The sequence below is a fragment of the Flavobacterium sp. CHNK8 genome (genome assembly GCF_019774515.1).
GTDB classification, from domain to species: Bacteria; Bacteroidota; Bacteroidia; order Flavobacteriales; family Flavobacteriaceae; genus Flavobacterium; species Flavobacterium tiangeerense.
In genome coordinates this window covers 346,028-403,698 of the sequence record NZ_CP081492.1, presented here as the reverse complement: position 1 = coordinate 403,698, position 57,671 = coordinate 346,028, and the positions used below count along the sequence as shown (strand labels likewise).

At 34.7% G+C, this 57,671-nt stretch carries 49 protein-coding genes, 1 tRNA gene and 3 pseudogenes (1 of these 53 cut by a window edge); 17 read left to right on the top strand and 36 right to left on the bottom strand.

The features are described from left to right. Together K5V07_RS01630 and leuB are read left to right on the top strand one after the other, a co-directional pair. Window positions 1–813, top strand: partial view of an alpha-isopropylmalate synthase regulatory domain-containing protein gene (locus K5V07_RS01630; protein WP_255577429.1) — the 3' portion only. Its footprint begins 708 nt before the window's first position; the window shows 813 of its 1,521 coding nt (coding positions 709–1,521); its start codon lies off the left edge, out of view; the stop codon is at window positions 811–813. A 110-nt stretch (window positions 814–923) separates the two neighbouring features. Continuing rightward, window positions 924–1,985, top strand: coding sequence for a 3-isopropylmalate dehydrogenase (gene leuB / locus K5V07_RS01625; protein ID WP_221916080.1), 1,062 nt, complete (start codon window positions 924–926; stop codon window positions 1,983–1,985). Between the two features lie 56 nt (window positions 1,986–2,041). Here leuB and K5V07_RS01620 read toward each other — a convergent pair whose 3' ends face one another. After that, the gene (locus tag K5V07_RS01620) at window positions 2,042–2,398 is read right to left on the bottom strand and encodes an RNA-binding protein (protein ID WP_086454735.1); all 357 of its coding nucleotides are present in this window, start codon (window positions 2,396–2,398) and stop codon (window positions 2,042–2,044) included. Window positions 2,399–2,781: 383 nt separating this feature from the next. Here K5V07_RS01620 and K5V07_RS01615 point away from each other — a divergent pair, with 383 nt between their 5' ends. From K5V07_RS01615 to K5V07_RS01565, 11 genes and pseudogenes are all read left to right on the top strand, one after another. Then, complete coding sequence (locus K5V07_RS01615) at window positions 2,782–3,330, top strand: 30S ribosomal protein S16 (protein WP_086454734.1); 549 nt, start codon at window positions 2,782–2,784, stop codon at window positions 3,328–3,330. A 14-nt stretch (window positions 3,331–3,344) separates the two neighbouring features. Continuing rightward, complete coding sequence (gene rimM / locus K5V07_RS01610) at window positions 3,345–3,869, top strand: ribosome maturation factor RimM (protein WP_086454733.1); 525 nt, start codon at window positions 3,345–3,347, stop codon at window positions 3,867–3,869. 116 nt (window positions 3,870–3,985) lie between these two features. Next, window positions 3,986–4,699, top strand: a complete 714-nt coding sequence (locus K5V07_RS01605; protein WP_221916079.1) for a tRNA1(Val) (adenine(37)-N6)-methyltransferase — start codon at window positions 3,986–3,988, stop codon at window positions 4,697–4,699. A gap of 1,101 nt (window positions 4,700–5,800) precedes the next feature. Beyond that, complete coding sequence (locus K5V07_RS01600; RefSeq protein ID WP_221916078.1) at window positions 5,801–6,208, top strand: hypothetical protein; 408 nt, start codon at window positions 5,801–5,803, stop codon at window positions 6,206–6,208. A 50-nt stretch (window positions 6,209–6,258) separates the two neighbouring features. Next, window positions 6,259–7,026, top strand: coding sequence for a GLPGLI family protein (locus K5V07_RS01595; RefSeq protein WP_221916077.1), 768 nt, complete (start codon window positions 6,259–6,261; stop codon window positions 7,024–7,026). 467 nt (window positions 7,027–7,493) lie between these two features. Continuing rightward, window positions 7,494–7,643, top strand: a pseudogene (locus K5V07_RS01590) (GLPGLI family protein); the annotation flags it as partial. Window positions 7,644–7,736: 93 nt separating this feature from the next. Further along, entirely contained in the window at window positions 7,737–7,880 is a 144-nt protein-coding gene (locus K5V07_RS01585) for a hypothetical protein (protein ID WP_221916075.1), read from the top strand. Window positions 7,881–7,916: 36 nt separating this feature from the next. After that, on the top strand, window positions 7,917–10,574 hold the full coding sequence (locus K5V07_RS01580; protein WP_221916074.1) for a carboxypeptidase-like regulatory domain-containing protein: 2,658 nt from the start codon (window positions 7,917–7,919) through the stop codon (window positions 10,572–10,574). Further along, window positions 10,567–11,025, top strand: a pseudogene (locus tag K5V07_RS01575) (tRNA (adenine-N(6)-)-methyltransferase); the annotation flags it as partial. The gene K5V07_RS01580 and the pseudogene K5V07_RS01575, both read left to right, overlap by 8 nt. A 179-nt stretch (window positions 11,026–11,204) precedes the next feature. Then, window positions 11,205–12,383, top strand: a complete 1,179-nt coding sequence (locus tag K5V07_RS01570; RefSeq protein WP_158728584.1) for an acyl-CoA dehydrogenase family protein — start codon at window positions 11,205–11,207, stop codon at window positions 12,381–12,383. Window positions 12,384–12,474: 91 nt separating this feature from the next. Continuing rightward, a complete protein-coding gene (locus tag K5V07_RS01565; protein ID WP_221916073.1) occupies window positions 12,475–13,260 on the top strand; it encodes a DUF3050 domain-containing protein in 786 nt (261 codons plus the stop codon). Window positions 13,261–13,351: 91 nt separating this feature from the next. On the opposite strand, the gene K5V07_RS01560 is transcribed toward K5V07_RS01565, so the two are convergent. The 15 genes from K5V07_RS01560 to K5V07_RS01490 form a co-directional block, all read right to left on the bottom strand. Then, window positions 13,352–14,371, bottom strand: a complete 1,020-nt coding sequence (locus K5V07_RS01560; RefSeq protein ID WP_221916072.1) for a hypothetical protein — start codon at window positions 14,369–14,371, stop codon at window positions 13,352–13,354. Next, entirely contained in the window at window positions 14,352–15,977 is a 1,626-nt protein-coding gene (locus tag K5V07_RS01555) for an NAD(P)/FAD-dependent oxidoreductase (RefSeq protein WP_221916071.1), read from the bottom strand. The genes K5V07_RS01560 and K5V07_RS01555 overlap by 20 nt, the downstream gene beginning before the upstream one ends. Next, window positions 15,955–17,472 carry a polyamine aminopropyltransferase gene (locus K5V07_RS01550; protein WP_221916070.1) on the bottom strand — a complete coding sequence of 506 codons (1,518 nt, stop codon included), beginning with the start codon at window positions 17,470–17,472 and terminating at the stop codon, window positions 15,955–15,957. Before K5V07_RS01550 ends, K5V07_RS01555 begins: the two co-directional genes overlap by 23 nt. Beyond that, a complete protein-coding gene (locus K5V07_RS01545) occupies window positions 17,465–17,680 on the bottom strand; it encodes a DUF350 domain-containing protein (protein ID WP_144891223.1) in 216 nt (71 codons plus the stop codon). The genes K5V07_RS01550 and K5V07_RS01545 overlap by 8 nt, the downstream gene beginning before the upstream one ends. Before the next feature lie 21 nt (window positions 17,681–17,701). After that, window positions 17,702–17,887 carry a hypothetical protein gene (locus tag K5V07_RS01540; RefSeq protein WP_158728589.1) on the bottom strand — a complete coding sequence of 62 codons (186 nt, stop codon included), beginning with the start codon at window positions 17,885–17,887 and terminating at the stop codon, window positions 17,702–17,704. Window positions 17,888–17,889: 2 nt separating this feature from the next. After that, window positions 17,890–19,104, bottom strand: a complete 1,215-nt coding sequence (locus K5V07_RS01535; protein ID WP_221916069.1) for a DUF4178 domain-containing protein — start codon at window positions 19,102–19,104, stop codon at window positions 17,890–17,892. 5 nt (window positions 19,105–19,109) lie between these two features. Further along, on the bottom strand, window positions 19,110–19,472 hold the full coding sequence (locus K5V07_RS01530) for an S-adenosylmethionine decarboxylase family protein (protein ID WP_158728591.1): 363 nt from the start codon (window positions 19,470–19,472) through the stop codon (window positions 19,110–19,112). 123 nt (window positions 19,473–19,595) lie between these two features. Continuing rightward, window positions 19,596–19,913 (bottom strand): 2Fe-2S iron-sulfur cluster-binding protein, encoded by a 318-nt coding sequence (locus K5V07_RS01525; RefSeq protein WP_086453350.1) that lies wholly within the window; start codon window positions 19,911–19,913, stop codon window positions 19,596–19,598. A gap of 165 nt (window positions 19,914–20,078) precedes the next feature. Next, a complete protein-coding gene (locus K5V07_RS01520) occupies window positions 20,079–20,318 on the bottom strand; it encodes a NifU family protein (RefSeq protein ID WP_007137123.1) in 240 nt (79 codons plus the stop codon). Between the two features lie 69 nt (window positions 20,319–20,387). Further along, window positions 20,388–21,515 (bottom strand): Mrp/NBP35 family ATP-binding protein, encoded by a 1,128-nt coding sequence (locus K5V07_RS01515; RefSeq protein WP_158728593.1) that lies wholly within the window; start codon window positions 21,513–21,515, stop codon window positions 20,388–20,390. Window positions 21,516–21,684: 169 nt separating this feature from the next. Next, window positions 21,685–22,014: an MGMT family protein gene (locus tag K5V07_RS01510; RefSeq protein WP_221916068.1), complete on the bottom strand. Its 330-nt coding sequence runs from the start codon at window positions 22,012–22,014 to the stop codon at window positions 21,685–21,687. A 31-nt stretch (window positions 22,015–22,045) separates the two neighbouring features. Next, complete coding sequence (locus K5V07_RS01505; protein ID WP_086453353.1) at window positions 22,046–22,681, bottom strand: LysE family transporter; 636 nt, start codon at window positions 22,679–22,681, stop codon at window positions 22,046–22,048. A gap of 42 nt (window positions 22,682–22,723) precedes the next feature. Next, on the bottom strand, window positions 22,724–23,401 hold the full coding sequence (gene trmB / locus K5V07_RS01500; protein ID WP_086453364.1) for a tRNA (guanosine(46)-N7)-methyltransferase TrmB: 678 nt from the start codon (window positions 23,399–23,401) through the stop codon (window positions 22,724–22,726). A 129-nt stretch (window positions 23,402–23,530) separates the two neighbouring features. Next, on the bottom strand, window positions 23,531–24,070 hold the full coding sequence (locus tag K5V07_RS01495; protein ID WP_221916067.1) for a nuclear transport factor 2 family protein: 540 nt from the start codon (window positions 24,068–24,070) through the stop codon (window positions 23,531–23,533). Beyond that, a complete protein-coding gene (locus K5V07_RS01490) occupies window positions 24,063–26,519 on the bottom strand; it encodes an AsmA family protein (RefSeq protein ID WP_221916066.1) in 2,457 nt (818 codons plus the stop codon). The genes K5V07_RS01495 and K5V07_RS01490 overlap by 8 nt, the downstream gene beginning before the upstream one ends. Window positions 26,520–26,941: 422 nt before the next feature. Here K5V07_RS01490 and K5V07_RS01485 point away from each other — a divergent pair, with 422 nt between their 5' ends. After that, complete coding sequence (locus K5V07_RS01485) at window positions 26,942–28,516, top strand: murein L,D-transpeptidase (RefSeq protein WP_221916065.1); 1,575 nt, start codon at window positions 26,942–26,944, stop codon at window positions 28,514–28,516. A gap of 97 nt (window positions 28,517–28,613) precedes the next feature. Here the strand turns inward: K5V07_RS01485 and K5V07_RS01480 are convergent, their stop codons facing one another. From K5V07_RS01480 to K5V07_RS01430, 11 genes are all read right to left on the bottom strand, one after another. Continuing rightward, window positions 28,614–28,928 (bottom strand): HPF/RaiA family ribosome-associated protein, encoded by a 315-nt coding sequence (locus K5V07_RS01480; protein WP_086453357.1) that lies wholly within the window; start codon window positions 28,926–28,928, stop codon window positions 28,614–28,616. 139 nt (window positions 28,929–29,067) lie between these two features. Beyond that, a complete protein-coding gene (locus K5V07_RS01475; protein WP_221916064.1) occupies window positions 29,068–32,208 on the bottom strand; it encodes a DEAD/DEAH box helicase in 3,141 nt (1,046 codons plus the stop codon). Further along, on the bottom strand, window positions 32,205–32,591 hold the full coding sequence (locus tag K5V07_RS01470; protein ID WP_221916063.1) for a (deoxy)nucleoside triphosphate pyrophosphohydrolase: 387 nt from the start codon (window positions 32,589–32,591) through the stop codon (window positions 32,205–32,207). The genes K5V07_RS01475 and K5V07_RS01470 overlap by 4 nt, the downstream gene beginning before the upstream one ends. A 326-nt stretch (window positions 32,592–32,917) precedes the next feature. Continuing rightward, a complete protein-coding gene (locus K5V07_RS01465) occupies window positions 32,918–35,017 on the bottom strand; it encodes a prolyl oligopeptidase family protein (RefSeq protein ID WP_370632510.1) in 2,100 nt (699 codons plus the stop codon). A 151-nt stretch (window positions 35,018–35,168) separates the two neighbouring features. After that, window positions 35,169–36,182, bottom strand: coding sequence for a YhcG family protein (locus K5V07_RS01460; protein WP_221916061.1), 1,014 nt, complete (start codon window positions 36,180–36,182; stop codon window positions 35,169–35,171). Between the two features lie 151 nt (window positions 36,183–36,333). After that, entirely contained in the window at window positions 36,334–36,891 is a 558-nt protein-coding gene (locus tag K5V07_RS01455) for a type 1 periplasmic binding fold superfamily protein (protein ID WP_158728605.1), read from the bottom strand. Between the two features lie 23 nt (window positions 36,892–36,914). Next, the gene (locus K5V07_RS01450) at window positions 36,915–39,302 is read right to left on the bottom strand and encodes a TonB-dependent receptor plug domain-containing protein (protein ID WP_221916060.1); all 2,388 of its coding nucleotides are present in this window, start codon (window positions 39,300–39,302) and stop codon (window positions 36,915–36,917) included. A gap of 74 nt (window positions 39,303–39,376) precedes the next feature. After that, window positions 39,377–39,721: a hypothetical protein gene (locus K5V07_RS01445; RefSeq protein WP_221916059.1), complete on the bottom strand. Its 345-nt coding sequence runs from the start codon at window positions 39,719–39,721 to the stop codon at window positions 39,377–39,379. Between the two features lie 126 nt (window positions 39,722–39,847). Beyond that, complete coding sequence (locus K5V07_RS01440; RefSeq protein WP_221916058.1) at window positions 39,848–40,837, bottom strand: aspartate-semialdehyde dehydrogenase; 990 nt, start codon at window positions 40,835–40,837, stop codon at window positions 39,848–39,850. Window positions 40,838–41,060: 223 nt separating this feature from the next. Beyond that, window positions 41,061–41,474: a large conductance mechanosensitive channel protein MscL gene (gene mscL, locus K5V07_RS01435; protein ID WP_221916057.1), complete on the bottom strand. Its 414-nt coding sequence runs from the start codon at window positions 41,472–41,474 to the stop codon at window positions 41,061–41,063. Window positions 41,475–41,564: 90 nt separating this feature from the next. Further along, a complete protein-coding gene (locus K5V07_RS01430) occupies window positions 41,565–44,009 on the bottom strand; it encodes a bifunctional UDP-N-acetylmuramoyl-tripeptide:D-alanyl-D-alanine ligase/alanine racemase (RefSeq protein WP_221916056.1) in 2,445 nt (814 codons plus the stop codon). 181 nt (window positions 44,010–44,190) lie between these two features. Here K5V07_RS01430 and K5V07_RS01425 point away from each other — a divergent pair, with 181 nt between their 5' ends. Then, window positions 44,191–44,796 carry a hypothetical protein gene (locus tag K5V07_RS01425; protein ID WP_221916055.1) on the top strand — a complete coding sequence of 202 codons (606 nt, stop codon included), beginning with the start codon at window positions 44,191–44,193 and terminating at the stop codon, window positions 44,794–44,796. On the opposite strand, the gene K5V07_RS01420 is transcribed toward K5V07_RS01425, so the two are convergent. From K5V07_RS01420 to K5V07_RS01395, 7 genes and pseudogenes are all read right to left on the bottom strand, one after another. Further along, complete coding sequence (locus K5V07_RS01420; protein ID WP_221916054.1) at window positions 44,791–45,513, bottom strand: porin family protein; 723 nt, start codon at window positions 45,511–45,513, stop codon at window positions 44,791–44,793. The genes K5V07_RS01425 and K5V07_RS01420 overlap by 6 nt on opposite strands. Window positions 45,514–45,956: 443 nt before the next feature. Then, window positions 45,957–47,699: an alkaline phosphatase gene (locus K5V07_RS01415; protein WP_221916053.1), complete on the bottom strand. Its 1,743-nt coding sequence runs from the start codon at window positions 47,697–47,699 to the stop codon at window positions 45,957–45,959. Window positions 47,700–47,890: 191 nt separating this feature from the next. Beyond that, a pseudogene (locus K5V07_RS14930) lies at window positions 47,891–47,968 on the bottom strand (succinate dehydrogenase/fumarate reductase iron-sulfur subunit); the annotation flags it as partial. 126 nt (window positions 47,969–48,094) lie between these two features. Beyond that, a tRNA-Ser gene (locus K5V07_RS01410) sits at window positions 48,095–48,181 on the bottom strand. A gap of 55 nt (window positions 48,182–48,236) precedes the next feature. Next, window positions 48,237–49,268, bottom strand: coding sequence for an asparaginase (locus K5V07_RS01405; RefSeq protein WP_221916052.1), 1,032 nt, complete (start codon window positions 49,266–49,268; stop codon window positions 48,237–48,239). Further along, on the bottom strand, window positions 49,255–50,391 hold the full coding sequence (locus K5V07_RS01400) for a 1-acyl-sn-glycerol-3-phosphate acyltransferase (RefSeq protein ID WP_221916051.1): 1,137 nt from the start codon (window positions 50,389–50,391) through the stop codon (window positions 49,255–49,257). Before K5V07_RS01400 ends, K5V07_RS01405 begins: the two co-directional genes overlap by 14 nt. Window positions 50,392–50,456: 65 nt before the next feature. Further along, window positions 50,457–51,224, bottom strand: coding sequence for a TatD family hydrolase (locus K5V07_RS01395; protein WP_221918121.1), 768 nt, complete (start codon window positions 51,222–51,224; stop codon window positions 50,457–50,459). Between the two features lie 144 nt (window positions 51,225–51,368). On the opposite strand from K5V07_RS01395, the gene K5V07_RS01390 reads away from it, so the two are divergent. Both K5V07_RS01390 and K5V07_RS01385 read left to right on the top strand, forming a co-directional pair. Next, on the top strand, window positions 51,369–51,809 hold the full coding sequence (locus K5V07_RS01390) for a retropepsin-like aspartic protease (RefSeq protein ID WP_221916050.1): 441 nt from the start codon (window positions 51,369–51,371) through the stop codon (window positions 51,807–51,809). Between the two features lie 57 nt (window positions 51,810–51,866). Continuing rightward, on the top strand, window positions 51,867–53,378 hold the full coding sequence (locus K5V07_RS01385; protein WP_221916049.1) for a T9SS type A sorting domain-containing protein: 1,512 nt from the start codon (window positions 51,867–51,869) through the stop codon (window positions 53,376–53,378). Window positions 53,379–53,457: 79 nt separating this feature from the next. On the opposite strand, the gene odhB is transcribed toward K5V07_RS01385, so the two are convergent. After that, on the bottom strand, window positions 53,458–54,693 hold the full coding sequence (gene odhB, locus K5V07_RS01380; RefSeq protein WP_144891167.1) for a 2-oxoglutarate dehydrogenase complex dihydrolipoyllysine-residue succinyltransferase: 1,236 nt from the start codon (window positions 54,691–54,693) through the stop codon (window positions 53,458–53,460). 83 nt (window positions 54,694–54,776) lie between these two features. Continuing rightward, window positions 54,777–57,548 carry a 2-oxoglutarate dehydrogenase E1 component gene (locus K5V07_RS01375; protein ID WP_144891165.1) on the bottom strand — a complete coding sequence of 924 codons (2,772 nt, stop codon included), beginning with the start codon at window positions 57,546–57,548 and terminating at the stop codon, window positions 54,777–54,779. Window positions 57,549–57,671: the final 123 nt, after the last annotated feature.

Sequence of the window (57,671 nt, the reverse complement as noted above, 5' to 3'; positions counted from 1 at the left end):
CGCGCAGGAAATGCTCCACTCGAAAGCGCCGTTGCCGTTGTCAATGACTTTTTTCCGCAAATAGCAATTGGCGTGAAAGAATCATCTTTATATTCTGTGAGTAAGTTGGTCGAAACTTTTACAGGATATAGAATTCCTGCAAACAAACCTATAGTAGGCGATAATGTATTTACCCAAACAGCCGGAATTCATGCTGATGGCGATAATAAAAATAACCTTTATTTTAACGATCTCTTACCAGAACGTTTTGGTCGAAAAAGAAAGTATGCTCTTGGAAAAACTTCTGGCAAAGCCAATATTGAAAAGAACCTTCAGGAATTAGGCCTTCAATTAAATCCTGAGGATTTAAAATTAGTTACGCAGCGCATTATCGAATTAGGTGATAAAAAAGAAACCGTTACTAAAGAAGACTTGCCCTATATTATATCTGATGTTTTGGACAGCCAAACCTACCAAGATAAAATAATTGTGGAATCCTATATATTATCTCATGCAAAAGGCATGCGGCCATCAACTACCCTATCACTAAAAATGGATGGAGACGTTATTGAAGAACACGCACAAGGTGATGGACAATTTGATGCTTTCATGAATGCATTGGCAAAAATATACAAAAGCAAAAATTTAAAATTGCCTCAATTGATAGATTATGCTGTTAGAATACCTCCAGGAAGTAGTTCTGATGCATTATGCGAAACTATAATAACATGGCTAAACAATGGTAAAGAATTTAAAACAAGAGGATTAGATTCTGACCAAACCGTTGCAGCTATCATTGCAACTCAAAAAATGCTGAATTTAATATCTGATTAAAGGCACAAAGGCTCAGGGTGACAAAGGTTCAAAGTTATTTCTTTATTGCTTTGACTCTAAACCTTTAAATTCTTGAATATTTGAACCTTAAAATAAAAAAAACTTAAAAAATGAAATTAAACATAGCCCTTTTAGCCGGAGACGGAATTGGACCCGAAGTAATCAACGAAGCCGTAAAAGTTTCTGACGCCATTGCAAAAAAATTCAATCATGAAATCACTTGGACACCCGCATTAACAGGCGCATGTGCTATTGATGCTGTTGGTGTTCCTTATCCAGATGAAACCCATGAGATCTGTCTTGCTGCAGATGCTGTACTGTTTGGGGCTATTGGTCATCCAAAATACGACAATGACCCAACCGCAACGGTCCGACCAGAGCAAGGATTGTTGCTCATGCGAAAAAAATTAGGCTTATTTGCAAATGTGAGACCTACTTTTACTTTCCCATCTTTGATTGATAATTCTCCTTTGAAACGAGAACGTATAGAGGGAACCGATTTGATTTTCCTAAGAGAATTAACTGGTGGAATCTATTTTGGTGAAAAAGGAAGATTAGACAATGGCGAAACCGCATACGACACTTGTACTTATACAAGAGCAGAAGTAAAACGACTGGCAAAAAAAGGCTTTGAATTGGCCATGAGCCGTTCTAAAAAACTTTGTTGTGTGGACAAAGCTAATGTTATGGAAACTTCCCGGCTATGGAGAGAAACCGTTCAAGCCATGGAAAAAGACTATCCAGAAGTTTCGGTTTCCTATGAATTTGTTGATGCTGTAGCCATGCGACTAGTGCAATGGCCCAATTCTTATGATGTGTTGATTACTGAGAATTTATTTGGCGATATATTGACAGATGAAGCTTCGGTAATATCAGGATCTATGGGATTAATGCCTTCTGCATCTGTGGGAGAACATACTTCGTTATACGAACCCATCCACGGGTCATATCCACAAGCAACGGGACTCAATATTGCAAATCCGCTGGCTACTATTTTATCCGCAGCCATGATGTTTGAAGACGCTTTTGGATTAAAAGAAGAAGCAGAAGCCATAAGAGCAGTCGTAAATAATTCCCTTGAACAAGGAATAGTAACGGAGGATTTAGTCAGCAAAGGAAACAAAGCTTACAAAACAAGCGAAGTGGGCGACTGGCTTGTTGCAAACCTATAAAAACAAAAAAGGTGTCAATTTTCATTGACACCTCTTTTTATAGCTAGAAAAAAATATTAATATCCTCCTCTGTTTCCACCACCACGGTTGTCTCCACCACGGCTGTTTCCACCATAACCACCACGAGAGTCACCTCCACGGTTGTTATTAAAACTTCTTCTTTCACCTTCTGGTTTAGGCTCAGATTTGTTTACTACAATTGCACGTCCTTGAACAGTAGCACCGTTCAACTCGTCAATTGCTTTTTGAGCTTCATCATCATTTGGCATCTCAACAAAACCGAATCCTTTACTTCTTCCTGTAAATTTATCTGAGATAATTTTAACTGAATCAACTGCTCCATAAGCCTCGAAAGACTCTCTTAAATCTGCTTCCTCAATACTGAATGGAAGGCTTCCAACAAAAATATTCATATGTACTTATTTAAATAATACAACAAATGTACTGCTATTTTTCTCTAATCTACTATATATTAGCTTATTTATGATTTTATTTTGAATTTGCGTTTTTGAAACTAAGAAATAAATACAACAAACTGGTCTTTGTTTTTCTAAAACTATCCTCGTTTTATCTCAAAAACAAAAAAACAACCCCAAAAAAAAGTTTAAAAAAATTATTTAACAGCGACTTCGTTGATAAAAAAGTAAAAATCCGTTTACCAAAAAATAACAATAAAATCACCTAACCTATTCCTTTACATTATTTTAAAATTCACAGTAGTAATTTTGAATAAAAAATGTATCTTTGCACCCTTAATTAATCGAGGTCGAGCACCTCAAAATTTAATCACAAGATTATGTCAGTAAAAATTAGATTACAAAGACACGGTAAAAAACAAAAACCTTTTTACTGGGTTGTAGCTGCAGATGCACGCTCAAAAAGAGATGGTAAATACCTAGAGAAAATTGGTACTTACAATCCTAACACTAACCCAGCGACTATCGAGTTAAACCTTGAAAGCGCAGTAAAATGGTTACACAATGGTGCACAACCTACAGATACTGCAAAAGCAATTCTTTCTTACAAAGGTGCTTTATTGAAACACCACCTTGATGGAGGTATTCGTAAAGGTGCTTTAACTCAAGAGCAAGCTGATGCAAAATTAGCGGCTTGGTTAGAAGCTAAAGCTGGTAAAGTTGACGCTAAAAAAGAAGGTTTGACTAAAGCTCAAGCTGCTGATAAAGCTAAAGCATTCAAAGCAGAACAAGAAGTAAATGCAAAACGTTTAGCTGCTGCTGCACAAGCAGAGGCAGATGCTATTGCAGCTGCAACTCCTGCTGTTGAAGAAGAAGTTGCTGAAGAGGCTCCTGCTGCTGAAGAAAACAACGAAACTACTGAAGCATAATTTAGAAGGCGACGATGCGTAAAGAAGATTGTTTCTACTTAGGTAAAATCGCTAAAAAATTTAGTTTCAAAGGGGAAGTTCTTGCCTATTTAGACACGGACGAACCTGAGTTATACGAAAACTTGGAATCAGTGTTTGTTGAATGCAACAAACACTTGGTTCCTTTTTTTATTGAAAGCAGTTCGCTGCACAAAAACGATTTTTTACGAATCCGTTTTGAAGATACAAATACCGAAGAAGAAGCCGATGCACTGATAGGCAATGATTTGTATTTACCATTGAAAATGTTGCCAAAACTAACCGGCAACAAGTTTTATTTCCACGAAGTAATTGGTTTTGAAGTTGAAGACAAACGTCTAGGAATCGTTGGTAAAATAGAATCTATAAATGATACCACTGCACAACCTTTATTTGAGGTTTTAAATGGCAGTGTAGAAATCTTAATCCCTATGATTGACCATTTCTTGGTTAAAATAGATCGTGAAAACAAAAAAGTAATCATGGATTTACCAGAGGGTCTGATCGAGATGTACCTATAATTTAGTAGGCAGTAATCAGTATTCAGTCGCAGTGGTCAATCTCTCGAAATCTGCAATTATCTCAAGTTGATTATCACAAAGGACAGCATTCATTACACTACAATCTAATACTACTTATGTCTAAATTCCAATTCAAACAATTTGCTGTTGAGCAAGACCGTTGTGCTATGAAAATTGGCACCGATGGAGTTCTTCTTGGCGCTTGGGCTCCTATCACCAATAATCCTTTTAGTATTTTGGATATTGGTGCCGGAAGTGGAATCATTGCCCTGATGCTTGCACAAAGAAGCAACGCTGAACAAATTGATGCTTTAGAGATTGACGAAGATGCCTATGAACAAGCGACCGATAATTTTGAAAACTCTCCATGGAGCGATCGGTTATTTTGTTACCATGCCGGTTTAGATGAATTTGTTGAAGAACCCGAAGACGAGTATGATGTAATTGTTTCCAACCCACCTTTTTACACCGAAGATTACAAAACGGGAAATGAGCAGCGCGATATAGCCCGTTTTGCTGATGCGATGCCTTTTGAAGAATTGATTGAAGCTGCAGATTTATTACTTTCTGAAAACGGAATATTCTCCGTAATCATTCCTTATAAAGAAGAAGAAAGCTTTTTGGCTATAGCCAATGAATACGAATTATATCCCTTAAAAATCACTCGCGTAAAAGGAACACCAACCACTGAAATCAAACGTAGTTTATTGGCTTTTAGCCGAAATGAAACTACTAATTTTGCAGTTGACGAATTAATTATCGAAACCGCAAGACACGTTTACACTCCAGAATATATTGCCTTGACTAAGGATTTTTATTTGAAGATGTAGAGACTTTAACTACACTCAACTAACAAATACGACTCTTGATAGAAAAGGTAAAACTATTTATAAAAAAAAGAACAGTAAAGTCCTTTTCTAAAATGACTTAGTTCCCTTCTTACATAATATTCATAAAATAAAACGCAATTGTATTTTATTTCATGCATATTATCAACTTATATAGCCACCAAAAATATAAATAACAAGTGAGAGATGAATCCTAAATAAATGCTCTTATCTTAAAAAATCAAAAAGCTAATAAAAAAATTCTTCCATCAGGAGTTAAGTTCAGAATAAATTGCACGATTTTTTTCAAAAAAACAGAAAATGATGCATATTAATTGAGTTAACCGATCAATAAATATATAGAAAGATTAAAAGGAAAAGTAGTTTATGTTTTAGACTATGTAGAACTAAAATCCAAAAAAATGACCCTTTGAAGAATACCTCCTTTGGTACTAAATCTTGGAAAATAAGAGTTCTATTTTAAATAAATATAAAACTACCTTTTTTTAACTCACAATCAATTAAATTGTAATAAAGTATAAACAAAATCGGATACAAATTAATAAAAAAAAGCATAAAAAATTAATTATTTCTTACTTGTCTATTGTTTAACTTTATTTACACTTTAAGTGCACAGCTAGACTCTATTTCAGCAATATCTTTGACTTATGATTTCCTGTAAAGATTTCTAAAAGGTAAGATTTAATAGATCAGACAAAAAATTCTATCTTTTATCAGTCTATAGGTAATTGAAAAATAATAAGAAACCAAAAAGTTTGAATTTCGCTTTACATCAGCTTTTTAAACAAGTAATCAATAGAATTTAATACAACAAAAGGCATCAATACAAAAGTGCCAAAAAACACATTAGTTTTTAAAACTATCGTGTCAATCAAAAAGATTTTCTCGATTCTAGATTGTAAAATTACACCCAAAATAGAGCCGTCTAAATAAACCGCTTGTAAGCAAAAATTAATGTTACTTTTTAAAGAGTTGGTTTGGCAACATTTCTGACAAAAAAATCAACCACAAAAAAAACAGCCATACTTCAAAAATGTTTTCGACGACATAAAGTATGACTGCAAATAATTAAAAAACAAAAATATGAAAAAATTATTATTTGGCCTAGTGGCTACAGTTATGTTTTCTTTTACAGGGTCTGCAAACACTATTGATCCTACTTTGAATTCAATGAATGAGGTAAGAACAGAAAAAGCATCTATATCTATTCAAACTGCTGATGCTAAAACAGTTTACAATTTTAATTCCATCAATGATTTTAAAAACCATACCAATGAAATCATAGAAGATGTAAACAATCAATCACTTGATGAGGCTTGTACCGTAACCATTACAATGTCAGTTACTGTTACTGTAAGTGGTGGTATACCTGGTGTAGTGGGCGGAGAAGTGTCAACTACTGTTTCAGGCTCAGTTACAGCTTCATGTGCCGGAGCTGTTGCTGCTGGCAAAAAACTACGTGCTAGTCTTGTAGAGATGGCACAAGGTTAAATAATATAAAAGCCCTAACTTTACAGTTAGGGCTAACTTAAAAAATAGTTATGAAAATAAACAAAATTCTTTTTTTACTTTTTTGTGGAGTAAATAGTTTCTCTCAAAACTTTATTTCTGCTGGGAAAATAGACTATGAAATGATGATTTATTCAGGAACTTCATATGATAACTATACTGCTTCATTATTGTTTAATGACTATTTTTCGAGATTTAATTATAATAGTAAAGATATTGGAGATAGAGTTACTGAAAACAAAGTGAACGATAATAACACCTCAATAATTATCAAAAAATCAGATACTACTAATTATGCTGTTTTTAATGATTTAAAAAAATCGGTTTTATATACTTTAGGTGGTAATGAAGTTATTTTTGAAAATGGAACAAAACAAGAATGGGAGCTAGTAAACGAAGAAAAAAAAATAGGTAATTTAGTTTGTTTCAAAGCGACTTGCGACTTTAGAGGACGCTCATACACTGCATGGTACGCTATTTCTATTCCAATTCCGTTGGGACCATGGAAATTTAAAGGGCTACCTGGATTAATTATTGAACTTTCGGATTCCAAAAATGAAGTGATTTTTTCTGTTAAAAAAATAGAAATCCCTTTTCAAAGTGAAGTAAATGGTTTAGATCCTAAATACAATTTAATATCAAGGGAAGAAGCCAAAATAATTACTAGTGCACAATTGATCAAGCAAAAAGCTAAAATGGAAGAGCGAGCTAAAATTTTGGAAAGTAAAGTTTCTAAAGGAGAGCGTTTGAAAATAAATGTATCTACGCCTATTTTAAAAAGAGGAATTGAATTAGATTAAGATGTAAAGATTATAAAAATCAGAACATTACGTACAAATAACACAGGAACTGACGTTAAAAAACTATGAAATTATTACTCGCTTTTCTGTTATTACCCTTTTATCTACTTAGTCAAAATTCGACAAGTGAAATTATATATTCATGTTATCTAAATAATGGAGGTTATTACAAATCAACCCTTTCATTTTTTCAAACTGAAAATTTATTTAAGAAAACTATAAAAAAAGGTTGCTGTTAGGTCCAATGATGAAAAGAATGAAGTCAATTTAAGTTTCAACTAGATTCTACAATCCCAGAAGCATTAGGGATGTATACCAATTTAAAAGAAGGTTTAATTATTGAAAATTTTTATCTTTATGTAGGATTATGAAATATGAATGACACGCTCTATGTAAAAGATAAAACGAGAATTATTGATTGGGAAGTAAGTGAAGAAACAAAAAAGATAAGTTAGTTTCTATGTCAAAAAGCCATGGGGAAATTTCGTGGTAGAGTTCATACGATATGGTTTACCAATGAAATTCCAGTAAGTTTTGGTCCATGGAAATTAAACGGATTTCCTGGTGTAATATTGGAAGCCCAAGACGAAACAAAAACATTTATGTTTTTTTTCTGAAAGTGTAACACTAAATCAAGATAAATAAATCAAGATAAATTTATCGTTAAAAAATACGCTACACCTATCAATGCTAAAGACAAGACTATTGCTATGTACAAAAAAACAGAAGAAGATATTTCAATGAAAATAAGAACTTCTTTACCTAGAGATGTAAAAATAACTAGTACAAAAACTGAAACAAAAGGAGTTGATGAAAATGATTTTATTGAAAAAAGTTTCGATGATATAAAATAAAAATAACGTATTACATTCTAATACGACGATACGAAAATGAACAAATTTCTCTTTCTCTTTTTACTAAGTTTTTCCATACAAGCACAATCGACTCTAACAGGTCACATACATGACATGGCAAAAAACCCCATTCCGTTTGTGAATGTATACATAAAGCCAACCGGGAGCAATGCAATTGCTGCTTATACCACTTCTGATAAAGACGGGAATTACAGTCTGACAACAAAAAAAACAGGGACCTTTGAGCTTAGTTTTAGTGCCATGTCCTATAAAACGGCTACTTTTTCAGTAGAAATAGAGCCCAATAAAGTATTTGTACAAAACGCAGTGTTAAGTAACGAGCAACTAGTCCTCAAAGAAGTAATTGTACAGTCGGAAAGACCCGTAACTATCAAAAAAGATACAATTACGATTAATGTGAAAACATTTTTAAAAGGTAATGAAACTGTAGTTGAAGATCTATTAAGAAACTTACCTGGTGTGAATGTAGGTGACGATGGCACGATTAAAATAGGAAATAAAGAAATTGAAAAAGTAATGGTAGAAGGTGACGATTTTTTTGAACGGGGCTACAAATTACTGACGAAAAACTTGAATGCAAACACAATCGATAAAGTAGAAATTTACCAAAAATACTCTAACAATAGATTACTCAAAGGAATTGAAAACAGCGACAAAGTAGCGATCAATTTAAAACTTAAAAAAGATTTAAAATTGCAGTGGTTTGGCAACATGAGTATGGGTTATGGCGTGGTAAGTGAAAATAGATATGAACTAAGAACCAACTTAATGTCTTTTGGTAAAAAAGCTAAATACTACCTCATTGGGAACCTCAACAATACAGGAATTGATGGAACTGGTGATATTGACCAACTAATTCGACCGTTTCGCATGGATGACATAGGTACTTTGGGTGATGATGAACAGTCGAATAGTTTGCTAAGTTTAAATAGTGCAAGTCCATCTTTGAAAAAAGAAATCACCAATTTTAATAATGCCGAAATGACATCGCTTAATACGATATTTACGCTATCTCCAAAAGTTAAAATGAAAACCTTGGGCTTTTTCAATTGGGATGAAAATGATTTTTTTAGAAATGGATTCCAATCATACAAAATCAACAATACCACTTTTACCAATACCGAAGATTATGCTTTGAAGAAAAAAAAGGTGATTGGTTTTGGGAAAATAGATTTGACTTATGATGTGTCCAAAACCAAAATGTTGGAATTTACTAGTAAGTACAACAATGGTCGACATGACAGTCAGTCTAGTTTGGTATTCAACAATGATCCTACCATTGAAAAACTTAAGGAAGACAACCAATTGATTGATCAAAAATTGGTTTTTACCAATAAAATATCCGACAAAAAAGTGTTTATTATAACTGGACGATATATCAATGAGAAATCTCCACAACAATATAATATCAATTCGTTTTTGTTTCCTGATTTATTCCCTAAGCAAAGCAATACTGCGGCTTTGTCGCAAATGAGTGAAAACAAAATGCAATTTGGTGCCATCGATGGTCATTTGTTAGACCGAAAAAAGAACGATAATTTACTAGAAATACAAGCGGGTTTTAAATTCCGTCATGATATTTTAAATACATCCTTGTTTTTTGAAACCAACAATACTAGCTCAATAGCTTCGCAAGATTACCAGAACCAAGTACAATACAACAGCAGCGATTTTTATTTTAAATCGAAATATTTATACAAAAAAGGGAAGTATGGTCTTGTTGCTCAAATAGATGCACATCAACTTATTAATCATTTTACTTCTTTTGATGAGGAGCAAAAACAACAACCTTTTTTTGTGAATCCAAAAATTGGCATAAACTGGGAAATCAACAAAAATAACAAAGTAGTCACATCCTATTCTTATAACACGACCAATGCTAAAATTCTTGATATCTATTCTAATTATGTACTTACAAGTTATCGCAACTTTGATAAAGGAGTTTCTAGCTTAAACCAGATTAACGCGAGCACATTGTTTTTTAATTATGGTATAGGTAATTGGGGCAATAAGTTTTTCGCTAATTTCTCGGCGGTTTATAACAAAGACCATGATTTTTATTCCACTAACACAAATTTAGCTCCTAATTATTCACAAACAGAAAAAATCATCATCAAAAACCGTGATATGTTTAGTTTGAGTACTAATACTGATTATTTCATTAAATATATTAGTTCCAATCTAAAACTGACTTCGAGTTATTCGAAATCCAATTATAAAAACATTGTGAATAGCACCAACTTAAGGGAAGTAATCACAAACAATTACAATTATGGCTTTGAACTGAGATCAGGTTTTAAAGGGATTTTCAATTATCACATAGGTAGTAAATGGACAACAAGCGAAGTGGAGACATCAATAGTCAATAAGAACACAAACAATATGAGTTTTTTGGATTTGAATTTTAATTTTTCTAAAAAATTCAATGTCGATCTTCAAAGTGAGCGCTACTTTTTTGGCAACCTAAATAAAAACAACAACCGATATTACTTTTCAGATTTAGAATCAAAGTACACTGTTAAAGATAATAAATTATCGTTTGTCCTCTCTGGCAAAAATCTTTTCAATACTAAAAAATTCACCGAATACTATGTGAGTGATATCTCTGTATCTTCTACAGAATATCGTTTGTTATCTCGATATGTATTGTTAAAGATTGACTATAGGTTTTGATGAACTTATTCAAGTAACCGAAGACGAACCGAGCGATAGGGAACTGGCGCAGCAGTACGATATAATTGTATCCAATCCACCTTTTTATACCGAAGACTACAAAACGGAAAACGAGCAGCGCGATATCGCCCGTTTTGCTGATGCGACGCCTTTTGAAGAATTAATTGAGGCCGAAGATTTATTACTTTCTGAAAACGGAATATTCTCCATAATTATTCCCTACAAAGAAGAAGAAAATTTCTTGGTTATTGCAGCAGCGTAGGAGTTGTATCCTATGAAAATCAATCACGTAAAAGGAACACCAACCACTGAAATCAAAGGTAGTTTATTGGCTTTTAACCGAAAAGGAACTATTCATTTTCTAGTAGTTGAATTAATTATTGAAACCGCAAGACACGTATACACTCCAGAATATATTGAATTGACGAAAGATTTTAATTTGAAGATATAAAAAATTCAAACTTAAACAAAATCTAAAACTTATTTTAGTGTTCCAAATGTGAAACTTAAGTTTTACTTTAGTAGCTTGATTAACTGCTTAATTCAAATAAAAATATAAAAATATAACAATTGTTAATGGTTTTGTTATATTTCTTTATGTAAATTTGTAGCTATAAAAAGTACTAAACCATGAGACCAGACTTATTTCAATCACCAGATTATTATAACTTAGACGATTTACTAACCGAAGAACACAAACTAGTGCGCGAATCCGCACGTGCTTGGGTAAAAAAAGAAGTATCGCCTATTATTGAAGACTTTGCGCAACGTGCTGAATTCCCGAAACAAATTATAAAAGGTTTAGGTGAAATTGGTGGTTTTGGTCCGTACATCCCTGTTGAATACGGAGGTGCTGGTTTAGACCAAATATCATACGGATTGATCATGCAAGAAATTGAGCGCGGAGATTCTGGTGTTCGTTCTACTTCATCTGTACAATCGTCGTTAGTGATGTATCCAATTTGGAAATACGGTAACGAAGAGCAACGCATGAAATATTTACCAAAATTAGCTACTGGAGAATACATGGGTTGTTTTGGCTTGACCGAACCTGATCATGGATCAAATCCTGGCGGAATGACTACCAACTTTAAGGACATGGGCGACCATTACCTTTTAAATGGTGCCAAAATGTGGATTTCTAATGCTCCCTTTGCTGATATAGCCGTAGTTTGGGCTAAAAATGAAGAAGGTAGAATTCACGGTTTAATTGTCGAGCGCGGTATGGAAGGTTTCACCACTCCAGAAACGCACAACAAATGGTCGCTTCGTGCATCATCTACAGGAGAATTAATTTTTGACAACGTAAAGGTTCCAAAAGAAAACCTTTTACCAAATAAATCTGGATTAGGAGCACCACTTGGTTGCTTAGACTCGGCTCGTTACGGAATTGCTTGGGGTGCTATTGGTGCCGCTATGGATTGCTACGATACCGCTTTGCGTTATGCCAAGGAAAGAATTCAGTTTGACAAACCAATTGCAGGAACACAATTGCAACAAAAGAAATTGGCGGAAATGATTACTGAAATCACCAAAGCACAATTGCTAACTTGGAGACTTGGTGTTTTACGAAATGAAGGAAAAGCAACAACGGCTCAAATCTCGATGGCCAAAAGAAACAATGTTGATATGGCAATCAACATAGCACGTGAAGCCAGACAAATTTTAGGCGGAATGGGGATTACAGGAGAATACTCTATCATGCGCCACATGATGAACTTAGAATCTGTAATTACATACGAAGGTACACATGACATTCACTTGCTAATCACAGGTATGGATATTACTGGAATTCCAGCTTTTAAGTAGTAGTAAACGTTTATTAAAGTATACTTAAAAATGATAACAAAGGCTTCTTGGAAACAAGAAGCTTTTTTATCTTTACACAAAAATACCACCTATGAATATTGCCACTATAAACAATAGTATTCAATCACAAAAAGAACAATTACTTCAACACACATTGTACAACAAAGTGAGAACAATTGAAGATTTACAGTGTTTTCTTGAAAATCACGTCTACGCTGTTTGGGACTTCATGTCCCTTTTAAAAGCACTTCAGTCAAAGCTTACTTGCACAACAACACCTTGGTTTGCAACTGCAAATCCTGAAACGAGATATTTAATCAATGAAATCGTATTAGCCGAAGAATCAGATTTAACTCTTGATGGCAAGCGCTCCAGTCATTATGAAATGTATATTGAGGCCATGAAAGCATGCAATGCTAGTACGGCAGGTATACAAGACTTTTTGAATGAAGTAGACTCTTTGAAAAACATCTTTGTTGCGATTAAAACAAGTAATTTACATCCCAATATTAAAGCTTTTTTAGACTTTACTTTCCGAGTTATTGAAGAAGGTAAATCTCATGAAATTGCCGCTGCTTTCACTTTTGGCAGAGAAGATTTAATTCCAAGTATGTTCACTGAAATCTTGAAGAACTTTCAAGCTAATTTCCCTGAAACAGACTTGAGTAAACTTATCTATTATTTTGAAAGACATATTGAACTTGACGGTGACGAACACGGACCTATGGCCATGAAAATGATCACAGAGCTTTGTGGTACTGACGAACAAAAATGGTCAGATGTAGAGGAAGTATCGAAAATGGCATTAGAAAAAAGAATTGGTCTTTGGGATGCTATAGAAGAACAATTAATTCCTGAAAAAATACTAGCTGATTAGTAAAAAGTCTGCCTTAACATATTGCAAATCCTGATTCATCATCAGGATTTTTTTTTGCAGTAGCAACAATTATTCTTTTCAAATTGAAAAGTTACTTCTTGGATTTCCAAATAAAACCATCTAGTAAATAATGAGTGAATTGCGGTACCGTGAGTAAGGGGACTAAGATAAATTGCCAGCTGGAAAAATCATAATTAGCAACAGCAAACTGTTCGTTCCAAACCAAAATTTCCCAAAAATATTCTTCGCAAAAAGCGATAAAAAGCACAAAACCAATAAAAAGAAGTACTCCTCTAGCACCTCGCAGAGAACCTAAAAAACGATATGAATTAGAGCTGTTTTTTTGAATGTCATTAAGATAAATCAAAGCCATATACGGAATACCGTGAGAAACCACATTGAGTAAAGTAAAAACCAAATCATTATTAAAATATACGATTCCGAAATACCATGATAAAAAAGTTCCGGCAATAATGGCATTTTTTGGAATATTAAAATACTGATCTTTTACATATTTATACCCCGTAAAAACTAGATAACTTACAAGAATTAATGCGTAAACCCAACCTAAAACACTTAAAATTTCTTGATGTTCAAGTTTTACAAAATCGTGGGGCGTGAACCAGTTGAAGGCTCTGGGTGTTGAAAAAAACCAATACAGCATAGGATATCCTGTAGCGGTATAAATAACTAAAGCATCGAAAAAAGTACTCCACTTGGTTTTTACTTCTTTACGTGAATACAAGCGCATGAATCCATATTGTTGCCTTATAAAATGAAAAACAGCCACATACGCCAAGACTGACCAAAAGACAAGGCTTCCAAAACTAAAGAGAATCATACCAATTACAAAACATAAAATCGGGAGAAAAATCAATAAAGACCGTCTTTTTTGAAATGCCTCTAGAACAAAATACGTTTTAAACAAGGTAGAATACACATGCGCCACATCTATAAAAACAATCAGAAACAACCAGGTATAAAAGGAAAAATGCTCCTCAACATACTGTAACGCATCTTGAAATAAAAAAACGACAGCAACCACAAAAAAAGCAGGTGCTAGAATAAAAACAACATCTGTTTTGGGCTTATCAATCCACGGTTGCTCCATCTAGAATTGTGTTTACAGTGTTAATACCTTGATGAAATGCTTCTTCAAAAATTGAAATACCCGCCAAATCAGAATGTGCAAAGAAAATCCGATTATCAATGCTAACTGAAGCTTCTTTTTTGGCTTGACCAAAAATAAAACCCGGAACAGGACTAATCATTCCATGTCCCAATCGATAAATGTGTATGTCCTCTATAAAACTTTCAATGGTGGGATGCGCCATTTTTAAATCGTCAAGAACTATTTGTTTCCAATAGTTTTCTTTTTGGGAGTATAATAGTCTACGGTTTTTCTTAATCTCTAGTGTTGAAAAACTATAATAATACGTAATCACTTTCTTCGGTTGGATTTGCTGTACCGTTTGATGTTGATCATAAATGTATCCCAATCCTTTTGAACCATAAATTACATTGTCCCAACACAAGGGAAAACTACCATTATCTGGAAGTTCTGAAACTACGAGAGTTGCCAAAAACCACGGCGCGTAGTGAAAATCTTTAATGTTTTTTTTTCTATCCTTAAATAAATATTGATTGACAAACTGAGGTGTAGCCATAATAACCTTGTCCGCAATTATCTCCATTGAAGTTTGATTTTGCGCATCATATGTGACAGCAATTACTTTATTGTTTTCAATTTTTACATCAAATACAATGTGGTTGGTTAGTGTTTTAGAATGGGTATGTTTTTTTAAATGTGATGCCAAACGTGCATTGCCTTCGGGCCAAGTAAGTACGGTATCATTTCCATCTGGAGCCGTGTCTTGCTTACGAGCTGCAAAGTAGTGAATACCCGCCCAAGCCGAAACTTCTTTGATCCCTAAACCAAAATCATCTCTACAGCAATAATCAATGTAATTCAAGAGTGGTTGCGCTGTATACCCATCTTGCGCGCACCATTGCAGCATTGTTATTTTATCTAAAGCCCGTATGGATGAGTCCTGAGAAGACTTGGATAACGGAATATCAAAATAATACACTCCATCTTTATCTTTGCCCGTTCTAAAAGTGCTCATCTTCATGAAAAAATCTTGAATTTGTGCATCTTCATCTGGCGTGTTTCCTGTTTTTGGTACCAAACCTTCCTGCCAATTGTTTCTATAAAATAATCTTTCATCTGGTGCAAATGTGAGTTGTTGCGCATCAAATATTGGAAAACCCTCATGATCATAACCTTGAATAATGGCTTCTTCCTCAAGAAAATCAAGCAGTTCTTGATCTGATTTATTAGGCAATGGTAAGTAATGCGCTCCTAGCGGATATTTAGAATACTTGTTTTCTCCACTTGATGAATTTCCTCCTAAATGGTTTTCTAATTCCACCACTAAAAAATCATGAATTCCTTTTTTTGAAAATTGCCTAGCAGCACTTAGCCCGGATATTCCGCCTCCCACAATTAAATAGGGAATATGAATTTGCTTGGTTGGTTTTGGAAAGTTTTTGGTACGCAATCGGTGCCCCAAGATATGATTGGTGCCAGACAAACGAATAAGAACCTGAATTACCTTTTCTTGACATGCCTGTAAAAATGGAACTGCTAATAAAGCTAATCCAACCGTTTTTACAAAAAAACGTCTCGAGGTATTATAATTTTCCCCATTCTTCATCAAAGTAGCGCACTAAAATTTGGTTATCTAATCGATTGATTTCAATGTCTTTTGAAATCATATCTTTGGCAAAATAATTGAATTTATCAAACTGATAATTGTAAAAACGCAACCCTTCTACTTGCCTGTTTACGGTGTTAAAATTAGTTTGAAACCCATTCATAGCAATTGAAAATCCCCATTCTCCAAAAGAAGGAACATAGGCATGATACGCATCCACCTGCGGAAAAACTTCCATCATGGTTTTATTGATACACCAAAACGATTTTGGAGCAAAATAAGGAGAAGTAGTTTGCACAACCACAACGGCATCTGGCGTTAAAATTTGTTTGAGGGTGCTGTAAAAACTCCAAGAATACAACTTCCCTAAGCTGTAATTTGAAGGATCTGGAAAGTCCACCACCACTACATCATATTGTTTTTTGGTATTCTTAGCCCATACAAAAGCATCTTTGTTGAGTACTTCTACTTTGGGATTATTCAAGGAATTTGCATTGAATTTAGTTAAAACAGAATTGGTTTGAAACAACTTGGTCATTCCTTCATCAAGATCTACAAGAGTAACATGCTTTACATCTTTATATTTTAAAATTTCTCGAACGGCTAATCCGTCACCACCGCCTAAAACCAAAACATTATCTACTTTTTTAGCCATAGACATAGCAGGATGCACCAGCGCTTCATGATATCTGTATTCATCTGTTGAGCTGAATTGCAAATTATTATTCAAGTACAAGCGGTAATCACTCTTGTTATGAGTAAGCACAATGCGCTGGTAGGGAGTTGCATTTGAGTAAATAATATTTTCCCCATACAGTTTACCCTCAGAATATGACAAAATAGAATTTGAAAACAAGTACACTACAAACAAGATTAAGAAAGCTCCAATAGCCTTGGTTCTTAATAGATATAAGCTCTTCAATTCGGCTTTTAAAAGAAAGCACAAGCCAATGGCAATACTCACGTTGATCATCCCAAAAAACAAGGAAGTTCCCATGATTCCGAGTTTAGGAACCAACACTAACGGAAATAATATGGATGCCAATAATGCACCGATATAATCAAAAGTAAACACATTAGAAACCAAGTCTCTAAACTGTACTTTGTCTTTTAAAATGTTCATCAACAATGGGATTTCAAGTCCTACAAGACAGCCTGTTACAAACACCAAAAGGTATAAAATAAATTGAAAAGAGTAAACACTCTCAAACAGTAAGAACAGTACAACAGAACTTAAACCACCAATAAGTCCAACCAAGATTTCAATTTCAACAAAAGTGTTGAGCATGTTCTTTGTTAGAAATTTAGAAAAATAAGAACCTACTCCCATGGAGAAAAGATAGACCCCTATGATAAACGAAAACTGTTTCACTGAATCGCCTAATAAATAACTGGCAAGCGTTCCTGCGACTAGCTCATAAACCAAACCACAGGTTGCAATTGTAAAAACAGCAAAAAGAAGCAGGTATTCAAACTTTAAAAATTTTTTACCCATGTATTGCGGCACTAATAATCATTGAAAAACCAATAATAAGTGCACCAAAGACAATAGCTACAGCGGTATTATTTTTTTCTGTAATTTGTTTCCAGGTATTCTCGGGAGTTAGTTTTTCAATAATAAAGTACGCTATCAGCAAAATGATAATTCCTAAAAGTGAAAAAACAAGCGAGTTTAAAATAGGTTTTGAAGCGATAAAATCCATATTTGATAGTTTAAAATTAATTTATTTATGATAAAAACGGTTTACTGCACCGCGTGAATTTGAAGAGGAAGGTCTATAATTTTCGGTAGATTCACAATCACACAACTGACTTCCAGAGGTGTTGTAATATAAAAACAATGCATAAAAAAGTGCTCCTATTACAAGTGAAAGAGCATTACTGCGCATAAAATCTAAAATCTTATCCATACTTAAGAATTAAAAAAAGACTCGTTAGTTTCTCCCCATCTTTTAGCTTCGAAATTTTTCTCTACATAATACAAGACCAGTACAAAAACAACCATGATTATTAAAATGAGCCAAATATTTCTGGATGAAGGCTCGCTCCATACCACTTTTACATTCATAAAATCACTGGTAACATCCTCTGGTGCTTTCATTGGGGTGATGTTTAAATGATAGGTACCCGCTGGGACACCACACAAATTAAACTCCTCCGAGTTTGAACCTTCGGTCCATGACTCACCATCTGTGTAGCCTGAATAATGCTCAATATCTTTACTAGCATAAACTTCTTCACCTGTTTTTTCGTTGATCAGCGCCACTTGAACATTGACCCATGAATTGCTCACGGGTGCATACAACTGTACTTTTAATGGTGCAGCGCTACCGGTGAGTGTAAAACTAGGACTTACAAAATCTTTATTAGTAAAGTTTGCCAACGCTAATTGGGTATCCAGGACTTCTGTTCGAACACGATCTTTGTTTAAATACCAGTTAGACACTAAAATTAATGCCAAAACACAACATAAAGTAATGGCTAAATTACGCAAGTTAAACAGAAAAGGCTGTACCATTCCTACACCAACTTTAGTAGGTAAATAAGAAGCGTTGAAGGCTTTTTTTACAGCAGCTTTGGAAATGTGTTTCCCCAAAAAAGCATTTTGTTCGCTTCCATTTCGTTCAAAAGAAAGTACTTGAGGCGGATTTATATACTCAATAAGTTCTGCTTTCTCAAAAATATCAAAGTCAAAAAAACCGCGAGCAGCTCTTAACTTGGGATAAAAATAATCATACCTGTCAAAAGTTCGTTCTTCATAATCAACCGTTAATGGATGATTCCCTACTTTTGAAGCAAATTCTATTTCTTCAAGAATGATCCAGTGCCCATCGGCCTCGGATAGATATAAAAAATTTTCTTTGCCTTGCAGAATGTACTCAGTCCATTCAAATCCTTCATTTTCTTTGACCAAAATCCCCGTAATGGTGTAATCGGTATTATTAAAAACACCTACTTGACCTATTTCAAATTGGTCAGTAAAGGTGTAAGGTCTTAGTTGATCTTTAAATCGTAAACCATCTCGTTCTTGATAAACATAAACGCAATTGGTACACGCATAGATTTTTACATCAAAGTTTAGATCTAATTGTGTGGTATGATTGCAATTTGTACAGGTAACTTCCATGCGTATTATCTGTTAATTTCGAAATCTTTTATAAGCACCCCATCAAAATAAGAAACATAGGCAGCCATTACATCTTTTACTTTTTGTGAATTGTCTTGTAAATAATTGCACAAATAGACATCTAAAGTGAGCTGGTTGTACTCTGGCCAAGTGTGAATACAAATGTGGGATTCTTTGAGGCAAAATGAAATGGTAAAACTCCTATTTTCGAAATCATGAACTACGACACCTACTTTTTCTAGCGAAAATTGAGTCAGAATTTCTTCTGTAACCTTAGTGAAACCGGCACTATCCGTTAATTTTTGAGAGTCCTGAACTTGCAAGGTAACTAGTTTATGCAATCCAGGGGAATAGGTCGTAAGGTCCATGTATTCGTAATGAAAATTTGAAATGTGATTTTTACTGTACGAATATATCTCTTTTATTTTGAATAAAAAAAAACCTCAAATAATTTTCATTATTTGAGGTTGTATGTTAGTGGTAACTTTTGCTTAATTTTCAGGAGCTAATTCTAATTCTAATCCTTCTAACTCTTCGGTAATTGGGATTTGGCATCCCAAACGGCTGTTTGATTTTACATAAAAAGCTTCAGATAACATGGCCTCTTCATCATCACCCATTTCTGGCAGGGCAACATCGTTTAAAACATAGCATTGGCAAGAAGCACACATGGCCATACCGCCACAAGTTCCTTCTACAGGAAGTTCATAGGCTTTACAAAGCTCCATTATATTCATTGCCATATCTGTAGGAGCTTGTAATTCATGCACTACTCCTTCTCTATCTTTTATTTTGATTAATACATCCATGGTATTCTAGTGTGTGTGTTACGATTATGTTGTTAGTTGCGCCCGCGTGAAGGATAGAAGCAATCCGCCAAAGCGGAGCGGATAGCCTGACCGTTTTATTGAAATAGGCCTCTCAGTTGTACTACTTGTAGCCTATTTTAATAAAAGGGTCACGCCATACTGATGTTATAAAATATTGACAACGGTTTCTATTTGAGGAGCAAATTTCTTGATGGTTGTTTCAACACCTGCTCGCAGCGTCATTTGGTTTACGCTACAACTGGTACAAGCTCCTTCAAGACGAACCTTTACATGCTTGTCCTCTTCAATGGAGATAAGTGTAATATCGCCCCCATCTGAATTCAAGAAAGGTCTTATTTCTTCGAGTGCTTTTTGAACTTCTATTGTTAATTCTTCTGTTGTCATTTTCTTTATTTAAAGATTGAAAGATTAGAAAATTGAAAGATTATAAATCACTTTCAAAAAATTCTAATATTATTTTTTTACTGCTGAACAACCGGCCATTGTTGTTATTTTTACTGCTTCGGTGGCTGGTAAACTTTCGTTTCGAGCTACTACCTCACGCACTACATTGCGGGTTACCTCATCAAAAATATGTTCTACTACTGAGGCCATTTGCATGGCTGCAGGACGACCGTAATCTCCAGCTTCGCGAATAGATTGCACAATTGGAATTTCCCCCAAGAAAGGCACGCCTAAATCCTCTGAAAGATTCTTGGCTCCTTCTTGACCAAAGATGTAGTATTTGTTTTCTGGTAATTCTTCGGGTGTGAAATACGCCATGTTTTCAATAATTCCTAAAACAGGAACGTTGATAGCTTCAGACAAGAACATGGATACTCCTTTTTTGGCATCAGCCAAAGCAACCGCTTGTGGTGTACTTACTACAACTGCACCGGTAATAGGCAATGATTGTACAATAGACAAGTGAATATCTCCTGTTCCTGGAGGCAAATCAATAAGCATAAAATCAAGTTCTCCCCAATCAGCATCAAAAATCATTTGGTTCAATGCTTTGGAAGCCATGGGTCCTCTCCAGATTACAGCTTGACTTGGCGCTGTAAAAAACCCAATAGAAAGAATTTTCACCTCATAACTTTCTACTGGTTTCATTTTAGACCTTCCATCAACAGTAACTGATATTGGTTTTTCATTTTCAACATCAAACATAATAGGCATAGATGGTCCGTAAATATCAGCATCTAAAATCCCTACTGAAAAACCCATTTTTGCTAATGTTACAGCTAGGTTTGCTGTAACTGTTGATTTACCTACTCCTCCTTTTCCAGAGGCTACGGCTATAATATTTTTGATTCCTGGTATTGATTTTCCTTTAATTTCTGGCTTATCAGCTACTTCAACTTTAGTATTGATTTTAATTTTGGCTTCAGCCGAAACCAATTCAAGGATCGTTTTTTTGATATCATCTTCAGCGCGTTTCTTGATGTGCATCGCTGGTGTATGCAAGACTAAATCAACAACTACCTCATCTCCAAAGGTGATTACGTTTGTAATTGCACCACTCTCTACCATGTTTTTTCCTTCGCCAGCTATAGTAATTGTTTCTAAAGCTTTAAGAATGTCTTTTCTATCTAATTTCATTTCTCGTTAACTGTTTTCACTTGGTATTTGCACACCAGAATATTATCTTTATTTAAACTGATTTCAGATTACAAAGATAGGATGAAAAGTTAATATTTTAAAGCATTTGTATTGCATTTATTGATTTATCAATCAGTAGGAATTATAACTGATTTTCAGTTTACAATTGTTACTCAACAGCGGTTTCAGGCTGCCAAAAATGTTTCTTAAAATCAACAATCTGGTTGTCTACTACTACAATTCCCTCGTTTTCTAAAAGTTGTTGCATTAAATTTGTGCCATCAAAGTGCATCTTGCCAGTAAGCAATCCATTTCGGTTGACAACTCTGTGCGCAGGTACATCCTCTAGAGTGTGTGATGCATTCATGGCCCAACCTACCATTCTGGCTGATCGCGCTGCTCCTAGCGCTTTTGCAATAGCGCCGTATGAAGTTACTTTGCCGTACGGTATTTGCCTTACGATATCATAAACACGTTCAAAGAAATTAGTATCAGTCATGATTGTGGAGTTCTACAATGAGTTACAAGAATTATCCCCAATAGTATCGAACAATATTTACTAAGGTGACAAGAGATATCAAACCTGTAATACTGCCAATTATAGTATTCATGTTGCGCATGAGATAATCTGTCTTGTCTTGAATTTTTTGAAAAAAAGTGATATAACAATAAAAGACTAAAAAAGATCCCAAAACAACCCCAGAAACAAAAATAAAGACATGGGTAGTGTCAAAATAAAATAAATTGTAGGAAGCAAGTGTAACCCCCACAAAAACATAATACGGAATAGGGAAAAAATTAAGTGCAGAGAGCAGCATGCCTAAGAAAAAACGTGTGGACGTACTTCGTTTCTTGATTTTGTCTTTTTTCTTAACCGGTTTTTTGGCTAAAAACAAAAAATAAATGGTGAGTAAAGCAAATATTCCAAAACCTATTTCACGCAAGAGCACTATAACATCTGGACGTTCTTTTATAAATTGGGCGAAAAAAAGTGCCAAGGCCGCCTGAAAAAAGATCACAATTACTGCTCCTAGTACAAACCAGTAGGCACTACTTTTTCCTTCCTTGATATTGACTTTTGCAGCGGTCATATTGATTAAACCCGGAGGTGTAATCCCTACAAAAGCGGTAATAAAACCCAAAAACAAGGAAGTGATTAAATTCATAGTCAAAGTGCTAGTACAGAAATATCTGCATCAAATATAAAACTATTCTTTGATTTTGAATCGAATATATGTTATTGCTTTGTTAATTTCTAAGTATTGTTTTTCGTAAAAAGTTTGAAAAGCAGTTACTTCCTCTGGACTTCCTTCATTAACATACACATTGTGATTGGCATACAAAACCTCATGACCTTCACCGTGTAGCAAGCCTAGCGTGTAGCCATGCATGAATTCACTGTCTGTTTTTAAGTTTACCACACCGTCTTTTTTGAGGATTTTTTTATACAATTGTAAAAACTGTGAATTTGTCATTCTATGTTTAGTACGCTTGTATTTTATTTGTGGATCTGGAAAAGTAATCCAGATTTCATCTACTTCGTTTTCAGCAAAAATATGGTTGATGAGTTCAATTTGAGTTCGAATAAAAGCCACATTATACAATCCGGTTTCAACCGCTGTTTTGGCTCCACGCCAAAAACGAGCGCCTTTGATATCGATACCTACAAAATTTTTGTTTGGATATCTTTCAGCAAGTCCAACAGAATATTCGCCTTTTCCGCAACCTAGCTCCAGAACTAATGGATTATCATTTTTAAAAAAATCAGTATTCCACTTTCCTTTCAACGGAAATAAATCTCCTACTACTTCTTCTCTCGTTGGTTGAAAAACGTTATTGAATGTCTCGTTTTCTTTGAACCTCTTTAATTTATTTTTGCTTCCCACTTTTTTTGAATATTTGGGCAAAATTAAGGAATTATATAAGATAGAATGTCAAAGTAGCAAAAAAATGAAAAATCAAGAGACAAACTCTCGATAACGAAACCTATTTTTTGCTTAAAAAAGTACCAACTCTTAGTTTTTCATTCCTTTAGCCTTGAGCTTATCGATAATTACCGACTCGTTTGCTGCTTTCAATTCAATCACTTTGCTGGAATTTTCATTTGGAATGGTCATGGATAAAACATAATGCTGTATTTGCCATTGGCTACCCACTTTTACCAAAACACCAGATCCTCTGCAAATTTTCATTTGGGTGTCTAATAATTCATCAAACCAAGCTGTAGTTCCAGTTTTATCAAAAAACAAATGTCGTTCCAGCGGTGTAAAACTCCAAGCTTTACCTTTATCAAAATGAGGTTTTGCATAAGCTTGAAAAGCTTCTTTATCCCAATTCTCTGTTGCATCTGTGCCAATAAAAACGGCATCATCGGTCATTAAACTAAAATAGTCTTTATAGTTTGCTTCTGCTGCGGCTTTGTGCCAATTATTAAGCACGGTATGAATGGCGTCTTTATCTTTTTGCTGTTGTGCTGTTGCAAAAGGTGTTCCCCACACAAAAAATACTACTGCAAATAAACACACAGACTTACTGAAAAAAATTACTTTATTCATGATTTTTGTTCCATTTAATTTTAATTTTCCCATCGACATCTGCGGCTATTAAGTGCAAGACGATGCCTTTGGTACGTTTTTTTTCTCGCTCTATGTCCGTTGCGAGTAAGTGATCTTTTTTTGGATTACGCAAAGGAATAGTCATAGCCAATCGAGTTCCTCTACCATACGAATATACTCCTTTTGCATCTAAATTCAGCACATTCGAACTCACTTTTAAAGCGTTTACCTGAATTTTTTCACCATTTATTTTAAAATCACCCGATAAATCACTGAAGGAAATATTATTTACATCCCGAAAAGGAAAGGCGAACTTGGCAATATTAGTAATAGGTTTAAAATCTATCAACGCTCCTTTTACCACTTCAAATTTGGCTACACCTGTCATGGAGTTGGTTTTAAGCTGTCCGCCAGCTTGCAACAGTCCTTGCACTGTAGCAGTAGCAGTAAGCTTCCCTTTGACATTGCGAGGTTCAAAAGATGTGATGCCAAAGTTGTTCAATCCTTCTAAAAATTGATTCAGATTTACTTTCTGTATTTTTGTTTCTGACTGCCATTTAAAATGATCTTTCTCTGGAGTCAATTGCCCTTCAAAATCTACAGTTCCGCCTGCACATTGCACGCTGCCATTATTTACGCGTAAAGAATTATTTGCCAATACAATTGTTGCTTTGGTTTGGGTTGCCACAAGTTTGCTGTACGTCATTTTATCTGCTTTTAGCTTTAGTACAACTTGGCATTTATCTATCACTTCATACAACTCTTTTGAGAAAGAATCCTGTGATTTTTCTTGAATAGCTGATTTTTTACTGCTGCTTGTTAAGGCTCCTATACATTGTTTCACATCTAAAAAAGGAGCGTAAATATCCCAATTTACAACCATTTTTTCTGGATTTTCATAGTACAAGGTCATGAAATTGTCTATGCGACCGTCCATAAAAACCGAGTTGCGATTGTCTTTGAAGTTAATTTTTTTAATGAGCAACGCTTTCTCTGTAAAGTCAAGTTGTATATCGGTTTTAAGAAACGTAAGGTTTCTTGGACCATAATTTACAATAGCATCTTTAACATAAACATTCCCAGTAAACTTGGGTTTTTTAATGCGTAACTTTTGAACATCAAATTTAAAATCTAAATTCACTTTGGCTTGACCGCCAGAAAAATGCATCAATTCTTTATTGATCACTTGATTCAATTGCGTAATTGGGAAATTAGATCGAAAACTTCCAGCTGCTTCTGTTTTTTCTAAATTCAAAATAATTCCGATAGGGATTTCAAAAGGGATGGTTTTAAACTTTCCTTTCATATCGGTAATCGTAATGGCTGAATTAGCATCATTGAAACCCGCTCCTTTTTTATAATTATTGGTAAACGTAGCATCAAAGGTGCAAGCTGTAATTAGTCCATCAGGAAGTTTTAAATCATTGTTTTTTATTTTGGCTTGCACTATAATTTCTGGATCCCCTGTTTTACTCATGTCTCCATTGATGGTACATCCTACTTGAATGGTTTTTTTAAAATTAAATTGATTTACCTTTTCACTAATGTTATTGCTCAATAAACTTGAGGCTTCACGCCAAAGCAAGGTCGCGTTTAACGCAATTTTAAAAGGTGATGTATTAGGGTCTAAATTAAAACGGGTATCAACCTCAAAAAAAGTATTTCCTATAGCCAGTTTCTTAGACACCACAGCAATGGAATTACTTTCGGCATTAAAATCTAAACCCAAAAGGCCTTGTACTTTTTTATTTTCTATAAAACTACCCCTTTGTGTGTTAAATGCCATGCTTCTTGCTTGTGTACTCAAATCAGCAAAGGCATGCCAATTATTTCCATCATATTGCACTTTACTTTGCAAAGAGATGGAATCAAAATCAAACAGTTTGTGGTTTTCTTGATGCTCACTTATGAACCGAACTTGGTTTAAAATTATTTGATCAATAGATGGTGGCGAGTTCTTCTTTTCCTCTTTATTTTTGGGTTTAACCCGAAATAAAAGCGTATTGTCTAAACCGTTTTTCCCTTTAAAAAGATGGATTTTGGCCTGCTGAATTTCAATTTTATCCATTTCGATTTGGTTACCCAAAAGTGCTACGACGTTCAATCGCAACTCGATTTTTTCGGCACGAAGCAACGTTCTTTTGTGCGCTTGCCACATGCTATCTTTTACTACAACTTGGCTTAAAGCCAATGTCATGCTAGGAAAACCCTTGAACAACTTATAATCTATGTCACCTATAACTACTGATGCGGTGCTTTTTTCATTGATTTTAGCATTTACAAGTGCTACAATTTCTTTTTTATGGCTTGTAAAATACCATGAAAAGAGTCCGGTAACTAGACCCAATACAGCCACAAGTACCACTATAAAAACACCAACACCCTTTAAGATTTTCTTGTAAGGCATGGCTTTGAGATGGTTTATTATATTCAAGATTCTTTTTTTCATACTACAGGGTGCATTCCGTCAAAATAAAGGTACAGGATTATCAGCTTTATATCTTTGGCCACAGCCTGAAATACAAAACTATTTGGCACCAAAAAGCTATTCAATACTCACAACAGTACCAAATAACAAAATAGCGCCATAAAAACTAGATATTAGTTACAAGTATTTGCGCATTTGTTGTATAATTATTGGATTAGAACCCTTGTTTTGTAATCCTAATGCAGTTAAACAAAACAAAAATTCCTTTGCAAAACGTTTATTTACAGTAATTTACTATTTTTACTTTTTAAAAAAATAAAAATTAAAACACACAGCAGTAGTCTTGTCACAAGCTTGACACTATTTCATTGTGGTCGGTGAGGTTCCTATTTACCTTAATTTTGCATCACAAAACCGCTGTTTTTAAAATATTATTTGGTCTTATGAAAAAACTGTACGTTACCGAATTCTGCCTTGTTTTTATCTTGTTCCTGACCTTTGTTTCTTGCAAGAAAAAGGAACTCGCCACAAACGCTACAAAAAGCACCCCTGTATTTGAAGCCACTTTTGATAGCACTCAAATTCAAACTTTTTTTACCCAGCATCCCGCCTTGCAACAGTATCAAACCGAAGTGACGCAATTGTACCGCAAACATCAGTTCAAGTACATTTGGTATGATAAAAACGGTATAAATGAGTTTGCTGGCGTTATGTACAACAAAGTAAACAACATCAGTGAAGAAGGCGTACGAACCAAAATACCCTACAAGGAAAAACTAGATGCTTTGTTCACGAGTCCCGCCGAAACTAAAAAACCCAACATCAACACTGAGTTACTATGCTCTGCCATATATTTCTTTTATGTGGACAAAGTATTTCACGGTATTGATCCAGAGAAATCTAAAGAACTAGGATGGTTCCTTCCAAGACAAAAACAATCCTATGTGGACTATTTGGATTCCTTATTAGTTGATCCTAAGTTGATTCATAAAAATGAAAAAGGTGCCATCAAGCAGTATTATTTATTAAAAAATGTTCTTGAAGAATATAGAAAAATAGAAAAAAAAGGCGGCTGGAAACCCATTCCTATTGACTCTACCGTTGCGTCCTACAAACCCGGAGACAGCGCAGCCACCATTGCAGCCATTCGCACCCGCTTGTTTATCACTAAAGATATTTCCACTGATTCTAAAAGTGTTGTTTATGACGATGAACTTGCCGAGGGAATACTGCACTTTAAGAAAAGAAGCGGCAATCTCTTGAACAAAACGATTTTACCAAAACACATTCGGTATATGAATGTGCCTGTCGAAAGTAGAATTAGGACCTTAATGATCAATATGGAACGCTGCAGATGGATATCAAAAGACATCACAAAATCCAAAGAATTGATTGTAGTTAACATTCCTGCCTACGAACTTACTTTTTTTAGAGACGGAAAACCCGAACTCCAGTCGAAAGTTGTGGTGGGCAAGACCCTGAATAAAACCGTGATTTTTAGCGCGCCCATGAAGTATATCGTTTTTAGACCGTACTGGAATGTGCCGCAAAGCATCATTAAAAAAGAAATCTTACCCGCTATTGCCAAAAATCCCAATTACTTGGAGCAACACAATATGGAGTGGAAAGACAATCTAGTGCGACAAAAACCTGGAAATCATAATTCTCTAGGTCTTGTGAAATTTTTATTTCCCAATTCAAATTCAATTTACCTGCATGATACGCCCTCCAAAGGTTTGTTTAGCAGAGAAGACCGCGCTTTTAGCCATGGATGCATTCGGGTTGCAAAACCAAGACAACTAGCGGCAGCCATTATGAAAGACGACCCAAAATGGAATCCTGAAAAAATTAATGCCGCCATGGATACCGGCGATGAAAAATGGTATACGCTAAAAAATAAAATTCCGGTTTACATAGGTTATTTTACCGCTTGGGTGGATCCCGATGGTGTGATTCATTTTTACGAAGACGTGTATGAGCGTGATGAGGCGCTAGCCAACTTACTGTTTGATAAATAATCAGTTCCAGCAATGCTTTTACGTATACACCCGAAAAAAATGACACTATCTCCATAAGACAGTGTCATTTTTTTTTAGTGTGCCAAAAGGCTATGGTTTAAAACGCTCTCTTTTTCTCGAAAGAGGTTTCTAGTACTTTTTTTATTTTATCAAGTGCTCCGTGGAAGGCTTTTTCAGTAGTATCTGCGTGGTTTGTAACTGCTACAGGCTGCATGTTGATAGGTCTAGCTTCAATGGTACAACGCTTGTCATTCACTCCGCCTTTATCACTGTTTTCATCTCCTAAATGCACCTCAAGGCGTGTTACCTTTTCCTCAAAACGAGCCAAAGTAGTGGCTACCTCATCCTGAATATATGATTTTAAGCGTGCATGTCCCTCTACGTTATTGTCTGTGTTGATTTGTACTGTCATAATTTTTATTATTTAATGTTCTATTCTCAAATTTACCGATTGCTGTATGAAAAACCGAACACCTTAATAAAATATTGGGAAAATAAAGCCTAGAAAATGATGAAATGAAATAGAATAGGTTAGCTGACAATCTTCTTAATTATCCTATTGACATTTTCGCAGATTCTTTCCACAAATAATTGGGTAATGGTTCGTTGAGTTCCCATTTAATACTCATCGGTTTTGAGCCTTCTGTTTCTCTGAAATTTGCTTCGCCGATAAAAACATAACCAAGCGTATTTCCGTTTTCATCATTTGCTTTTTCTCTAACAAAAAGAAGTATTTTTTTATTTAATTCTGCATGATTTATGTATGATAAGCCTTTGCCTGTTTCTGGACCATACGCATTGTGTGATTGCCAATGAAATAATGTTTCACTAATTGCATAATCATCATACATCGTTGTTGGAGAAAAATTCTCCTCTGATTTAATTAAATTGATAAAGAGAATTTCAGTGTTTATCTTTTTATTTTCAGCTGCTCCTTCTCGGTTGGAAGATTTTTTATCAAATGTACTAAGCCCAAAAGCGACTAAGATTTGATCTCTGGTATAACGTGCATGTAACTTTAATGGTTGTTCGTAAGGAAGTTTAATGTCAATTTCTTTAAATCCAATTTTGTCAATTAAAATTTCTAATACTTCAATAATTTCATTTACTAATATTTTATTTTTTCCAATTTGATTTATACTTTGCTCTAAAGAATCAAAACCACCTGCACTTTGCCACACATCATAATGCAACATTAATAACATTATTTTTTCATTTTCATTAAAATCATTGATGTCAATATTAAAACCATTTTTTGCAATGTTCAAAATGAAATTGAAATAACTGGTAGAATTTGTAGACAACCATTTTTTTCCAATAGCTGAATAAATTTGTTTTTCATTTATCGATTCAAAATCATCTATTACACCTGCTCTTTGACATAGTCTTAACCAACTATCTTTTTTATAAATTGTTTCAATTGACAAATGATTCAAACTAATAAAATTTTCTAAAGATAATGGTAACGTCGTTTGATGTTGGAAGTTTCTGATCTTCGCAATCAGCTGATTTACATTTAAGGATGTTGCCTTCTTGATATTTTCAAGAATAGTTTCTTTTGCTTTCTTTTCTAAAATAACGGAACAACCCAATGGTAAATGCGGAAAATCATCTTCTATCTCCTTTTGTACAGATGTAGTAGTCTTGCCAATCAATGCTCTAAATTTACTTTCAAAATCATATTCAGGTCTTGAATTCCCAACAAAATCTAAAACTGTCAAACAATCTTTTCCTTCTGCTAAACGTAAACCACGTCCCAATTGTTGAAGAAAAACAGTCAAACTTTCTGTTGGTCTTAAAAACAAAACTGTATCAATTTCGGGTATATCAACACCTTCATTGAAAATATCTACGACAAATAAATAATTGAATACTTTTTTCTTGAATTGTGCTCTAATTCGATCTCTTTCACTTAAATTTTTACTTGTCAAGCATTCTGCTTTTAAACCCGCTAAATTGAATTTTTCGGTCATAAATATTGCATGTTCAACAGTTACACAAAATCCAATTGCTCGCACATCGTTTATGTCATTTGTGTACTTCTCAAGATTTGAAATTATTTGACCAACACGCACATCATTTTTTGTATATAAACTCGTCAATTCACTTGTAACGTACTTTCCTTTTTCCCACTTTACATTAGTTAAGTCAATACTATCTGTAATTCCAAAATATTGGAACGGACTTAATAATTTCTTATTTAAAGCTTCGGGAAGTCTAATTTCAGCAGCAATACGATTACAGAAATCCTCTAAAATATCTTCACCATCCATTCTCTCTGGAGTCGCTGTTAACCCTAAGAGTACTTTTGGTTTAAAGTAATTTATTATCGGTCTATAAGTTGATGCAGATATATGATGTACTTCATCTACAATAATAAAATCGTAATACTCTTGTGAAAGTTTAATTTCTTTAAGTCGATTATTTAAAGTTTGAACCGAAGCAAAAACGTATTCATTTGAGTTTGGTTCTAATCCATCAACCCATAAATCGCCGAAATTATTGTCTTTTAAAATCCCTTGAAAAGTTGCTTTTGCTTGTTGTAAAATTTCTTTTCTATGAGCCACAAAAAGTAACTTTGATGATTGATTGTTATTTCTAAAATTTTTATAATCAAAAGCAGAAATAACTGTTTTCCCAGTTCCTGTTGCAGCAACTAAAAGATTTCTAAATCTATTGTGAACTGACCTTTCAACTTCTAATTTTTCTAATATTTCACTTTGATAATGAAACGGTTTTAAATCAAAATAAGATGTTGTAAAAGTATATTCTTTAGAAAATTTCCCTTGCTTTAAAGCTTCAACTAACTTTACAGAATGAATATTTTTATCATATAATTCAAATTCAGAATTTTGCCAATATGCCTCGAATGTTTTCTTGAATTTATCAATAATATGACCAACTTCTTTGGTTGTTATTTTTAAATTCCATTCTAATCCATCTGTTAATGCAGAACGAGAAAAATTTGAAGACCCAATATATCCAGTGTGGAAACCTGTTTTTCTTTGAAACAAATACGCTTTTGCATGTAACCTTTCATTTCCTGTGTTATAAGAAACTTTGACTTCAGTATTTTTTAAAGACGATAAAAACTCAACTGCTTTCGCATCAGTTGCGCCAATATATGTAGTTGTAATTACTCTAAGTTTTCCGCCTCGTTCGGTGAATTCTTTCAGTTCACGTTCCAGAATTCTAATTCCTTTCCATTTGATAAAAGAAACCAACAAATCAATTTCATCTGATGATAAAATTTCTTTTCTTAATTCACTTTCTAAAGTTGTTCCAGAATTCCCACCAGTAAAAAGTTCGCTATGAATTAATCTTGTGTATGGTGTAATTTCTTTTAGGTGTAAATCTAAATCTGTAAAATGACTATCGACTTTTGTAAAAACAGCTTTTAATATTTTCCCTTCTGTTTCAATTAAGTCATCTTCAAATTCTTCTTTTTTCAATTCTTCCTTCAAAAAAAGAATAATCTTATTAGCAATTTCAATTTGAGTTTCAAGAATATCTTCGCCTTTAATTAAGTTAAAAGCTTGTTTTATAGTCCTACCAATATGCTGCGATAATAATTGTGCTGCTTCTGCCTTATCAATGGAGGTTTTTTTAACTTGAAAAGTATCTTTATCTAGTTCGTTTAATTTATAGTTGATTAGTTTGGTTACTAATTCTTCGTATAATCCTTGGTTCATAATTCAAGTTTTAAAAATTCTTCAACGATCGGTAAATCTGCTTCTGCCCAATCTAAATTCAATAGTTGTGATTTATCTAATAATTTATAATCTTTATGTTCGGATAAAATGATTTCTCCAGAAACATAATTTGCGATAAAAGGAATCAAATTGATTTTAAAACTTCCATAATCATAAACACTATTTGATAATTGTTTTACCACTTCGATTTCAATATTAATTTCTTCTAAAATTTCTCTTTTAATACAATCCGCTTCACTTTCATCTTCTTCTAATTTACCACCCGGAAACTCCCATTTTAATGGTAGTTTCATTTTTTCGCTTCTTTGAGTAACTAAAATTTTACCATCAAAATGTATAATTGCACACGTTACATGAATCATATTTTTAAAATTTACATTTGTACGAAAGATAGTAATATTCTATTTGATATTTTAACTTTAATTCTACAAAAAAAACGCTACTCTTTCGAATAGCGTTTTTTGAAATTTGTGTGGTGATGGCTTTGTTCCTCGTGAAGAAAATCGTCTGAGGAGTTGAATGCCCTAGCCCTGATTACTTCACTATACTTTTATTTCCATAGGAGTTCAGTGAATTCCATTTGAAGTGAAAATCCTTTATATCCGCCTTTTCGGCGGATATAAAGATTGTAACGGATAGCAGGATTAAGCTCCTAAAAAAGAGTAACCGCACCGTACCTCTGTTGCTTTTATTTACTTGCAGGGATGGTCAAAATCCCCATGTTGTAGAGCGTAAAGGCTTGTATGTCTACGTTTTCTTGTATGGTTGCTGCTACTGATTTTCCAGCGCCGTGTCCTGCATTGATGTCAATGCGAATAAGGGTTGGGTTTGTTCCTACTTGTTTTTCTTGCAACTCGGCAGCAAACTTAAAGCTGTGTGCCGGAACTACTCTATCATCATGATCTCCTGTAGTAACCATAGTGGCTGGGTACTGGGTTCCTGTTTTTACATTGTGTACCGGTGAATATCCTTGAATGTAGCTGAACATTTCTTTGCTGTCCTGAGCTGTTCCGTAATCATACGCCCAACCTGCTCCTGCGGTAAAGGTATGGTAGCGCAACATGTCCATCACACCTACTGCTGGCAAGGCTACCTTCATTAAATCTGGGCGTTGTGTCATGGTAGCACCTACTAACAAACCTCCGTTTGACCCACCACGAATGGCTAAGTATTGTGAAGAGGTGTATTTTTGTGCAATTAAATATTCGGCTGCTGCAATGAAATCATCAAACACGTTTTGTTTTTGCATTTTGGTTCCGGCATCATGCCATTTTTTTCCGTATTCGCCACCACCGCGTAAGTTGGGTACGGCATACACGCCTCCGTTTTCCATCCAGATGGCATTGGCTATGCTAAAACTTGGTGTTAAACTCACGTTGAATCCGCCATATCCGTAAAGCATGGTTGGGTTAGTTCCGTCAAGTTTTAATCCTTTTTTGTGGGTGATAATCATTGGGATTTTGGTACCGTCTTTTGAGGTATAAAACACTTGTTTAGACTCATACAGATCCGTATTGAAATCTACTTTTGGTTTTTCATACACAACAGAGGTTCCTGTTTGTGTATCTAAACTAAAAATAGAACCCGGTGTGATGTAATTTGTAAAGGAGAAATAAAGGTTTTTCTCTTTTTTCTTTCCGCTAAAACCGCCCGCAGTTCCTACTCCTGGCAGTTTGATTTCGCGTATCAATTTTCCTGTGTAATCATATTGTTTTACCAATGAAACGGCATCTTTCATGTAATTTGCAAAGAAATAACCGCCACCTGTTGATGGTGATAAAACATTCTCTGTTTCTGGAATGAAGTCTTTCCAGTTTTCTGGTTTTGGGTTTTTGATATCCACCGTAACAATGCGTTTGTTGGGCGCATTTAAATCAGTTTCTATGAATAATTTTCCGCCTTCGTTTTCAATGATACTGTTGTCACTCTTGAAATTATCTACAATGGTCACAATAGGACTGTTGGGTTTTGTTAAATCTTTGATGTACAACTCATTCCCATAGGTGGAGTTTGCCGCTGATATGATAAGGTAGCGGTCGTCTTCAGTCACGCCACCGCCTACATAACGGCGTTTTTGATCGGCACCAAAAATAATTTGATCGTCTTTTTGAGCTGTGCCTAATTTATGAAAATAGAGTTTGTGCTGATCTGTTTTTGCTGATAATTCACTTCCCTTTGGTTTGTCATAACTGGAATAGTAAAACCCTTCGTTCCCTCTCCAGGACACGCCGCTGAATTTTACATCGACAATGGTGTCTTCAATAATTGTATTGGTAATGGCATCCATGATGATTACTTTTCGCCAGTCGCTTCCACCTTCTGAGATGGCATAGGCTACTTTTGAACCGTCTTTGGAAAAATCCAATCCGCCAAGTGATGTGGTTCCGTCTTTAGAAAAGGTGTTGGGATCTAAGAAAACCGTTTCGGTTCCTTTGGCATCTTTTCTATACAACACCGACTGGTTTTGCAAACCGTTGTTTTTGTAGTAATACGTGAAATTCCCTTCTTTGAAAGGCGCACCTATTTTTTCGTAATTCCACAGTTTTTCCATTCTTGCTTTTAACGCATCACGAAACGGAATTTGGTTGAGATACCCGTAAGTTACTTCGTTTTGGGCTTTGACCCAAGCACCTGTCTCAGCTGATTTATCGTCTTCGAGCCAACGGTAGGGATCTGGGACTTTTGCGTCAAAATAAGCATCTACCGTAGTGCCTTTGTTGGTCGTTGGGTATGTTATTTTCTCGTTTTTATTTTGGCCAAAAGTTGCCATTGCAGAGGTTACAGCCATTATTAAAAAGGATTTCTTCATTAGTTAATTTTTTTAGGTTGTTACAAAAATAAGGAAATAGTTAGTGTGGTAAAGGTGCGAAAGTCTTAAATAAAACTAAAAAAACGCTACTCTTTCGGGTAAAGTATTTTGCTACAGTTTTGTCGTTTCCTTAATTATTTTCTTTGGCTTCCTCAAAATTTTGCCATTCTATATTCACCGCTTCCAGCAACTGTTGTTCAGTAGGTAGGTATAGTTTATATTGACTGGCTACAATATTTTTCTCGTTTTCCGGCAGCGTAAATTTTACAACGCCGTCATTTTTATTTGCACAAAGCAAAATACCTATAGTTGGATTTTCACGAGGCAGTTTTTCTACCCGATCGTAATAATTGACATACATCTGTAGTTGCCCTATATCCTGATGCGTAAGTTTATCTGTTTTGATTTCAATAATGACAAAGCATTGTAATATTCGATTATAAAAAACTAAGTCTGTATAAAATTCATCGCCATCAATGTGTATTCTTTTTTGTCTTGCTACAAATGAAAATCCATTTCCTAGTTCCAATAAAAAATCTTGCAAATGAGTAATTATAGCGCTTTCTAAATCTTTTTCATAGTAAGCCGCTTCTCGTTTTAACCCCAGAAATTCAAGATACATCGGGTCTTTTATAATCTCTTTAGCATCTGAAGGCAGTTTTTCATTTTTGGCAACAGCGAGTACGCTTTCTTTATCATTGCTCATTAAAAGGCGTTCGTATAAGCTACTGTTAATTTGACGTTCGAGTTGTCTTGACGTCCAATTATTCTTTACGCTTTCAGCAACATAGAATTCTCTTTTATCTTTATTGTCAATTGCCAAAAGTAATTTATATTGTGTCCAACTCAATTGTGTCCGCAGTGCGGACACAATTGGAAAAGTGCGATAAAATTGGCGATACCAATTTAATTGGCGATAAGAAAAACCACTTCCATATTCTGGCTGTAATTGTTGTGAAAGAAATTTAATTAAATAAGTCCCATAATCAGCACGGTCCTTTCCGTTTTGTTCTTCCTCAAAAATACGTTGCCCAATATGCCAGTACATCAAGGTTCTTTCATTGTCAACTGCTATAATTGCTTTGTCTTTTGAAGCTGCTATAATGGCTTTAATATCAGGAATTACAGATTGGTTTTGTAGCATCGTTATTTTGGATTATAAAAATTTAACTCGATTACACATACAATAATACGAAAAAAAGAACTGAAATGGTAACCCGTACTTTTGCACTTAAACCCAAAAAAAACGCTACTCTTTCGGGTAGCGTTTTTTTGGGTATAAATTGGTTTTAACCTTATTTAACTTGAACTGGGAAAGTCACCTGAGCATCTGTGGCACCGCCTGCATTAGTGATTGATCCAGTAGCTACTCCTGCAGCGTCTTTGTTTGGTTCATGTCTAAGTACTACTGTTAAGGTTCCAGTTGCTGGAGCTGCTGCTGTTCTTAATGAAAAAGTTAACCCAACAGGTTTTCCGTTTTTGTCCGCATCTGTATACGTGAAAACTCCTATTGTTGTAGGCGCTTGATAGAACAATTGGTGCTCATAACCCTCTTCTTTAACCTCGGCAGTGATGTTGTCTACTGGCGTAACCGACTCATTTAAGAACGTGGTACTTCCTGTATAAGTAGTATTCACAAGTAAATCGCCTGATACGGTTACAACGGGTGCATTTGGCCCATCGCCATCAAGATCTTTTGAGGTTAATGTTACTGTTTGATTTCCAGCCACAAGTGTTGTGGTCACTGTAGTTATTAATTCTTCCTCATTTACTGCAATAGGATCATCTTTTTCACAAGAGGTAAAAGAAAAAAGAGCTATTAATGCTACTGCTGCGAATTTTGAATTTTTCATGATTTGTTGTTTTTTTTAATTTTTTAATAATTGAATTTTAATTGAATTTGGAAGTTTCTACCCATTTCGTCAGCAAAAAAACGCTGTCTGTTTAAGTAGTCCCTGTACGTGGTGTTTGTTATATTTTGAACAGAAAACGCTAAGGTTGTCTGGGTTTTACCAATGCTTTTGAACTTAATTTCGGAGTAAAAATGAAACAATTGAAAACCATCTGGCGGTGTACTGATATCTACCTGAACCGGAAACAACTCATTGTTTACAATAATATTTGTTTCAAAATTATTATTAGGAAATCTGTTCTGCCTTAGGAGTGCTTCATACTTTAGCTCCAATTTTAGGTTCATCCAACTTGGTTTTGAAAACTGCACTTTTTGAGTCATGGCAAATGGCGGAATGTCTATCAAGGCTTCTCTATTTGAGATGTCTTTGCCGTTTACATAAGACATTGTAAAATCATGTTGCCAGTGGTTGTTTATTTTCCAATGGGTTTGCACATCAAAACCTGCTAATTGCGCATTAGTTTGCTGGTAATCCCACACCGGAAACGCACCACGAATGGTATTCTCAAAACCCACTGGGCGCAAGAACATAAAATTACGAATGTAATTGATATACGGGTTTACCTCAACAGAAAAAGCAGTCCATTTTTTTTGGAGCGTTGTAGAAAACTTAATAGATTGTTCTTTTTTTAGTGCTAAGTCTCCTATCTCTATAACTCCAGTAGAATGATGCAAACCATCACTAAAAAACTCCGATGGGTTTGGATTTCTTGTAGCCAAACTAACATTGGCATACCAATTTAAATCTTTCTCAAACTCTTTGTGAAATCCCACACTACTTGATAGGTTGTGAAAAGCAAAGCTGGGTTTTACGAGCCATTTATCACCATCTTCACCAGTTATAAAACGAGAAAACTGCGATTGATAACCCCGTTCATTCCATCTTGATTTTGAATAAAACTTGGCGGCATCCACTTGAGAATAATCATACCGAAGTCCCGCATCAAAGACTAAACTTTCAGAAACGTCATAGGTTGCAATACCGTATGTTCCCCAATCTATTTTGTTGTATGTTGGGATCAAAGGGTTAACATTTGTAGTGACTACATTCGCAAAATTATTTTGAAATGCAGCTACCGTTCCCGTCTTTAATGTCCAGTCATGCAGTGCTTTTTTATAATCAACATTAATGGCATGAGTTGCTAACTCAAGATCAAGTGCTGGTTTATTTTTATTTTCGCCTCTGCGTAAATCAAATTCGAACCTTTTGTTAAACTGAAAAGAATACTGCACCCCCAATGAAGCCGTTTCATTGAAAAAATAGTTATAATTCAGCTTTGCCAAGTGATGTTGTACTTCTTGCTTAGGATTTTTAATAGAATAGGTAAAATCATTGACCACAGCAGGAACTTTATTCGTTATTGCGTTGTACAAATCATTAACATTACCAATGTGTGAAGCGCTCAAAATCCCAATAGTAGTATTGTAATAGCTATAAAAACCAGCAAAGTCATACTTTTTACCTGTGAATTTTAAATCGCCAGAGAAATTTGCTTCCCTATTTCCTGTATTTGATAATACATAATCTGGAGCTTCTCTATCACCTGCATATTTAAATGTTCCTAATACGTTCCAACTCCATCCCTTTTCGTTGCCTTTGTGCAAACTAGAACTAATAGAACCACCTCTACCATTTGAGGCTAGATTCACTATTGATTTGCCATAAAGTGTGTCTTTTTTTACCTGAATAGGCTCAATAATAACTAAGCCACCCACGGCATCACCACCATATTGCAAGCCCGATGCACCCTTGATTACCGTAATTTTTCCTGCAGCGTTCACGTCAAAATTAGGAGCATGTTCTGTTCCCCATTCTTGATCTTGCAAACGTACGTTGTTATTAATTACAGGAACGCGACTCCCAAACAACCCATTAATCATTGGTTTTACAACATTACTTCCTGTTTTTAAACTTGAAACACCCGCTACCTCTTTAAGTAAATCTCCTAGTGTTTGATTGCTATATTTTTCAATAGTTTCTGTTTTAATTTTTTGTTCCAATAAGGATTTATTGAGCGTATTTATTTTTTGCCTCACAATCACTTCTTGAAGGTCATCGGCTTTTTCTTTTAAAACAAAATCAAATACTTGATCACCCGATAAAGTAACAAGCGTATCCACAGATTGAAAACCTATGTAAGAAACAAATATTTTTTGGTTACCCAAAGGCAGTTTTTTAATGACATAATTGCCCGCAGCATCTGAGGATACTGTCTTTTTACCAATATGTATGTGACTTCCAGAAAGTGATATGCCGGCTGTAGTAGTTATTTTTCCGCGTACTGTGCTTTGCGCAAAACCTAAAGTGCAAAACAAAGAGATACAGAAAAACAGAAAGTTTTTTGTGTGCATTTTTTTTGTTCAAAATATATAAACATCCCTTGCATTTCCAAGATATGAAAATGCTATTGTTGTGTGTACTAATTTTAAACTAAAGGGGGAGCTCTAAGCCCGAAAAGGCTTCCTTTAAAGTAGGAAATAGATACAATAGACTCCGCATCTATTGTGTTTTTAAAGTTGTCAAAATGAAAACTGTCAAGAGATAAAAAATCTTGCGAAATAAAACCACTTAATTTATAATCACACACTGCACACAATTCAAAATTGTGGTGCTGGTGTGTAATTTCTGGACCTTCTCCTTTTTCATGAACACATTCTACTTGTGCAAGTTGTTGTGCTATATGCTCATACTTGTGCAACGATTGAAACAGCATGGATACCAATACTGAAATCGTAAAAAGCAAACGCAATATAGAAAGTTTCTTTTTCATGAATCGCAAATATAGCAATCCTTCACTAAAAAATCCATTTGTTTTAAAAAATTTACATTTTTAAAAACAAATGGATTATAAAGTTTTGCACGTTTCAAAAGGTGCTTAGTAAAATACGTAACAGGATTATACCAAATTATTAGCAACTAAATATTCAGCAATTTGAACGGTATTTGTAGCAGCTCCTTTACGCAAGTTATCTGCAACGATCCACATGTTCAGGGTGTTTTCTTGACTTTCGTCACGACGAATTCTACCCACAAAAACAGCGTCTTTCCCTTCAGCATAAAGTGGCATTGGATAGGTAAAAGCATCAATGTTATCTTGAAGAACAACTCCATCAGTGTGGTGTAAAATAGATCTCACCTCACTCACATCAAAGTCGTTTGTGAACTCCACATTCACAGCCTCACTGTGTCCACCAACAACAGGAACACGTACAGCGGTAGCCGTTACAGCAATAGTTCTGTCATCTAATATTTTTTGTGTTTCGCGAACCAATTTCATTTCTTCTTTGGTATAACCGTTTTCCTCAAAAGAGTCACATTGTGGAATCGCATTGCGGTGAATAGGATACTTGTAGGCCATTTCCCCTTGTACGCCTGCATATTCGTTTTCTAATTGTTGCACTGCCTTAACTCCCGTTCCAGTTATGGATTGGTAAGTAGAAACAATCACACGTTTGATATTGTATTTACGGTGCAATGGCGCTAATACCAACACCATTTGAATAGTCGAACAGTTTGGATTGGCGATAATTTTATCATCAGCCGTAAGTTGACCCGCATTAATCTCTGGAACAATAAGTTTTTTGGTAGGATCCATCCTCCAAGCCGATGAGTTATCAATAACCGTAGTTCCGGCCGCAGCAAATTTTGGAGCCCACTCCAAAGAAGTTTCACCACCAGCTGAAAATAAAGCAATATCCGCTTTCATGTCAACAGCAGTTTGCAAGCCCACAACAGTATATTTTTGACCTTTAAAATCAATTTCTTTCCCTACAGAACGTTCTGATGCTACTGGAATTAATTCTGTTACTGGAAAGTTTCTTTCGGCTAAAACTTTTAACATGATCTCGCCTACCATTCCTGTGGCTCCTACAACTGCTATTTTCATCGTATGTGTTTTTTCTAGGTTTACATTTGAAGAACAAAAGTAATTAATATTAAAAACATTTCAACACCGTTAACAAAAAATAACAAAATGTTACAAAACAAACTTTTTATTAATTGAGCTCTATTTGGTTTATACCAAAACTTAGATACAGAATGAAATATACACAAAGAAAAACCGCCACAATTACGTGGCGGTTTAGTTAGAATATATAATGTAGCGGAAATTACTTTTTTAATAAATCTCTAATTTGAGTTAACAACTCTTCTTGAGTAGGACCAGCAGGAGCAGCTACAACTTCTTCTTTCTTTTTAGCTTTTTCAGCAGCTCTTAACACTACAAAAATAAAGAAAGCAATAATTATAAAATTGATGATTGCTTGTACTAAATTACCATAAGTAATTACGGCAGCACCAGCAGCTTTTGCAGCAGCTAAATCTGGGTATGAATTCCCGTTTAAAGCTACAAATTTCTGAGTAAAATCTATTCCACCTGTTACTAAACCTACAATAGGCATAATTACGTCATCAACAGCAGATCCTACAATTTTACCAAAAGCACCACCCATTACTACAGCAGTAGCAAGACTTAGTACATCACCTTTCATCAAAGAAGCTTTGAAATCACTAAAAAATCCCATAATAATTTAAATTTAAGTTAATATTTGTTTGTGAGTACGAACTTAAATAAATTTTTAATGCAAATAAGCAAAAAATTAACAAAATTATAACTATTCTCTATAAAAGACACGTTTTACCCGTTGAGATACATTCGTTAATATTTCATACGGTATCGTATTGAGTTTTTCTGCAATTTCATTCACTCGGAGCTGCTCTCCAAAAAGCACCACAACATCTCCTTCTTTACAATCAATTCCAGTCACATCAACCATCAACATATCCATGCACACACTACCCACAATGGCCGCTTTAGTATTGCGCACTAGTACATGACCTACACCATTGCCCAATCCTCGTGAAATTCCATCTGCGTAGCCAATAGGTATCGTGGCAATTACCGTGTCTTTTGAAGCAACAAATCGCCTGCCATACCCTACGCTTTCTCCTGTTTTAATAATACGTAATTGTGAAATTATCGATTTAAGTGTCCCTACATTTTCAAGTTTAAGTTGTTCGTCACTATCATTTGAAACTCCATACAAACCAATTCCTAACCGAACCATGTCATATTGAGAATCCATAAAATTACTAATTCCAGATGTGTTCAAGATGTGTCGCAATGGAACATTCGGCAATTGAGCCATCAGTTTTGAAGATAGTTGCTCAAAAAGTGTTATTTGTGATCGAGCAAAATCATGCTGAGAAGGATCATCACTGGTTGCTAAATGTGATAAAATACTTTTGACTTGCACTGTTTTGTTTCCTTGCAAAGCCAAAATCAATTCGTCTATTGTAGCCGCTTCAAAACCCAATCGATGCATTCCAGTATCCATCTTAATATGAATGGGGAAATTCTCCAATCCCTTTTGTTTAGCAATTTTTAAAAAGGCGTAAAGACCTTTTAAACTGTATATCTCCGGTTCTAATTTATGTTTAATAATCGCTGAAAAACTGGTGCTTTCTGGATTAAGAACCATAATAGGAACTTTAATGCCGCCTTTTTTCAATGCTATTCCCTCATCGGCAAAGGCCACACCTAGGTAGTTTACTTTATTAAATTCTAACAATTTTGCAATTTCAAGACCGCCATTACCATATCCAAAAGCCTTGACCATTACCATAATTTTTACATTTGGCTTAAGCTTAGCTTTGAAAAAATTTAGGTTGTGCGTGATGGCGTTCAAATTGATTTCTAAAACAGTTTCATGTGTTTTCTCCTCGAGTAAATACACTATTTCTTCAAATTGAAATACTCTAGCTCCTTTTATTAAAATGGTTTCATTATAAAAATCTAGTTGTGCTATATCGGCAATAAACTCGGCTGTAGTTTTGTAAAAAAGAGCATTGGTAAACTTATATTGAAATCTACTAATAGTTTCACCAATAGCGATTACCCGATCAATATTATTGACTTTGATGAGATGCGAAACTTTATCATACAACTCCTCAAGAGACAAACCGCTTTGAAAAATATCCGATAAAATCAAAGTCTTTTTCTTAGACTGTTTTTGATTTTCTAAAAAGTCCAATGCAATTTTTAACGACTGAAAATCACTACTATAACTATCATCAATAATATTGCAGTTGTTGATACCATTTTTTAATTTCAATCGCATTTCAACAGGATATAATTGTGCTGTACGCTCCTGAATAGTATTGACCTCAACATGTAAAAACAACAAAACTAAAATACAAGAAATGGCATTTTCAATTGAAGCTTCATCAAAAAAAGGAATTTTGACATCAAAAACCACTTCTCCGTAATGAATGTGTAAAATAGTATTGGAATCCTTCACTTCTTTAGTAACAAGTACGGTTGCTAAGGGGTCTGAAAAACTCCAAGAGAATCTTTGTAAGTCTGGCTGTAAGTGCTCTTCAACAGTTTCTTTTTTATTATAAATTAGTACATCAGCATTTTGAAACAACAATAGTTTCTCTTTAATTTTTTCAGTTGTATTGGTAAATCCTTCGTCATGTGCAGTACCTATATTGGTGAGCACTCCTATGGTAGGCTTGATGATTTTTTCTAAATTTTTCATTTCGCCACGAGTTGAAATACCTGCCTCAAAAATACCTAAATTGTGCTTTTCATTGATTGCCATTACAGACAAAGGCACGCCAACTTGTGAGTTATAACTTTTTGGACTGCGAATAATATTATAATCTGGGGCCAATAAAAAATTGAGCCATTCTTTAACAATAGTCTTTCCGTTGCTACCGGTTAACCCAATAACTGGAATTTGAAAAAGCGCTCTGTAATATGCTGCAAATTCTTGCAAGGCCGTCATCGTATTAGAAACAACATAAAAATTAGCTTTTCCTTCGCAGTCTTTTGGGATAAAAGTGACTACAAAGTTTTGAACTCCCGATACAATAAGATCATCTATGTAGTCATGCGCGTCATGCTGCACGCCAACCAAAGCAAAAAAAAGCGTTTGAACTCCGTTTTGTAACGATCGACTATCAATAGAAACCGCATCTAAGTCATCATTATCAAAATCGCCATGACGCACGGATTGAATTGTTTGCAAACTTGCTAGAATTTTTTGACTCATAGTTCTCCTTATTATCTTGCTTAAAATTGCAATTAAGCATTAATTTTTATCAAAAATACACAAAAATAATACGCTCTTTCTAGGATAAAGCTTCTAGAATTCAAAAAACAAGAAACAAAAGAAAAAGGGTGTTTTTTACACTTATAAGATTCATTATATTTGTTTTCAAAAAAAAATTGTCTTGAAAAAAATTCTTCCTATTTTATCTTATATCTTTCACCCTGTTTTTATACCAACTATAGCAGCTTTACTATATATGTGGTATAGTGGAAACACGTTTCAATTTCAAGAAAAATTATTTGTGCTTTTTCAAGTGGCTTTATTAACCTTGTGTATTCCTATTTTGGGATTTTTTATCCTAAAGGTTTCTGGACAAATTGACTCTGTAATGGTTTATAAAATTGCACAACGAAAGATTCCGTTATTATTGCATTGTTTTTTAATTATTTTGCTAGTCAAAAACACAATCGTGATTAATCGTTATCCTGAATTGCATTTCTTTTTAATTGGCGGGCTTTTTAGTAGTTTAATGGCATTACTCTTGCTCTTTATGAACATTAAAGCAAGCTTACACCTACTAAGCATAAGCTCTTTGACTGTTTTTATTATAGGTTTAAGTATGCATTTGCAATTGCAAAATACAATTACCGTTGCATTACTCATTTTATTGAACGGACTTATAGCATCGTCCCGATTGGTAATGAACGCGCACACCTATAAAGAACTCGTTATTGGTTTTGCATTAGGCGCTGTACCGCAATTGTTTTTATTGTTTTTGTGGTTATAAAATATAAAATATAACTCCCAAATTAAACGCTCTCATGTTTACAGAAGCACCATTTAATGTTGCTTTTTGAAACAAAGGATTTAAACCATAATACATATATAAATTTACAGTATTGTAGCCTGCAGCAAGATACGTCCCGTACTGAAGTGCATTAAAATCAGTATTGTTTTGAACTACAATACGCTCTTGACTTCCGTTAAAAAGGGAACGATCATACAACAAATAACTAAATTTTAAACCTGTATAAATGCGCCAAAATTTATGACTTTCATAATTTGATGTACGCCATCTTAATTCTATGGGCACATCCACTGACAGTTGAGAAAACTTGTTTTTATCAACACTTACATCGGCAGGAATGAGTTGATAATCCACAACACCATTTTGCTCCTTCACTATAAGATTTTGATTGAAATTGTTATATGTAAATCCTAGTCCTGTGGCTATGGCCCAAGTTCTATTAGCATTAACAGGCATGTCTCTTAAAAACCCCAACGATACACCCGAAGAAAATTTATTTTGAGACACTCCTGTAGGTGTGTTTACCAATGAGTTATATGTAACAGCAAAATAAAACTGATCTTCTCTGTATAACGAATCTACCTTAACAATTGCCTTTTCCTCAAGAGCTTGATTCTCTTGACCAAAAGCAGACATACTAATAAAAATACATCCCACAAGAAAGCTGTTTCTATATTTTTTTAGAAATTTTATCATTCTATCCTACTTAATTTAATGGATTATACATTTTAGATTGCACTAGAACATTATTAACAAAGATAGTATTTCCTAGGTATGAAGAACACAATTGTTGCTGTTTAAAATAATTTGCAACATATTCTCGTTGCAACTCTATTGCTTGTAAATAAACACCTAAGTTTACATTTGATACTGTAAATTTAAATATTGTAAATCTAAAATGTTGCTTGGTAAATGACTGATCGCAAATTTAGTGAGTCGCGTTGCAAACGTTATGGCTTTTTTATAGGTATGTAGGCAATAGTTGAAAACGAGAACAGGTGGGAAGTATTTGTAAACTACATAGAATTTTTTTTGAGAAAAAATGATAATCAGAAAATAACCTTCAATAAAAAAAGCCATAAACAATTTTATTTAAAAAATTATTTATGGCTTATAAGGAAAGAGAAAAATAGAACTTCTTAACTCTTAGTAATCGTTTTTTCTAAATTTACGGTTGCACCTTCCACAAAAACGCTAGTTGCAAAAAACCATTCCGCTTTTACATCTGATGCAGAGAAGGTAGCTTTCAAATACCCTCTTTTTGACAAATTAGAATATTCTAAATCATCAATTAATAAATTTAAAGCCTGTTCAAATTGTGCTAATTGAGTTCCACCTAATCCCAAATAAGTTTCTAAACCTGGAGAAGTAACAGATGAAGTTGCTAGTTCTAAACCTACCGCTTTATTTGATGACGATTTTAATTCCCCTTGCCATGCATTGTGCGTATCTCCTGCTAATGTAACCATCTTTTTTCCGTTCAAAAGAGCAAATAACTTTTCTCTTTCTACCGGATAACCATCCCAAGCATCTAAATTATAGGGTAAAACAGTAGACAATCGTAATTTATCAGCTGCACTTACGGTAGGGTCATTAGCTAATATTCTTGATTTTATGGTCACTAAACCTCCTACTGATGTTTGAAACGCTTGCAAAGTAGCTGGTTGCGCGCTTCCCAGCGCATCAATTTCGCCATTAATTTGAGCCATTAGCATTAAAAGTTCTGACGGAAGCATCATTTTAGTCATTAAAACCTGTTGACCAAGAACCTGCCATTTTGAAGTACTCGATGCAATTTTAGATCCCAACCATCCTAGTTGTTCCGTACCCAAAAGCTGTCTACTTGGATTTAACAAATCAGTTTGAAAAGCTGTTGCATTAAATGAACCGTTAGAAGAAAAGTAAGTAGCATATTCTAATTGCTTATCTCGTGCAATAACACGAGTGTCTAGCATATACAAAGAGAGTAAATTTCCAAAATGGAAATCTCTATATATTCGGCTATCATTTCCTGTTTTAAGCGGAATATACTCGCTGTAAGCTTTTAGAGCTGCTAATTTTCTTGCTGAGAAGTCTCCTTCGTTTGGTTGATGATTTTGTGCTCCATCCTTATAGGTGTCATTGGTGATTTCGTGATCATCCCAAACCGCAATAAAAGGTTTCTTTTGATGTGCTAATTTTAACTTTTCATCTTTTCTATATTGCTTATAACGTGCTCTATAATCATCTAAAGTGATAATTTCTTTAGCAGGAACATGCGTTCTACCTAAACTACTTGTATATTGATTTGTACCATATTCACCAGCACCATATTCATAAATATAATCCCCTAAATGCACAATTACATCAACATCTGATTTTGCCATAGCTTCGTAAACATTAAAAAGTCCAGCCGCAAAATTAGCACAGGAACAAACTGCCATTCTTACCTGCGAAATAGTATCAGATGAGGAAGGCAAAGTAATCGTTTCCCCTATTACCGAAACTTCTTTGGTCATCACGTTATAAAATCTATAATAAAAAGATTTATTCGAAGGCAATCCTTGCACATCAACAGCTATTGTAAAATCTCGAGTTTCATCTGTTACTACCTTTCCTTGTCGTAAAACTTGACTAAATTTAGCATCAGTACTGATTTCCCAAGATAAATTAACGCTTCCACTTTTACTGGCAGTGTATCGAGTCCAAAGAATAATACTCGTAGCTGTTGGGTCAAAACTGGCAACCCCTTCATTAAAATTAGATAGTTTTAAATCAGTCGGTGCTTGATTGATTGGTTCATCATCTTTTGAACAACTAATAAAATTGGGAGCTAATAAAACTCCTCCTGAAAACAACAAAGAGTTTTTAAGAAAAGCACGACGGCTAAAATTGGATTTCATGGTGTAGTTTTGTAAATTTTAACAAATATACCGATGCTATGCAAGCATAGTATTTACTAATCTTTAACAATATATTACCAATAGTTGACGCTAATGTTACCAACATTAACAAAATATAAATTAATTAAAACATCTTTTAAGAAAAGTTCGTCCAAATAAATGAATTCATTTTTTATATAAACTTCGCCTAGTTATCCCAAACTCGCTGATAAATATTCTCTGTTCATAAAAGCTATATTCTCTAATGAAATTCCTTTTGGATATTCTATCCTATCAAATTAAAAAATAAACCGTAGCATTGGCGCTAGCTTAAGATAGCCATGAAATGCAACCCATTTAAGTTATATAAGCTTTAAAACAAAAAATGCTCCCCTTGCGGAAAGCATTTTTTTTTGCAGAGAGGAAGGGATTCGAACCCTCGATACAGTTACCCATATACTAGCTTTCCAGGCTAGCTCCTTCAACCACTCGGACACCTCTCTAATTAGGTTTGCAAATAACTTAAAAAAAACTGACTTTGAAAAGCAAAATCTAACTTTAAATCATTTCGCCACGCAATGGTGTTTCAAAAAAATCTTTAAAATCCTTGTTAGCAATATTTTGACCTAATACATACATGAGTTTTGTAATTGCAGCCTCGGTGGTGATGTCTTTGCCTGAAATCACTCCTATTTCTTTCATTCCTGTGCTGGTTTCATAATGTCCCATACTTACACTTCCGCCAGAACACTGTGTTACATTCACAATATGCAATCCTGCTTTGATTGCTTTTTGTAATAAATCAAGAAACCAACTTTCTGTAGGTGCGTTTCCTGATCCATAGGTTTCTAGAACAATTCCTTTTAAGTTTGGGATATCAAAAATAGCCGCTAAAACAGCCTCACTTATACCCGGAAACATTTTTATAATGGCAACATTATTATCTAACTTCTTATGTACTTGAAATGATTTAGTAGTGCTTTTAGGCAAAAACATTTCAGGATTTATTTTCAAATGCACGCCAGACTCTACCAGCTCAGGATAATTAGGAGAGGTAAAAGCTTTAAAATGTTCGGCATTTATCTTTGTGGTGCGGTTTCCTCTGTACAACTTGTACTCAAAATAAAGGCAAACCTCTTGTATCAAAGGACCGTTTTCATCTCGTAACGACGCTATTTGTATGGCAGTAATTAAATTTTCTTTGGCATCAGTGCGCAAATCACCTATTGGCAATTGAGAGCCTGTAAAAATTACAGGTTTATCTAAATTTTCGAGCATAAAACTCAATGCCGATGCAGAGTATGACATGGTATCTGATCCATGAAGTACTACAAAACCGTCATAGGTGCTGTAATTTTGCTCAATTAGGGTTGCCATTTTTGACCATTCGGCTGGATTCATGTTTGAGGAATCAATGGGCACCTCAAATGAAACTGTTTCAATATCACAATCTAATTGTTTTAGCTCTGGGATATTTTGCAATAACTTACTAAAATTGAAGGCCTTGAGCGCTCCTGTATCAAAATCCTTGCGCATACCAATGGTTCCGCCGGTATAAATTAAAAGTATTTTAGCTTTATACAATGTCATGGTATTTTAATTTATTGACAACAGGATTAGCATACATGGCTAAAAAACCATCAAGTGCCACAGGGTTATCATGATCTATACGCATTTCTAATCGGCGTTCAAACAATGATTTTTCATTTTCAGTGTACAAGTGCGCGTATCTATCTGTTTTGTTAACAATATCATACGCAATAAAATTAGTGGGCCACAATTTGTAATTACTCAATATCGTATCGTCAATTTCTTGAGCCAGTGCTACAACTTGCTTGTTTGAATTGTCATTATCCGCTTTTATACGATCGATCTCGGCATCCAAAACAGTGCCTACATGAATATGAATTCGTTTCTTTTGACCTAAAGCTCCGCTAAGAATAGTCATGAAATCTTCATTTTTCTCCTTTACATACACTTCATTATTAGCTTCGGCCATTAATTGAGGCATTTTTAAGGCATCAGTAGGATCATATTCATAAGAAATAGAAACAGGAACTATTTTTATTTTCTTAAAATAGTCCATCACATTTTTCTCATCAGATGCCATTCCAATCATTTTTAAAACACCCGGATTTGTCTCGTCATTGCCATCTTTTGTTCTTCCTTCGCGTTGTGCAATCCATACCGAACGATTTTCATGCAAAAGCAAATTACCCATAAACTCAGATAATAATTTAGAGCTTTGCAACATTTCTCTTGGCGTTAATCCCCTTTGCACTAAGAAATTCCTGTTGAGTTTTGCTAATGTTTTTAAAAATGATTTTTTAACTAAATTATCACCTATTGCCGATGCTGTCATTACTAAACCATGTTCAAACAAAGCTGTATTTAGCAAAGTTGTGTCTAATAAAATATCCCTATGATTTGAAATGAACATGTAAGACGTATTAGCCTCTAAGTTTTCAAATCCCGAAGTTGTAATACCGTCAGAGCTTTTCTCTAGCACTCTTTGTACAGATTGATATATAAAATTACATTGAAAATCACGAATAGAATGCGTTTTTTTCAGTTGCTCTTTCCATACCTCATCTGCCACTTCTGGAAATGTAAAATTCATCAATGCCTTCATCATAGGATGATTTACCACATCATGAAGTGCTTCATTTATTTCCGAATCATAAAAGGGCCTAATAGCGTCAAATTTCTGCATTTTGGTTCTCAATTTTTGTGTGGGCAAATGAACAAAAAAAATATTAAAATAAGTTAAAATCTAGTTTAAATCCCAAAAATAGCTTTAGAATTTGCCGTAGTTACCGCCGCTATTTCATTTGCCGAAAGGCCATAAAGTTGAGACAACTTTTCTACAACGTTTACAATATAACTGCTCTCATTCCTTTTTCCTCTATACGGCACGGGTGCTAAATAAGGGGAATCGGTTTCTAGAACAATATGATCAAGGTCAATTTGATTTAAAAACTGATCTATTTTTCCGTTCTTGAAAGTAGCTACACCACCAATTCCTAGTTTCATGTTATACGAGATAGCCTGTAACGCTTGCTCATAGGTTCCTGAAAAACAATGGAAAATACCAAATAATTCGGGAGATTTCTCTTGTTCTAAAATTTCGAATATTTCGTCAAAAGCTTCGCGACAATGAATCACAATAGGGAGTTTGTACTCTTTTGCAAGTTGTATTTGTTTTCTAAAAGCAATTTGTTGCTGTGGCAAATGAGTTTTATCCCAATACAAATCAATCCCTATTTCACCAATAGCATAAAACTTTCGCTTTGAAAGCTCGTCTGCAACATGCTGTAACTCTTGCTCATAATTTTCCTTAACATAAGTAGGATGCAATCCCATCATTAAGAAAATATGATCTGGGTAATTCTGTTCTAAATCATACATAGATTGTGTACAGGTAGAATCTATTGCAGGAATAAAAAAACGCGAAACACCAGCATCAATGGCTCGTTGAATCATTTGGTCTCTATCTTGATCAAAATCTTCGGCATAAAGGTGTGTATGTGTGTCAGTGATGACTATATTTGTTTCCAAGTGTATTTTTTCAGGTTTGAGATGCAAAATTACGATTATTAGACGTAGTTTCCCATACCTATAAACTATCAAGTTGTTAATTTTAATGACTTTATTATCGCAAAATAAAGATTCAAAATCCCAACAGAAACTATGAAAAATTTAGATAAAATTCTCAAGAAAGTAAGCTACAAAAAAATCCCATTCAAGATTATGAAAACACAGCACTTGTTGATAAAAGCCAAAATCAACGGGATAAAAGGGAATTTTATTTTAGATACTGGCGCATCAAACAGCTGCATTGGTTTTGAAAGTGTATCAACATTTCAATTACAACCTAAGAGTTCAGAAACCAAGGCCTCTGGTGCCGGTGCCACAGGCATGGAAACCCAACTGGCTTTGAAAAACAAACTCCAATTAGGTACATGGAAAGACAACCATTTCAACCTCGTAATTTTTGATTTATCACACGTAAATACGGCTTTATTGGCCCACAAAGCCAAACCCGTTCACGGAATAATAGGTGCTGATATCTTGATGAAAGGAAAAGGAATCATTGACTACTTTAACAATTGCTTATATTTGTTAAAATAATGTGTTTAAAAAATTGGATAACTACTTTTTTATAATACTTCTAATACCTACTCAATTATGAAGAAAATTTTACTTTCCTTTTTTTTATTCACGTCGTTGAGTTTTTACGCTCAAGTTGCTAATTTGACTAATTGTGCAGGCACTAAAATTTTTAATTTAACACAAAACTACTCTTTACTGATTGGGAATTTAAACCCTACTCAAACTACAGTAACGTATCATCTTGCAGCCGCAGATGCATTAAGTGGCACCAATACAATCTCTAACCCTACCAGTTTTACCATTGCAGCTGCTCCTAGTAACGGCATAACATCACAAACTATTTATGCAAGAATTAATAACCTTGGCAACATTACCACAAATTATTTTAATTTGATAGTAAACACCGCTCTTATTCCTACTGCGATCATTAAACAAATAGATTGCATAAACAATGGCTCTGTGACCGTTAGTGCAACAGGAGGCACGCCTCCATACACGTATTCTAAAAATGGAAGTGTATTTACACCAAATAATGTTTTTAATAACTTAATTCCAGGCAGCTACTCTTTCGACGTAAAAGATGCCATTGGTTGCTTAAATATAGTTAATACTGTAGTAACAATTGCTCAACCAACTCCTATTGTAATTACCGCTACTAGTACATCCGTAAATTGTAGCGGTAATGCGGATGGCTCTATTACCGTCATTACAGCCGGAGGTACTATACCTTACAAGTATTCATTAAATAACGGACCTAGCCAAGCCAGTACTGTATTTACAGGCTTAACAGTTGGAACACATATTATCACCGTGACAGATTCTAGCAATTGCCTGGCTACTGCAACAGCAACCATAACCGAACCTCTTGCTTTAACAGCCACAACTGTGAGCAGCAATCAATCTGTAATAGTAAATGCATCAGGCGGGGTATCTCCTTATTCATATTCATTAGATAATGGACAGGTTTTCCAAGTTAATAACACTTTTAATAATCTAGTTCCAGGAAATTACGTATTTCTCACGAGAGATAATAATGGCTGTACAACCCAAAATCCAATTGTTATAAATACGCCATCTCCGCTGATAAATGGACAACCCAAATTGACCATAGAATTCAAGGCCGGTCAAACATTGGCCGATCTTGTCGTTAAAGGTCAAAATATTAAATGGTATTTAAATCAGAATCCATTGGCTGGAAAAACAAATAAAACAAGCCAAGTTCCTTTGCCATTAACCACTGTTATTGTGGATGGAACCACCTATTATGCATCACAAACGATAAACGGAATTGAAAGCGTGCAAAGACTAGCGGTAACTGTAAAATCTAGCACGTTGGGTATAGATGAATTGGCATTCAAAAACTTTTCTTTTTATCCAAATCCCGTGAAAAACGTTATTTCAATTTCAAATGATTCCATTATTGATGAAATAACATTTATTTCTATCAAAGGAGAAACAATTTTAACCCAGAAGCCTAATAGTCTGAGTGCTGAAATTGATTTATCTAATTTATCTGCAGGTATTTATTTTTTAAAAGTAACATCAGATGGAGTTAAAGAAACAGTAAAAATTATAAAAACTAAGTAAATAATATACCCCATCAAAAAACCCGACTTGAGTACAAGTCGGGTTTTTCTTTTATTTCGAAAAATTGTATTCTTTGTAATTACAATTCCAATGCTTTTTTAGGATTGTTATCCATCAATAATTCCATTGGGTTTTCTAAAGCTTCTTTTACTGCTACTAAGAAACCAACAGACTCACGACCATCAATAATTCTGTGGTCATAAGAAAGTGCCACATACATCATTGGGTGAATTTCAACTTTACCATTTACAGCAATTGGACGCTCAATAATGTTGTGCATTCCTAGAATCCCTGATTGTGGTGGGTTGATAATTGGAGTTGACAACATAGAACCAAATACACCACCATTAGTGATTGTAAATGTTCCACCAGTCATATCATCTACTGTAATTTGACCATCACGCGCTTTGATTGCTAATCTTTTAATATCAGCTTCAACTCCACGGAAAGTCAAGTTCTCTGCATTACGAACCACAGGAACCATTAATCCTTTTGGTCCAGAAACTGCAATTGAAATATCGCAAAAATCAAAAGCTATTTTATGATCGCCATCCATCATAGAGTTAACGTCTGGATATAATTGTAATGCTCTTGTTACTGCTTTTGTAAAAAATGACATGTAACCTAATCCTACCCCACCATGTTTAGCTTTGAAAGCGTCTTTATATTCATTACGAATCAAGTTGATCGGTGTCATGTTTACTTCATTAAAAGTAGTTAACATGGCTGTTTCGTTTTTAGCGGCAACTAATCTTTCAGCCACTTTACGACGCAACATAGACAACTTTGTACGCTCTGTACCTCTAGATCCTCCAGTAGGAGTTCCCATTGATGGCACTGCATTTACAGCATCTTCTTTTGTAATTCTTCCGCCTTTACCTGTACCAGAGACAGTGGTTGGCGCTATATTTTTTTCGTCTAATATTTTTCTTGCTGCTGGAGATGCATGTCCTTCAGCTGCTGATGGTGGTGTTTGTGCCACTGGTGCCGCTTTTGGAGCTACAGTTTCTACAACTGCTTTTGGTCCCGAAGTCTCGGGATCAACTGCTGCCGCTGGTGCATCGCCTGATGGTTTTGCAGCACTTGTATCAATCAAACAAACTACTGCTCCTACTGCTACAGCATCACCTTCTTCTGCTTTTAATGTAATGATTCCGCTAGCTTCAGCTGGCAATTCAAGTGTTGCTTTGTCTGAATCAACTTCAGCAATTGCTTGATCTTTTTCTACATAATCTCCATCTTTTACTAACCAAGTTGCAATTTCAACTTCTTTTATAGATTCCCCTGGCGAAGGGACTTTCATTTCTAAAATCATCTTTGTTATTGTTTAAGGTGTGAATTGTTTAAAGTTCAAAGTCACCCAAAAGTAGCTTTAAACCTTAAACTTTAAACTATTTTTTATCTAAATAAATTTTTGTCAAATACCATTCTAATTGCATCAGCGTGACGTCTTTTTGCTCTAGTGTAACTTCCTGCTGCTGGTGCTGCATAGGCTTTTAGAGATGCTAATCTCCATTTTACCAAATCAAAGTTCATCAACATATAGCTATAAGCGCCCATGTTTTTTGGCTCTTCTTGCGCCCAAACATAATCATCTGCATTTGGATACTGTGCAATTATCGCTTTAAGTTGTTCAACCGGTAGTGGAAACAATTGCTCCACACGAACTACTGCAACGTCATTACGACCGTTGTTGGTTCTTTCGGCTACAATATCATAGTAAAATTTACCCGTACAGAATACTAGGGTTTTTACCTCTGCTTTGTTTACTGTAGCGTCATCTATAGTTTCTTGAAATTCTCCATTGGCTAATTCCTCAACTGTAGAAACACATCTTGGATCACGCAATAAACTTTTTGGTGAAAACACAACTAGCGGCTTACGGAAATTGGTTTTCATTTGTCTTCTCAACAAGTGAAAAAAGTTGGCTGGCGTAGTACAATCGGCAACGTACATGTTGTGACGTGCACAAAGTTGTAAATATCGTTCCATTCTTGCCGATGAGTGCTCTGCTCCTTGTCCTTCATACCCATGAGGCAACAATAAAACAATACCGTTCTGGTTGTTCCATTTGTCTTCGCCACATGAAATGTATTGGTCAATCATGATTTGAGCTCCATTGGAGAAATCCCCAAATTGTGCTTCCCAAATGGTAAGTGCATTTGGATTTGCTAGTGCATACCCGTAATCAAAACCAAGTACGCCGTACTCTGAAAGTAATGAATTGAAAATACGGAATTTTCCTTTTTTGTTTTGGATGTGATCCAATAATACTACTTCTTCCTCTGAGTCCTCAACTTTTACTACTGCGTGACGGTGTGAAAAAGTACCACGCTCAACATCTTGTCCTGAAATTCGAACATCATAACCTTCTGTCAATAATGATCCATAAGCAAGTGTTTCTGCAGTTCCCCAGTCAATAGTATTGTTATCATAGACTGTTTTTCTATCGGTAACAATTTTTGTGATTTTATTAAGGAATTTCTTGTCTGTTGGTAAACTTGATACGGTTGAAATAATAGAATCTAAAGTTGCTTTATCAACCTTGGTATCTACTTTTTGAAGCATCACATCATTTGACACTTGCTTGAATCCATCCCATTCGTTTTGCATGAACGGAGTGATGATTGTTAAATCTTTTTTACGGGAAGCCTCTAAGTTTTGATCCAGATCGTCTTTGTATTCTTTCTCTAAAGTTTTAACTAAATCAGCGTTTATAACCCCTTCAGAAAGTAACTTTTCAGTATACAAATCTCTTGGGTTTTTGTGCTTTGCAATAATTTTATATAAAACGGGTTGTGTAAAACGAGGTTCGTCACCTTCATTATGACCGTATTTTCTATATCCTAATAAATCAATAAATACATCACACCCAAATTGCATACGGAAATCTAATGCAAACTGCATAGCGTGTACTACAGACTCTGCATCATCAGCATTTACATGCAATACTGGTGAGAGTGTAACCTTTGCAACATCGGTACAATATGTAGAAGATCGTGCATCAAGGTAGTTTGTTGTAAAACCTACTTGGTTGTTTATCACAATATGAATGGTTCCGCCTGTTTTATAACCATCCAGTTGCGCCATTTGAACAATTTCATACAAAATTCCTTGTCCTGCAATGGCAGCATCACCATGAACTGCAATGGGCAAAACTTTAGAGAAATCGTCTGGGAAATATTTATCTTGTTTGGCACGTGTAATACCTTCAATAACTGCTCCTACCGTCTCAAGGTGCGAAGGATTTGGCGCCAAATTAATGTTTATTTTTTTGCCAGTACTTGTTACTTTATCAGCCGTTAAACCTAAATGGTATTTTACATCTCCATCAAAATACTCCTGATCATAATCTTTACCATCAAATTCACCAAAAATATCTTGGGTTGATTTACCAAAAATATTAGCCAAAACATTAAGACGACCACGGTGGGCCATCCCCATTACAAATTGCTCTACACCTTTCTCTGCTGCTTTCTCAATAAGCGCATCAAGTGCTGGTATGATTGACTCACCACCTTCTAATGAAAAACGTTTTTGACCCACATATTTGGTATGCAAAAAGTTTTCAAAAGACACTGCTTGATTCAGTTTATTTAAAATTGCTTTTTTCTCATCGTTAGAAAACTTAGGTTGATTGTCATTTACCCCAAGTTTTTTCTGGATCCACTCTACCACTTCAGGTTTACGAATATACATATACTCAATACCGATGTGCTGACAATATATTGTATCTAAATGTGTAATAATTTCTTGAAGTGTACACGGTTGAATATTTATCGCTTTTGCAGCATCAAAAACAGTATTCAAATCTGATGATGACAAACCAAAATTAACAATATCAAGTGTAGGAGATACGGTACGTCTTGCTCTAACAGGATTTGTTTTTGTAAACAAATGTCCTCTTGTACGATACCCATCGATTAGCTTAAGAACATTAAATTCTTTTTGGAGTTTATCAGAAACCAGACTTACATCAGTATTGGTCGAGGCAAAATTTGCCAATTGTGCTACTGGATTTTCCTCATTGTAAGTCGTCATCCCAAAGTCAAAACCTTGAAAAAAACTTCTCCAACTTGGCTCCACGCTATCTGGATTCTCTAAATATTGATCGTATAACTGTGCAAAAAATTCGGTGTGTGCTGCGTTTAAAAATGAAAACCTATCCATAATATGTAGTGAATATACTTTTTTGTTAAAATAGTTTGGCAAAAGTACGATAATACAATAAATTTATAATTTATTTTAAGATACTTTTACATTGAATATTGTTAAAAAACTAAAAACTTATAG

Bases quoted from the DNA above. Each gene is read 5' to 3' on its own strand.
- leuB (WP_221916080.1), top strand. From the start codon at position 924: ATGAAATTAAACATAGCCCTTTTAGCCGGAGACGGAATTGGACCCGAA.
- K5V07_RS01620 (WP_086454735.1), bottom strand. From the start codon at position 2,398: ATGAATATTTTTGTTGGAAGCCTTCCATTCAGTATTGAGGAAGCAGAT.
- K5V07_RS01615 (WP_086454734.1), top strand. From the start codon at position 2,782: ATGTCAGTAAAAATTAGATTACAAAGACACGGTAAAAAACAAAAACCT.
- rimM (WP_086454733.1), top strand. From the start codon at position 3,345: ATGCGTAAAGAAGATTGTTTCTACTTAGGTAAAATCGCTAAAAAATTT.
- K5V07_RS01605 (WP_221916079.1), top strand. From the start codon at position 3,986: ATGTCTAAATTCCAATTCAAACAATTTGCTGTTGAGCAAGACCGTTGT.
- K5V07_RS01600 (WP_221916078.1), top strand. From the start codon at position 5,801: ATGAAAAAATTATTATTTGGCCTAGTGGCTACAGTTATGTTTTCTTTT.
- K5V07_RS01595 (WP_221916077.1), top strand. From the start codon at position 6,259: ATGAAAATAAACAAAATTCTTTTTTTACTTTTTTGTGGAGTAAATAGT.
- K5V07_RS01585 (WP_221916075.1), top strand. From the start codon at position 7,737: ATGTACAAAAAAACAGAAGAAGATATTTCAATGAAAATAAGAACTTCT.
- K5V07_RS01580 (WP_221916074.1), top strand. From the start codon at position 7,917: ATGAACAAATTTCTCTTTCTCTTTTTACTAAGTTTTTCCATACAAGCA.
- K5V07_RS01570 (WP_158728584.1), top strand. From the start codon at position 11,205: ATGAGACCAGACTTATTTCAATCACCAGATTATTATAACTTAGACGAT.
- K5V07_RS01565 (WP_221916073.1), top strand. From the start codon at position 12,475: ATGAATATTGCCACTATAAACAATAGTATTCAATCACAAAAAGAACAA.
- K5V07_RS01560 (WP_221916072.1), bottom strand. From the start codon at position 14,371: ATGGAGCAACCGTGGATTGATAAGCCCAAAACAGATGTTGTTTTTATT.
- K5V07_RS01555 (WP_221916071.1), bottom strand. From the start codon at position 15,977: ATGAAGAATGGGGAAAATTATAATACCTCGAGACGTTTTTTTGTAAAA.
- K5V07_RS01550 (WP_221916070.1), bottom strand. From the start codon at position 17,472: ATGGGTAAAAAATTTTTAAAGTTTGAATACCTGCTTCTTTTTGCTGTT.
- K5V07_RS01545 (WP_144891223.1), bottom strand. From the start codon at position 17,680: ATGGATTTTATCGCTTCAAAACCTATTTTAAACTCGCTTGTTTTTTCA.
- K5V07_RS01540 (WP_158728589.1), bottom strand. From the start codon at position 17,887: ATGGATAAGATTTTAGATTTTATGCGCAGTAATGCTCTTTCACTTGTA.
- K5V07_RS01535 (WP_221916069.1), bottom strand. From the start codon at position 19,104: ATGGAAGTTACCTGTACAAATTGCAATCATACCACACAATTAGATCTA.
- K5V07_RS01530 (WP_158728591.1), bottom strand. From the start codon at position 19,472: ATGGACCTTACGACCTATTCCCCTGGATTGCATAAACTAGTTACCTTG.
- K5V07_RS01525 (WP_086453350.1), bottom strand. From the start codon at position 19,913: ATGGATGTATTAATCAAAATAAAAGATAGAGAAGGAGTAGTGCATGAA.
- K5V07_RS01520 (WP_007137123.1), bottom strand. From the start codon at position 20,318: ATGACAACAGAAGAATTAACAATAGAAGTTCAAAAAGCACTCGAAGAA.
- K5V07_RS01515 (WP_158728593.1), bottom strand. From the start codon at position 21,515: ATGAAATTAGATAGAAAAGACATTCTTAAAGCTTTAGAAACAATTACT.
- K5V07_RS01510 (WP_221916068.1), bottom strand. From the start codon at position 22,014: ATGACTGATACTAATTTCTTTGAACGTGTTTATGATATCGTAAGGCAA.
- K5V07_RS01505 (WP_086453353.1), bottom strand. From the start codon at position 22,681: ATGAATTTAATCACTTCCTTGTTTTTGGGTTTTATTACCGCTTTTGTA.
- K5V07_RS01495 (WP_221916067.1), bottom strand. From the start codon at position 24,070: ATGAATAAAGTAATTTTTTTCAGTAAGTCTGTGTGTTTATTTGCAGTA.
- K5V07_RS01490 (WP_221916066.1), bottom strand. From the start codon at position 26,519: ATGAAAAAAAGAATCTTGAATATAATAAACCATCTCAAAGCCATGCCT.
- K5V07_RS01485 (WP_221916065.1), top strand. From the start codon at position 26,942: ATGAAAAAACTGTACGTTACCGAATTCTGCCTTGTTTTTATCTTGTTC.
- K5V07_RS01480 (WP_086453357.1), bottom strand. From the start codon at position 28,928: ATGACAGTACAAATCAACACAGACAATAACGTAGAGGGACATGCACGC.
- K5V07_RS01475 (WP_221916064.1), bottom strand. From the start codon at position 32,208: ATGAACCAAGGATTATACGAAGAATTAGTAACCAAACTAATCAACTAT.
- K5V07_RS01470 (WP_221916063.1), bottom strand. From the start codon at position 32,591: ATGATTCATGTAACGTGTGCAATTATACATTTTGATGGTAAAATTTTA.
- K5V07_RS01465 (WP_370632510.1), bottom strand. From the start codon at position 35,017: ATGGCTGTAACCTCTGCAATGGCAACTTTTGGCCAAAATAAAAACGAG.
- K5V07_RS01460 (WP_221916061.1), bottom strand. From the start codon at position 36,182: ATGCTACAAAACCAATCTGTAATTCCTGATATTAAAGCCATTATAGCA.
- K5V07_RS01455 (WP_158728605.1), bottom strand. From the start codon at position 36,891: ATGAAAAATTCAAAATTCGCAGCAGTAGCATTAATAGCTCTTTTTTCT.
- K5V07_RS01450 (WP_221916060.1), bottom strand. From the start codon at position 39,302: ATGCACACAAAAAACTTTCTGTTTTTCTGTATCTCTTTGTTTTGCACT.
- K5V07_RS01445 (WP_221916059.1), bottom strand. From the start codon at position 39,721: ATGAAAAAGAAACTTTCTATATTGCGTTTGCTTTTTACGATTTCAGTA.
- K5V07_RS01440 (WP_221916058.1), bottom strand. From the start codon at position 40,837: ATGAAAATAGCAGTTGTAGGAGCCACAGGAATGGTAGGCGAGATCATG.
- mscL (WP_221916057.1), bottom strand. From the start codon at position 41,474: ATGGGATTTTTTAGTGATTTCAAAGCTTCTTTGATGAAAGGTGATGTA.
- K5V07_RS01430 (WP_221916056.1), bottom strand. From the start codon at position 44,009: ATGAGTCAAAAAATTCTAGCAAGTTTGCAAACAATTCAATCCGTGCGT.
- K5V07_RS01420 (WP_221916054.1), bottom strand. From the start codon at position 45,513: ATGATAAAATTTCTAAAAAAATATAGAAACAGCTTTCTTGTGGGATGT.
- K5V07_RS01415 (WP_221916053.1), bottom strand. From the start codon at position 47,699: ATGAAATCCAATTTTAGCCGTCGTGCTTTTCTTAAAAACTCTTTGTTG.
- K5V07_RS01405 (WP_221916052.1), bottom strand. From the start codon at position 49,268: ATGACATTGTATAAAGCTAAAATACTTTTAATTTATACCGGCGGAACC.
- K5V07_RS01400 (WP_221916051.1), bottom strand. From the start codon at position 50,391: ATGCAGAAATTTGACGCTATTAGGCCCTTTTATGATTCGGAAATAAAT.
- K5V07_RS01390 (WP_221916050.1), top strand. From the start codon at position 51,369: ATGAAAAATTTAGATAAAATTCTCAAGAAAGTAAGCTACAAAAAAATC.
- K5V07_RS01385 (WP_221916049.1), top strand. From the start codon at position 51,867: ATGAAGAAAATTTTACTTTCCTTTTTTTTATTCACGTCGTTGAGTTTT.
- odhB (WP_144891167.1), bottom strand. From the start codon at position 54,693: ATGATTTTAGAAATGAAAGTCCCTTCGCCAGGGGAATCTATAAAAGAA.
- K5V07_RS01375 (WP_144891165.1), bottom strand. From the start codon at position 57,548: ATGGATAGGTTTTCATTTTTAAACGCAGCACACACCGAATTTTTTGCA.